The following is a 44774-nucleotide window of genomic DNA, read 5'->3' on the forward strand; positions in this document are numbered from 1 at the left end:
GCTGACAGCAGGCGGGCTCCGGACTCGGCCAGGTGCTGGTCCCACACATCGAGGGTGGCCTCGTGTGCCGTCGAGAACCTGCCCGCCGCGCGGGCCGATTTCAGCAGGGCGTTGCGTTGCTTGAGCACCCGCTCGTAGTCCACCCGCAATGCGGACTGGTGTGGCAGCAGTGACACCATGACCTCGTCCAGGTACCGGCGCCGCACGGACGGGTCGCCCTTGACGAGATTGAGGTCCTCCGGTGCGAAGAGCACCGTCTTCAGGATCCCCGCGGCATCCCTGGCACGGACCGGGTTGGACCGGTTGATCCGTGCCCGGTTCGCGGTGTCGGCGTTGATCTCGACTTCCACGCTGGTGCGCTGCACTCCGCGGACCAGCCGGCCCCGGATGATGGCCCGGTCCTCGTCGAAAGCGATGAGCGGCCTGTCGGTGCTCACCCGGTGGGAGGACAGCGTTGCGAGGTATCCGATCGCCTCGACGATGTTCGTCTTCCCCACGCCGTTGGGCCCGACGAAGACGGTGATGCCCGGCTCGATGTCGATGTCGAGCTGCCCATAGCTCCGGAACCCGGTGAGCGAGAGGTGCTCAACGTACACCGGAGCGCACTTACTCGGGCTTCGGCTGGGCAGGCCTGACCGCGTGGCCGCCGAACTGATTGCGGAGCGCTGCGACCATCTTCATGGACGGGGAGTCCTCCTGCCGCGAATTGAACCGCGCGAACAGCGCGGCGGTGATCGCGGGAGCCGGAATCGAGTTCGCGATGGCCTCCTCGACGGTCCATCGACCCTCGCCTGAATCCTCGACGTAACCGGCGATGGTCGCCAGGCCGGGGTCCTCCTGCAGGGCCTTGACCACCAGATCCAGCAACCAGGACCGGACGACGGTGCCCTTCTGCCATGCCGCGAAGGTGCCGTGGACGTCCTTCACGATGTCCTTGGCCTCGAGGAGTTCGTAGCCTTCCGCATAGGACTGCATGAGCCCGTACTCGATGCCGTTGTGGACCATCTTGGCGTAGTGCCCGGCTCCGACGTCGCCGACGTGTACGAAGCTCTCCGCCCGATCGCCCTCGGGACGCAGTGCATCGAAGATCGGCAGGGCCAGCGCGATGTCCTCGTCGCTGCCGCCGGCCATCAGGCCGTAGCCGTTCTCCAGGCCCCAGACGCCGCCCGAGACCCCACAGTCGAGGAATCGGATGCCCTTCTGGGCGAGCAGCGTCGCGTGGATCTGGTCATCGGTGAATCTGGAGTTGCCGCCGTCGATCACGAGGTCGCCCTCGGACAGGAGCTGTGACAGATCGGTGACCACGGCGTGCGTGATCTTGCCGGCCGGGACCATCACCCAGATGATCCGGGGGGCAGGCAGGGAGGACACGAGTTCTTCGAGGCTCGATACGTCCGTGCGATCGGGAGCGCGGTCGAAGCCGGTGACCTCGATCCCGTTCGCGCGGAGCCGCTCCCTCATGTTGAAACCCATTTTGCCGAGACCGATGAGACCGATGTGCATGAGCTCTCTTTCTGATGATGTGTTCATCCGGCCGCCGACCGGGCTTTGGACCAGCTGGCCGGGCTACAGATTGGGCAGCCGCACAGGCATCAGCAGGTACCTGTAGTCTTCCCTGTCCTCACCGGAAGCGTCCTCCTGGGCCGAGATCACCGCGGGTTTCGGCGGCGAGGTGAAGGAGAACCGCACGTACGGGCTGTTGAACGCTCCCAGACCCTCGCTGAGGTAGTGCGGGTTGAATGCGACGGTGATGTCGTCGCCGTCGAGCGTGGCCTCGATCGCCTCGGATGCCTGGGCATCCTCCCCCGTTCCGGCGTCCAGGGTCACCTGACCCTCCGAGAAAGCCAGGCGGACGGGTGTGTTGCGTTCGGCGACGAGCGAGACGCGGCGTACCGCTTCCACGAGCGCGCTGGTCTGCACGGTCGCGTGGATCGGAGTGGTGGCTGGAAACAGCGACCTGATCTTGGGGTAGTCCCCGTCCACGAGCAGCGAGGTGGTGCGACGCCCCCCGGATTCGAAGCCGATCAGTTCCGAGTTGTCCGACAACGCGATGTTCAGCTCGCCGGCCCCGCCGAGGGTCTTCGCTACTTCGCTGAGGGTCTTCGCCTTCACGAGGGCGCTGGTGGAGATGCCGGGGGTCGACGGTTTCCAGGCGACTTCGCGAAGGGCCAGGCGGTAGCGGTCCGTGGCGAGCAGCGTAATGAGGTCGTCCTCGATCTCCATCCGCACGCCGGTGAGGATCGGCAGGGTGTCGTCACGGCTTGCGGCGATGATGACCTGCGACACGGCCTGGGCGAAGGCGTCTCCATCGACGACGCCGCTCACGTCGGGAAGTTTCGGCAGCTCGGGATATTCCCCTTCGGGCATGGTGGCGAGGTTGAAGCGGCTGTTGCGGCAGGTCAGCGTCACCTTGGAACCGTCGGTGGCCACCTCGACCGGCGCGGAGGGCAGGCTCCGACAGATGTCGGCGAGGAGACGTCCCGAGACAAGGATGGTGCCTTCTTCGAGGACGTCGGCAGGGATCTCGAGGCGGGCCGAGATCTCGTAGTCGAAGCTCGCGAGGCTGAGCATGCCGCCTTCGGCTCTGATCAGGAGGCCGGCGAGAACGGGCACCGGTGGGCGCGGTGACAGGGAACGAGCGGTCCAGGACACTGCCTCCGCAAGTACATCCCGCTCAACTCTGAATTTCACGGAGCAGTGCCGCCTTTCGCCAGATCAAAAAAACAGCCACCGGCGAATCGCCGGCGGATGGTCGGGCCCGATGCCTGGACGGATGTCCCCACGGCACGGGAACTACAACCCTACTGGGTCAAAGCTTAGCCGGATAGCGAGCCGGCTAAGCGGGCTCCGGCGGGCAGGGGTGTGGGGCGTGCGGGACGTGGAATGTTATTTGACGAGCTTTTGAAGTTTAAGGTTCGTAGTGTTAATAACTGCTGTGGATTCTGTGGATAACCCCGCTGGGCGGGGCGGCGGCGCGGATTTTGCCTGTGGACAAGGTGTGTGTCGGGCCGACGGCCCACAGGGGACGGGTGTGGGAAAAATTCTTGTGATTCCGCGGATCCACAGGCGGGTGGGGGGTTATCCTCAGGTTGGACCGGGATGTCCCCCCGGTTATCCACAGCTGTGTCCACACCTGTTAATTACGGATGTCGCCCCCAGGAGGTCCCTCGGGGTCAGGCTTCCCGCTGCTTGTGCTTGATCCGGTTGGTGAGTTCGGTGACCTGGTTGAAGATCGCACGGCGTTCCGCCATGAGTTCCCGGATCTTGCGGTCGGCATGGATGACGGTCGTGTGGTCGCGTCCACCGAGCTCCTGCCCGATCTTCGGCAGGGACATGTCGGTCAGCTCACGGCAGAGGTACATCGCGATCTGCCGTGCCGTCACGAGGGTCCTGGTCCGCGACTTGCTGCACAGTTCCTCCATGCTGATCTGGAAGTAGTCGGCGGTCTGCGCCATGATCACCGTGGACGTGATCTCCTGGGCGCCGTCGGCGGAAATCAGGTCCTTCAGGACGATCTCCGCCAAGTTCACGTCCACGGGCTGGCGGTTCAGGCTGGCGAAGGCCGTCACCCTGATGAGTGCACCCTCGAGTTCACGGATGTTCGTGGCGATCTTGGAGGCGATGTACTCGAGCACGTCGTCGGGCGCGCTCAGGCTGTCGCTGATCGCCTTCTTCCGGAGGATGGCGATGCGCGTCTCAAGCTCGGGAGGCTGGATGTCGGTGAGGAGGCCCCACTCGAAGCGGGAACGCATGCGTTCCTCGAACCCGATGAGCTGCTTGGGTGGCAGGTCGGAGGTGATGACGACCTGCTTGCTGTGGTTGTGCAGGGCATTGAAGGTATGGAAGAACTCCTCCATGGTCCGGTCCTTGCCGGAGAGGAACTGGATGTCGTCGATCAGCAGGATGTCCACGTTGCGGTAGGTCTGCTTGAAGCTCGAGCCCTCGTCGTCGCGGATCGAATTGATGAAGTCGTTGGTGAACTCCTCGGAGTTCACGTAACGGACGCGGATGCCGGTGTAGAGGTGCCTCGCATAGTGGCCGATCGCGTGCAGGAGGTGGGTCTTGCCCAGTCCCGAGTCGCCGTAGATGAACAGCGGGTTGTAGGCCTTCGCCGGGGCTTCCGCCACTGCCACTGCGGCAGCGTGGGCGAAACGGTTGGAGGACCCGATCACGAAGGTGTCGAAGATGTACTTCGGATTGAGCCGGCCGAACTCGTGTGAGTTGCTGGGCGGCGTCGGGGACGGTTTCGCTTCACCCTTCGGCTCCGGGGACGGTTGCTCCGCCGGCTCCGGTTCCGGGACCTCCTCGGTGACAGGGGTCAGCTCGGGATCGATCACGAACGCGCACTGGATGTCCTCGCGGAACACATCGCGCAGCGCCTCGTCGAGGGCTCCCTTGAGCTGGGTCTGCAGCACCTCGCGTGTCAGTTCGTTCGGGACGGCGATGAGCATCGTCGTCCCGATGAGTCCCTGCGCCTGGGCGAGGACCATGAAGCCGCGCTGGCGGGGGGTGACGCGGTCGTCCTGTTCGAGGGTGCGGATGACCTTACGCCAGGAGCTCCCGACGTCGTTTACCTCATCTGTACCCACGAACACCCCTCTTGGCTGTGCTTCCAGTCGAAAATGTCCGTCATCCACAGACTTGTGCACATGTCGTGGATAAACGGACCAGAGCCAAGACTAGAGGATGAAAAGTGGAGAAGATAGCGGACTGACGCGGGGTCGGAGGCCCTGCAGGGGGTGTTGGACGGGCCCACCAGGGGTGCGTGTAGGGTGATTTCAGTACCAGTTGTCCACAGGGCGGTGGACAACTCGTCCACAGGCCGTCCCCCTCGCGGGTTTGACGCCCGTCGGCGCTGTCCCCTACCGTTGTGTAGTCCAACATGTCTGCATTTCGCATGCCATCACAGGTGTTCCCGGGTACTAAGAGGCCTCGGGATGTGACAGCTCTCTCGCGAATGTCGGATGTACACCTTCATCGCGTCAGTCTGTTCTTCCCCCTTGTTGCAATGGGCCGGACGCATCTCAAGATCGTTCTGGAGTAACTACAGTGAGCAAGCGGACTTTTCAGCCGAATAACCGCCGTCGTGCCAAGAAGCACGGTTTCCGTCTTCGCATGCGCACCCGCGCTGGTCGTGCCATCCTGTCGGCGCGCCGCGGCAAGGGCCGTACCGAACTCTCGGCATAAGCGGTCCCTCCCTCGCCATGCATCCTGCGGATGATCGCGTCGGCATGGGCTCCCCTCCCTCTGCGAGGAACAGGTTCCCCCCATGCTCCCGATGATCCACCGGGTGAGAACGGCAAAGGATTTTGCACGTACCGTACGTTCCGGTGCCCGGTCAGGGCGCCGGAACGTTGTGCTATACGGCGCAGTGACGGCGGAGTCCTCCCCCTCGCGGGTCGGGTTCATCGTCGGCAAGAACGTCGGGAACGCAGTCATGCGCAACCTCGTTAAACGGAGGCTGCGCCACCTGGCGGCGGAGTGGGTCAGCGCGAATCCCTGCGGGTTCGACGTCGTCGTCCGCGCTCTACCGGCGGCCGCCGAGAGCGACTGGCCCGCCCTCACCAAGGACTTCACGTCCTGTACGACTGCGGTCGCCCGGAAGCTGAGGGGCTCGGAACCACCCGGAAGGCAGGGCGGAGTATCGTGAGTGAAGTCGCTCGGAGAGTGCTCGCCTTCGTCATCGGGATCCCGCGTCTGACGGTGATCGGACTCCTGATCGCGTACCGGAAGGTCGTCTCTCCGTTGTACGGGCCGGTGTGCCGGTTCTACCCGAGTTGTTCGGCGTACGCCCTCGAAGCCGTAACCGTCCACGGGTTCCTGCGCGGCGGCTGGCTCGCTTCGAGGCGGCTGATGCGATGCCACCCCTGGAACCCGGGCGGTGTGGATCACGTCCCGCCGGGTGGCCGGCGTTTCCGCGAGGGGAACGAGCCAGCGATAGTTGTGTTGAACCACCCGGTGATTCCGGCCGATGACGAAAGCCGCCCCGCGGCCCGAGGAGCAGACTGATTATGGGTTTTTTTGAGACGATCCTGACACCGTTCAGGTGGCTCGTGTCGTGGATCATGTTCATGTTCCACGAGGGCTTCACGTTCCTCGGAATGAATCCCGCATCCGGATGGACCTGGGTGCTGTCGATCATCGGCCTCGTCGTCGTCATCCGTGCCGCACTCATCCCCGTCTTCGTGAAGCAGATCAAGGCGCAGCGCGGCATGCAGGCGCTCCAGCCCGACCTGCGCAAGCTGCAGCAGAAGTACAAGGGGAAGACGGACCAGCTCTCGCGTCAGGCGATGACGCAGGAACAGATGGCCCTGTACAAGAAGCACGGGACAAACCCGTTCGCCGCGTGCCTGCCAATCCTGATCCAGATGCCGTTCTTCTTCGCCCTCTTCACCGTGCTCAACGGGATCTCGCGGGCCAGCGAGGACAACGAGGGGATCGGGGCCCTGTCGCCGGAGTCCGTCCGGCAGTTCGACGATGCGACGATCTTCGGTGCTCCGCTCTCCTCGACGTTCCTCGGCAGCTTCGGCGCCGACGGGAACATCAGCGTCATCATCCTCTCCGTGGTCATGATCATCGCCATGACGGCGTCGCAGTTCATCACGCAGAAGCAGATCATGGCGAAGAACATGTCCGAAGAGGCCATGCAGAGCCCGTTCATGCGTCAGCAGAAGATCATGCTGTACATCCTTCCGCTCGTGTTCGGCATCGGCGGGATCAACTTCCCCATCGGTGTCCTGGTCTACTGGACCACCACCAACGTATGGACGATGGCGCAGCAGTTCTACGTCATCCGCAGGATGCCGACTCCGGGATCTCCCGCCGCCAAGGCTCTCGCGGACCGGCGGGCCAAGAAGGGCCTGCCCGTCGCGCCACTGCTCGGAGAGCGTAAGACCGAGCCGGCCGTGGAGACGGTGCCGGAGCCCCGAGGCCAGCGTGTTCAGCCCCAGCGCAAGAAGAGGAAGAGGCGATGACGGTAGACAACGAAGAGCAGATCGCCGGCCACGAGCCGGAGCCCGACGACGACGTCGAGACTCCTTCGGCGGGCAAGGCATCCCGGCTGGACGAAGAGGGGGACGTCGCGGCGGACTACCTGGAGGAACTGCTCGACATCGCGGACATCGACGGAGACATCGATATCGAGGTCCGCAGCGGTCGCACGTACATCTCGATCGTGTCCGAGGATGCATCCGACACCGGGCTCAGCTCGCTCGTGGGACGGGACGGCGAGGTGCTGGAGGCACTGCAGGAGCTGACCCGGCTCAGCGTCCTGACCGCCACCGACGCACGGTCGCGACTGGTCCTGGACGTCGACGGCTACCGTGACCGGCGCGGTCGCGAGCTGACGAAGATCGCGCAGGACGCCGTCGAGACGGTCAGGGAGACCGGGGAGGACATGGCACTGGCGCCCATGTCGGCGTACGAGCGGAAGATCGTGCACGACGTCGTCGCCGATCTCGGGTTCGTGAGTGAGTCCGAGGGCGAGGGACAGGCGCGGCACATCGTGATCTCCCCCAGTGATGACTGATTCTGCCCGCCTCGATCCCGGTACCCCTGAACCGACGGCCGAGGAACTGACGGCAGCTTCTGCCGTCTTCGGTGACCGGCTCGGACTGGCGCGCGGATTCGTGACCCATCTGGCCTCGTCGGGTATCGAACGAGGGTTGCTGGGGCCGCGAGAAGTGCCGCGCCTCTGGGGACGTCATGTGCTGAACTGCGCCGTCGTGGCAGAGCTCATGGACGCCGACGCGTCGGTCGTCGATGTCGGAAGCGGTGCAGGGCTGCCCGGCCTGGCGATCGCGATTGCGAGACCCGATCTCCACCTCGATCTCGTGGAGCCGCTCGAGCGGCGCGTCATCTGGCTGAAGGAGGTCGTCCACGATCTCGCGCTCGACAATGTGACCGTGCACCGGGCGCGTGCCGAGGAGATGGTAGGCACTCTTCACGGTGACTACGTCACGGCGCGTGCGGTGTCCGCCCTCTCCACGCTCGCCGGGTGGACCATCCCCCTGACCCGGGCGGGTGGACAGGTCCTCGCGATCAAGGGACGCAGCGCCGGCGAGGAGATCGACAAGGCCCGCAAGGTGATCCGGAAGCTCGGCGGGGGGACGGCCGAGATCGTCACGGTCGGCGCTGACGTCCTCGAGGAGCCCACCACGGTGGTCCGGATCCCGGTCCGGCCCGCCTGAGGCGGTGCCGAGCCCGGCGGTGTCACCGTCCCGTGCGGCACGGGTTATCCCGTTACCCTTGTAGATAACGACGTCTGGCATGTGAGAGTGAGCTACTGAGTGACCATCAAGGACGCCCCCGCGAAGAAGCCCGAGCCATTGATGGCTGCCGGGAACCCTCTTGCTGTTGGACTGCGTGAAATACAACCGGGAGTGTTTTCAGACCCGGGCAATACGGGGATCGTTTCACGTGAAACCGTCACTGCTGCTCCTGACTCCGTCAATGCCCCGGCGACGAGGAAGCCCGTCAAGGGGAAGAGCGTGATGGAGGCGATGGACGACTCCTCGCCTCTCGGACGGGAACTCGCGAGCGAGACCCGACGCCGCGAGAAGCTCCTCGGCAAGGATCTCCCCAAGCCGAAGAGCACGCGCATCATGACCATCAGCAACCAGAAGGGCGGGGTGGGCAAGACGACGACGACGGTCAATATCGCAGCCGCCCTCGCTACCGCCGGTCTGCAGGTGCTGGTCATCGACATCGATCCGCAGGGCAATGCGTCCACAGCCCTGAACATCGACCACCACGCCGATGTCGACTCCATCTACGACGTCCTCATCGATGATGTCCCGCTGGGAGACGTCGTCGCTGCCTGCCCGGATGTACCGAACCTGATCTGCGCCCCGGCCACGATCCACCTGGCCGGTGCCGAGATCGAACTGGTGTCGCTCGTGGCACGCGAGCAGCGCCTGCGCCGTGCGATCGAGGTCTACGCCAAGCAGCGCGAGGAGAAAGGCGAGCCCCGCCTGGACTTCGTCTTCATCGACTGCCCGCCGAGCCTGGGTCTCCTGACGGTCAATGCGTTCGTTGCCGCAAAGGAGGTGCTCATCCCCATCCAGTGTGAGTACTACGCGCTCGAAGGACTCAGCCAGCTGCTGAAGAACATCGAGATGATCCAGAAGCATCTCAACGCCGATCTCTCGGTCTCCACGATCCTCCTGACCATGTACGACGGCCGCACGAACCTCGCGGCTCAGGTGGCGGCGGAAGTGCGGGAGCACTTCCCCCAGCAGGTACTGAAAGCAGTGGTTCCGCGCTCCGTCAGGATCTCCGAGGCACCGAGCTACCAGCAGACCGTCATGACGTACGATCCCTCATCCAGCGGAGCCCTGTCCTATCAGGAAGCTGCTGCTGAAATCGCGTCACGGTCCTGACGGCGGCCCACCCTCGGCCCGTGGGGTCCATAAGACGTAGAGCCGGAGCACAACTCCGAATCGTGGAAGGAATGACATGGCGGAAAAGCGGCGTGGCCTTGGCCGGGGACTAGGAGCTTTGATCCCCAGCGGCCCGGCCGAAGAGGCCCCTCGACCGAGCGAGCCCGAGCGGGAGCAAGAGAAGCGCGAGGTTCGTGAGTCGCCGAGCCCTTCCTCCCGGAAGCAAGGGGGACGCCCCGTGGACCTCTTCTTCGAGCGCGTCACCGAGGACGACGTGGCGGAGCAGCCGCGCTCGTACTCGTCGGCCCTGCGGAGCGGGATCAACAAGAACGTTCTTGATGCTCAAACGAAACGGGTTGCCAAGGGAGGATCGAAGAAGACAGCCGGAGGTTCAGAAGTCCGGAGCGCTGCGCGGTCCACCAGCAAGGAACCACCCGCCGCGGCCGGATCCGCGGACGATGCGGCCCTGGGCGTCGAGGAAGGTTCACCTGTCGCAGCGGCCGTCGATGAGGACTCGGCCGTAGAGCCTCCGTCTTCCGACGGAGCACGGACTGAGTCGTCAGTAGCAGGCGAGGCTGAGCAGCGCGTCGAGGTCTCGGAGGATCTTCCCGGAGTCACGGGCCAGGACCGAAGTGGTACTGCGGATTCTCCGGGCCCGTCGATTGCCGGTGTCAGTGATGGGACTGCACCCGATCCGTCGATGGAGACTTCGACGACGGCGGTTTCACGTGAAACGGTCGCGCCGGTCGCGCCCTCACTCGGGACTTCCGCGGGAGCGGAGGGTGTCCTCATCGATGTGCCGGGGGCTACCTTTGCTGACCTGTCACTGGACAGTATCCACCCGAACCGGAAGCAGCCTCGTGTCGAATTTAACGAGGACGAACTCGCTGAGCTGGTCCACTCGATCCGTGAGATCGGGGTGTTGCAGCCGGTGGTCGTGCGCCCGTCCAAGGAAGCCGGGGATGCTCCCTACGAGCTGGTCATGGGTGAGCGGCGCCTGCGGGCGTCGCGCGAGGCCGGCATGGAGACCATCCCCGCGATTATCCGGTCGACGCTCGACGACGATCTCCTCCGGGACGCTCTGCTGGAGAATCTTCACAGAAGCGCCCTGAATCCCCTGGAGGAGGCGGCCGCCTACCAGCAGCTGCTTGACGACTTCGGCTGCTCGCACGACGAGCTGGCCGGACGGCTTGGCCGTTCACGACCGCAGATATCCAACACGCTCCGGTTGATGAAGCTGCCCCCGCTCGTCCAGCGACGCGTCGCCGCGGGAATCCTCTCCGCTGGGCATGCGCGGGCCCTGCTCGGGCTCGCCGATCCCGCTGAGATGGAGAAGCTGGCGCAGAAGATCGTCGCAGAGGGACTGTCCGTCAGGTCCACGGAGGAGATCGTGGCACTCAGCGGCGGGCTGCGACGAGCCAGCAAGCCGGCCACGCCGAAGGACGGTGCACGGCATGAACGCTTGGACTATCTGGCGACGTCACTGTCGGACCGCCTGGACACCAATGTGAAGATCACGCTGGGGGCGAAGAAGGGTCGCGTCAGTATCGAGTTCGCTAGTGTCGACGATCTGAACAGGATCATCGGGGTCCTGTCTCCCACGAAGGACTAGCAGAACCGGAGGGGGCGTGTTTCACGTGAAACACGCCCCCTCCCGCCTTCCCTTCCAGCAGCTGCCATCCGGCTGCCTCTCACAAGATCCCCGGACGTTGCTTGGACCGGAACGAATCGGTACCGGATGTGGAGCGAGCGGCTGTCGCGTGATCAGAATCTGCGCGTTGCGTGATGTGTTCTGATGAATTGACCGCGTCACGCGGCTCGCTCACCGCCGGGCGCACGCTTTCGAGGTGCGGAAGCGCGTTGCTGGCCCTCGGTGTCCGCACGAGCTATCGCTCAGTGCGTGAAAGTGCGTACTGCTGTCCGGCTTCCGGCCACGTGTAGCGCGATCAGCGGCGCCTGAGCTGCTCTCCAGCAGTGTTTCACGTGAAACATTGCGCTCGGTCTCAGGTGGAACCCGACCCCCATCGGACTGGATCTCGTTCGGTCCGGGGGTTGTGCGGTGGCGCGATGAGGTTGATCCGTGCGGTGCCCATTTCCCGCCTACGAGGTGACTTGAGGGCCGCCGCTGCGTGAGCCGGAATGAGCGATTGTCCGCCCTGTAATCCGAACTCACTGGCCGCTTGGCCGGGGTGACTGCATCGGCAGCGGCTCTACGGTCGATCGATGCGGGTTCGGGGCTGTCACCCCTGTGCTGCCGACGTACGGACGCCTGAATCGCTGGTGGCGATGTATTGGGGCCGAAACGGGGGTGATGTTGGCCATGGGCGGCCTCCCTTGGAGTCACATCGAGGTTTCACGTGAAACACTCTTCGGATGAGCGTCGCAGGTTCTCCTCGCTAAGGTGATGGAGCGACGCGGGCGGGCGGGAAGCACGCGCGACCGGCGTCGTGCCGGTGTAGTCGACGGTGATGTCTATTGAGGTCCAAGCGTGGCCTGTGCCGGCCCGCGCGTGTGGTGCAGGGGCACGCGCTGACCCATCTGCCATGGGACGCGCGGTGGAACTGCGATCGGCAACGGGCCCACATGCGCGACTTCGTCCTCCCGTGCCGGTGTCCAGTGTCCAGGCCGAGACGTTGGAGGAGCGGCTGTGCGTACGGATCCGCCACTGTGGATTGTGCGACGTCATGGGCGATGATGACTCGCCAGGCCCGGCGGTGTGGCTAGCGGTCGTCGAGGTGATGGTGTCGGACCAGATGTCGCATGTTGACTATACCGATGTAGTGGGAGCTTCCGGGGCTCTGAATGGCACGGCATGGTTTCACGTGAAACATGAGGCTGCAAACCGGCGCGGCATGGAGCGTGAACTGCTCGGAGGAGGATTTCGATAGTCCTCTCACGAGGTGGGTCGGAAGCCGGACTACTACGGTTTGGTCAATGTGCCTGTACGAGGACGAAGTCGGTGCGCGCCGGGGCTCCCCTGCAACGTCGCGTTCTTGTCTTCCGTCGATCCGGCGGTATGGCGGACATCATGTCGCGGGGATGCACGGGTTCGCCTGGGATCTGCAGTAAGTTGTTGGGCCGAGCGTCGGCGGACGAATCGCTCGACTGCCGGTACTCCGTCGTGTCGCCTCCGGGAGGTTTACATGGATTCAACGGTGCACGTTCCACTGAGCATCGATCATTCGACTGAGGACACGCGAAGCGAGCTCGTGCACGCCTCGATCGCTGTTTCTCGTGAAACGCAGCCGCCGCCCGGTAACTGTGCCGCCCGGCCGCCGGCGGCTGGGCGGCACGAGCCCGGATATCGGACGGCGATCAGGAGGGGCCGCGGCCGGAGCCGGGCTCGAGTCGGCACCAGCAACCGGATAGCGCAGGAACAGCGTGCACGACAGGTGCGTCTCGAATGCGGGAGTCTCGGTAGGCAATTGCTCTACCGGCAACGTGCGGACGGATGGTTGGGAACAGCGTCCGACCAGATTTTTCGGACGGGCGTAGAGGGGCAGTCAAAAAAGAAAACAATTAAGAGCGTGTGATTGCCGCCCGCTCCTGCAGCGTGGTGTGCGTTTCACGTGAAACCACCCCTTCGAAGGAAATGCGGCGGGAGGGGGCCAGCTCCAGGAGTCCACTTCCGGTCGTCGGACGGATTCCGGGCTATGTCGGATATCGACCCCTCGCCATTGCGCGGGCAGGGTGATCATTGCAGCGATCCTGGAGAAGGGGCTCGCCTATCAGAAGTGCACAGGCTCCGGCCCCCGGACGACGATCGGCGTGGTGCGAAGGAAGATGCGGCCTGTCGGGTCTGTGGCGATCGACAAGCCTCGCCCCCACGATCAATCACATGGAAAGCACAGCACAGAAAAGAAGGGCCCGCCGGATCAGTCCGACGAGCCCCTCTTCCAACAGTGCAATCAGTTGATGAATGCAGCGAACTCCTGCTCGAGGACCTGCTTCGGCTTGGCACCGATGGAGGTGGCCGCGACTTCTCCGCCCTTGAAGACGTACACGGCGGGAATCGACGTGATGCCGTACTTGGCAGCGATACCGGGATTGTCGTCGACGTTCACCTTCACGACGTCGACCTTCTCGCTGTGCTCGGCGGCGATGTCGTCGAGGATCGGCGACAGCATGCGGCAGGGGCCACACCACTCGGCCCAGAAGTCCACGATGACGGGCTTGCTGGCCTGAAGGACGTCAGCGTCGAAAGACGCGTCCGTCACATCCTTTGCGTTGCTCATTGTGTTGCTCCTTGCGTAGGTGATCGATCAGAGGGTGGCTGATTCGGAAACTGCTTCGGCCGGCGGGGTGGGTACGCGGGCCGCGGTGAGGCTCGTACTGACCGTGTCGGCCAGATAGTGCTCCACATCGAGGGCAGCGACGCAGCCGCTGCCCGACGCTGTGATGGCCTGGCGATAGGTCGGATCGATGACGTCTCCTGCGGCGAACACACCCGGCAGTGACGTCTTGGACGTGCGTCCCTGGACGGCGATGGTGCCTTCGCTGGTCAGCTGGAGCTGGTCCTTGACGAGATCGACTCGCGGGTCATTGCCGATGGCAACGAAGATGCCGGTGACGTCCACGTCGGAGGTGGAGCCGTCGACCGTGCTCGCGATCTTCACTCCGGTGACCTTGTCGGCACCGTGGATCCCGACGACCTCCGAGTTCCAGAGGAAGCGGATCTTCTCGTGGGCGAAGGCGCGGTCCTGCATGATCTTCGACGCACGGAGGCTGTCGCGTCGGTGGATGACCGTCACGGAGCGCGCGAATTTCGTCAGGAACAGAGCCTCCTCCATGGCCGAGTCACCGCCGCCGACGACGGCGATGTCCTGGTCCCTGAAGAAGAATCCGTCGCAGGTGGCGCACCAGCTGACACCGTGCCCTGACAGCCGCTTCTCGTCGTCGAGGCCGATCTCCCGGTACTCGGAGCCGGTCGAGATGATGACCGCTCGTGCGAGGAATTCTTCGCCTGTGGCGATGGTGAGCTTCTTGATGTCTCCGGAAAGCTCTGCCGAGACCACATCCTCATAGAGGATCTCGGTGCCGAACCGACGGGCCTGCTGCTCGAACTGCTCCATGAGCTCAGGGCCCATGACACCTTCGGGGAATCCGGGGAAGTTCTCGACGTCGGTGGTGTTCATGAGCTCACCGCCGGCCTTGACCGAACTCGCGATCATGAGGGGCTTGAGGTTCGCCCGCGCGGTGTAGACCGCCGCGGTGTAACCGGAGGGCCCGGAACCGACGATGATGACGTCGTGGACCTTTTGCTCACCACCGGCGGGATCTGCCGTGGGTGTTTCCAGTTGGACATCGGTGTGAATTGTCACGTTCTCGGAAGACCTTCCTGTTTTTCCTGCGCTGATTCGGCCGTACCGGGCGTTTCTCGCGGACACCTCCCACAACGGAGCCGCCGGTGCGGTTATTCCATCGAGGGAGCGGCGCCGGGCGCACCCGGACACACGATCGACAGGACCGCGCGCCACGTGCCGAAGGGTCAGCCGACCTCGATCTCGGCGATCCTGAGCCCGAACGGGAACTGGGCCTGGATGTTGGAGAGCCGGGGCAGCTGGGTGAAATTGATGATGACGTACCGGCCGGTGACGGGACCGTCCGCGCCGGAGGGAATAGGGAGGTTCGCCGTCGGCGCGGTGAAACCGCCCTGGGCGATCTGCTCGGCGCCCTCGAGCGTGGGCTGGTCGTTCACTAGGACGGAGAAGGTGCCACCCGCCGCGTTCAACTGGTCGATGGTGACCTGGGTGATGGTGGACTCCTGCTCCAGTTCGACGACGAGCGCCAGGTTCGTGGCGAGTCCTCCGAAGGTGTCGCTGGCGTAGACCTGATTGCCCCAGAAGGTCGCGGGGTTCCCATCGATGATGAGCGGCAGCGTCCCGTCGTTGCCGGCGTCGAGCCCGGGGTTGTCCGGAACGAGGCGGGTGATGCCCGTGATCACGGGCGCTACCTCGACCGTCGCCGGTGTGGGCTCCGCCGAAGGCGTGGCCGGAACGGGTGCCGGGGTCTCGGCGGGTGCGGTCGTGGACTGGACCGGATCCTCCTCGGCGACGGGCCTGCTGCCGCTGAACACCGACCCGAGATGCGTTGTCGCCAGGACGACCGCGACCACCAGGACGACGGTGAGCACCGCTCCGACGAGGATCCGGGTGAATTTCCGGCCTCCGCTGTCGCTGTCGTCGTCCCGGTCCGCCTGCTCCGTGTCGTAGTCGTCCGGATCATCGTCACTGGAGGTCCGGGTGTCTTCGTCGTCGCTGTAGGCGGACAACGGGAACGTCGAGGCAGCCCGTGCGGGTTTCTGGCCTCCCGTGGCTCCCACGACCGATGCCGCTCCTGCTGCGCCGGCTGCGACGGCGGCAGGGCTCAGGCGGCCCAGACCGTTCTCTGCGCGGGATCCGCCATCGGGCTCCTCCCGGGGGCCCGCGGGCGAGGACCCGCCCGGCCGCCGGTTCGGCGGCGGCGGCACGCGATGGGAGGACGTCCGGTGCTCGGACAGGGGCTGCGCGGCGACCGGCTCGGCAGGGACGGGAGCAAGGTCCGAGGTGTCGTCCTCCCGTGGACCTCCGAAGCGCCGGCCGAAACGCTGCGTCAGGCCCGACAGCCGCGAGGGGCGCTGGGGGCGGTCGTCGTAATCCTCGTCGTCGTCGTCGTAGGTCTCGGGTTCCGTGGAGCGCGGCCGGCCGAAGATCTCGGAACCGAGCGTGTCGGTGAAGAACGGTTCGATGTACGGCGCCTCGTGGGCCGGTGCGTCCTGCTGGACGATGAGGTCGAGCATGTCGGCGGCGGGCGCACGGTTGGTCACCAGATAGGTACCGGAGTCCGTGATACCCAGATCGAGGACCTGGATGTTGCCGTCCCGGTCACCCGTGGCCAGTTCCCGGGCGCTCGTGGCCACCTGGGATGCGTTGCCGGCCGAGGCGACGAGGATGCTGACGGGCCGGTTGAGGACCTGGTCGACGCCGTCGAGCACGAGATCCTTCTCAGCAGAGGCCAGGACGTAGGCGGTTACCTTGTACCGGCCACCCAGCACTGAACCGACGTCTACTGCTTCTGGCACGTGTTCCTCCCCGGAAACCCTGGCTGATTTTTACCCATGCTACCGGTCGGTCGGTCCATTCCCGGGCTGGAGGGTCAGGCGCGGCTGCGGCGGAATCGTCCGAGGAGCGGGCCCACGAGCTCGGTGAGTTCGGTGACGCGCAGCACTTTCAGCATGACGACGTACACGGCGAACATGAGGACACCGCCGATCGCGAGCACGACGAGGGCGTTCACTTTCGACTGCCAGAGGAAGCCGTCCGCGCTGTACCCTCCGAACGCCCAGCACAGTGCGGTCCCTGCGATCGCCGCCATGATCCCGGCCAGGGTGAGGCGGACATGGACGTCGAAGACGTGTCCGGCGCCGTAGGACCCGATCTTGCGGGTCAGGAACAGGTGGCTGACGACGACGGCGATCGCGTTGCCGAGCGAGTAGGCGACGGCCAGCATCGGCACGATCAACTGGGGATCGAACGTGCCCGCGATGAGGGCGAGGCCGACCCCTACTGCGGACAGGACGATCTGGATCTTGAGCGGTGTCCTGACGTCCTCGCTGGCATAGAAGACACGGTTGAGGAAGAAGTTGGCGCTGAGGAACGGGGCGCCCACGGCGAGGATCGCGATGATCACACCGTTGATGGCAGCACTTTCGGGGGACTCGCTGAACAGGACGCCGAGGGGTCCGGCGAAGCTGAGCAGGGCCGCCGCGCCGAAGACCGTGGCCACGCCGATCATGCGCAGGCCCCGCGAGAGGGTGGCCCGTACCGTCCGCATGTCGCCGTCCGCATGCGCGGACGAGAGCTGGTTGAACATGACCGTGGCCAATGACAGCGCGATGACGGAGTGCGGCAGCTGGTACACCATCGCGCCGAACTCGAGGTTGGTGGAGCCCGGGATCTGAACGGGAGGGTCCTGGGCGAGGAAGCCCTGCCGGGCGTCCGAGGCGATGGTGGCGACGCGCAGGTTCACGAGATAGAGGCCGTTGCCGATGAGCATCGTGAGGATCGTGACCGACGCGAGCTTGCCCGTCCTCCCGAGCCCCGTGCCGCGGATCCCGAACTTCGGCCGCAGGCCCAGGTTCAGGCGCTTCAGCGGGATGAACATCACGAGCGCCTGGATCACGATGCCGAGCGTGGTCCCCCCGGCCAGCAGTACCGTCTGCTCCATGGTCCAGGTATCCGGCTGGTGCCGTTCCGCCTGCTCGCCACCCATCAGCGCGATGAAGACGATCAGGAAGGCGATGGACACCACGTTGTTGACGACGGGCGCCCACATGTACGGACCGAACGAACCGTTGGCGTTGAGGATCTGACCGGTCACCGCGTAGATCCCGTAGAAGAAGATCTGCGGAAGGCACCAGAAGGCGAACGCCGTGGTGAGGGCGAGGTTCGCCCCCGTGAAGCTCGTGGTCACGCCGACGATGACCGGCGCGGCGAGGGTGACGAGCACGGTCAGGACGAGGAGCGCCGCGGCAGTGAGGGTCAGGAGCCGGCTGACGAAGTCCGCCCCCCGGTCCGGCTGCTTGCTGGCGCGGATGATCTGGGGCACCAGGACGGCGTTGAACACGCCTCCGGCCAGCATCAGGTAGAGGAAGTTGGGGAGGTTGTTGGCCGAGGTGAACAGGTCCGACACCTGACCCGTCGCGCCGATCGCCGTCGCCAGCAGGGCCACACGGACGAGGCCGAGGATCCGCGAGACGAGGGTGCCGGCGGCCATGATCGCACTCGCCCGGGCCATGGAGCCGCCGCGCGGCGCCGAGGGGTCATCGCGGACCGGGTGACCGGGGTCCTGCAGGGGTACCGAGGCTGTGTTCGTGTCAGACATCGCTCCCCATCGTCTCACCGATGGGACGACGGCGGCGCGCCGCCGCCCGGGTGCGGTGGTCGCGCGCCGGGCTCAGAGGTGCTCGGGCAGGACCTCACGGGCGAGATCGGCGATCCGCCGTTCGTTGGGGAAGGACAGCCGGCGCCCGAGGTCCTGCAGGGGCACCCACGCGACGTCGACGGCCTCATGATCGGGATCGTTCTCGATGGTGAGGTAACCGCCGGTACTGATCAGGAGATAGTGGTGGACGGTCTTGTGCACGCGGTGGCCGCTGACCGTGAACCAGTAGTCGATGCTGCCGAGCGCGGAGACGATCCTGCCCTCGATGCCCGTCTCCTCGGCGATCTCCCGGACGGCCGCTTCCTCGTTGTTCTCCGAGCCTTCCGGGTGGCCCTTGGGCAGGCACCACTCCAGGCGTCCGCCGCGGTTGAGTCGGGCGATGATGGCGACGTCGAGGGTGTCCTTCGACGCGTCGACGACGATGCCGCCCGCGGACACCTCCTCCACCGTGGGCAGCTGGTGCTGCACGGCAGGCATACCCGTGGTTCCCATTGACACTGTCAATGGGGTGCGCTTCGGAGCACTTGGAACGGGTCGGTCCATGCAGACCACTCTAACGATCTTTGGCCCGGGACGATGACGACCCGGGCCCCGGCCCGCCCGTTCCCACAGCAGCGTCACGGCATCATGCGGCCCGGTCCACGGTGTGGGAAACGGGGGCTGATCTGGCACCCTTAAGGGACTATGGCGCACCTGCTGGACACTTCCACCCTCACCGCACCCCTTCCTCCCGTTGTCCTCGAGGTCGGCGAACTCTTCGACGCCGCGGGCCATGAGCTCTCGCTCGTCGGGGGGCCGGTGCGCGATCTCTTCCTCGGCAGGGTCTCGCCCGATCTGGACTTCACCACGGACGCCGACCCCGACCAGACACTCGCGGTCGTCCGGCGCTGGGCGGACGCCTACTGGGAGATCGGCCGGGCCTTCGGCACGATCGGCCTCCGCAAGGACGGCTACCAGATCGAGATCACCACGTACCGCGCGGAGGCCTACGACCCGTCGTCCAGGAACCCGACGGTCGCCTTCGGCGCGAACCTCGAGGACGACCTCGAGCGCCGCGACTTCACGATCAACGCGATGGCGCTCCGGTTGCCGTCCCTCGAACTGGTCGACCCGTTCGGCGGTGTCAGGGACCTGCACACGGGCGTCCTCCGCACTCCCGGCACGCCGTCGTCGTCGTTCTCCGACGACCCGTTGCGCATGATGCGTGCCGCCCGCTTCGTCTCCCAGCTGGGTGTGGCTCTCGCCCCGGAGGTGACGGAGGCGATGACGCACATGTCCGAGCGGATCTCCATCATCTCGGCCGAGCGCGTGCGGGACGAACTGGTCAAGCTCATCCAGGGCGCGGCGCCCGACGCCGGGATCGACCTGATGGTGGAGACCGGGCTCGCGGAGCACGTGATGCCGGAGGTGTCCGCCCTGCGGCTGGAGACGGACGAGCACCACCGTCACAAGGACGTCTACCAGCATTCCCTCACCGTCCTGCGCCAGGCGTGCTCCCTCGAGTCGGGCGGCGACGGTCCGGTCCCGGGGCCCGACGTCGTCCTGCGGCTCGCCGCCCTGCTGCACGACATCGGCAAGCCCGCGACCCGGAAGTTCGAGCCCGGAGGCGCCGTCAGCTTCCGGCACCACGACGCCGTCGGCGCGAAGCTCGCGGCGAAGAGGCTGCGGGCGCTGAGGTTCGACAACGACACCATCAAGGCCGTCGCGCGCCTGGTGGAACTGCACATGCGGTTCTACGGCTACGGGGAGGCCGGCTGGAGCGATTCGGCCGTCCGACGCTACGTGAGCGACGCCGGACCCCTCCTCGAGCGGCTCCACCGCCTCACGCGTTCCGACGTCACCACCCGGAACCGGCGGAAGGCCGAACGGCTGGCGTTCGCCTACGACGATCTCGAGGCGAGGATCGCCGCGCTCGCCGACCAGGAGGAGCTGGCCTCGATCCGCCCCGACCTCGACGGCGAGCAGATCATGGCGCTGCTCGGCGTCCGCCCCGGCCCCGTGGTGGGCCGCGCCTACCGGTTCCTCCTCGAGGAGCGGATGGAACACGGGCCGCAGGACCCCGCCGACGCACAGACCAAGCTCCGGCAGTGGTGGAGCGAGCAACCCGAATCCCAGGAGAGCACCCCATGAAGCCGTTGTCAGGCGCCGCAGCACCGGACCTCACCCCGTCCGGGACACCCCTGCCCCGCCTCTGGCTGCTCCGGCACGGGGAGACGGAGTGGTCGAGGGACGGCCGGTACACGGGTCTGACGGATCTCCCCCTGACCGGATACGGGGAGGAGCAGGCGCTCGCCGCGCGCGAGCACCTCCAGGGCGTCGAGTTCGACCTCGTGGTGACCTCCCCCCTGCAGCGCGCCGTCCGCACGGCCGAACTCGCGGGTTTCCCCGACGCCGAGGTGCTGCCCTACGCCCACGAGTGGGACTACGGCGACAACGAGGGGCTCAACAGTGCCAGGGTCCGTGCAGAGAACCCCGACTACCTCATCTGGAACGACGGCGCGCCGCACGGGGAGACGCTGGACCAGGTGGCTGAGCGGGCGGACCGCGTCATCGCCCGTGTCCAGGCGGGGTGCGGTACTGCCGCCGACAACGACCCCGGGGCGACGCCCGTGCAGAATGCGCTGCTCGTCGCCCACGGCCACTTCCTGCGGATCGTCGCGGCCCGCTGGCTCCAGTTCGGCGGCATCGAGGGACGGCGCTTCGTCCTCGGCACCGCCGCGGTCTGCGCGCTGGGCTGGGACAAGCACACGCCTGCCATCGTGCACTGGAACCTCTAGGCGCCGTCGGACCCCGACGCCGGCTGCGCTGACCTGCGGACGAAGCGCCGGAGGGCCCACTCGAGCGGACCGGTCCGATACCTCGCGAGGATGAGGTGACTGGCGGCGGCCTGTCCCGCGAAGAGCACGACGACGACCACGACCACGAGGGTGGGCGGGAGGCGGTCCATCAGACCGAACCCGTAGCCGGTGAAGACGAGGCACAGCACGGCGGACTGGGCGAGGTAGTTGCTCAGTGACAGGCGACCGGTCGGAGCGAGCACTGCCGTGACGACGCGTCCGGCGCGCGATTCCAGCACCAGCAGGAGGGACGCGGCATAGCCCACGGTCACGAGCGGAGACACCACGACCGAGATCCCGGTGGCCAGGAGCGGCACCGCACTGTCCCCACCCCACACGTCGAGGTAGGCCGAGTACCCCGAGCCGGCCAGACCGAGGGGGAGGGTCAGGACGACGACGCGCCACAGCACGGCGCGTGGCGGCACCGCCGGTCGGACAACCCCCAGCATCGCCAGTGCGGAACCCGCGAGGAAGGCCGCGAAGGCGAGTGGCCCCTGGAAGGACACGACGGACGGAAGGACGACGCCGTAGGTCGCCGCGTTGGCGGCGAGTGCGGCGGCAGGGGACGCCGTCGGCGTGGTCTGCGCGGCGGAGACCTCGGTACCTGCCGCGCCACCGAGGAGCAGGAGCGCCGCGGCGACGAGGAGCAGGGCCATCCCCAGCGTGATACAGATCGCGAGGGCGAGGCGTGCACGCGGCGCCATGGACCCGGCGGCGAGCAGGACCGCGCCTGCGACCGCATAGGTCAGGAGAATGTCGCCGTAGAACAGGGTCAGCCCGTGAACGACGCCGACGACTCCGAGGAAGATCAGGCGCCGTGCCATGATGCGCGCCCCGTCCCTGCCGGCTGCCGCGGCGAGCACGACGGACCCGTAGCCGAACAGCAGCGAGAACAGCAGGTAGAACTTGCCCTCGAAGAACATCACCACGGCGAAGCGGATCCCGAGATCCGTCCGTGATGCGCTGGACGGAACCTGGCCTCCCGCCAGATGGGACGAGTCGGCGAAGAACCACACATTGACCATGAGGATCCCGAAGAGGGCGAAACCCCTCAGGGCGTCGACCTGGGCGATGCGCGAGTTCCCACCCACCGGTCCCGGCACCCGATCCCGCCTCTCCCCGAAATTATCCCGATGAATTCACCAGAAGGGCTATGCCTGTGCATATTCCATACGGTAGCTTTATTCACGTGCCATTGGGTCTTCCCAACTCGGACCGTTCCAACTCGAACAGTTCCCGACCCGAACCGCGAGGGAAGCCGTGGCCGCATGACCGCAGGTCACTCGACGTATTGGAGGTGGAGATCGTGAATACCATGCTCGGCGGAGCCTTTGCCCGCCCGACCGATCCCGCCTTCGTCCTCCGTCTCCACTAGGAAGTCGGCGCACCGGCGGTAGCCGGCCGATCCAGCACCGTCCCGCGTGCCCCTGCGCGGCTTCCCCACCTCTCCTTTCCCGGCAATGCCATTCGTGGCTCGCCCCTGCCGAATTCCGTCCTGCCGAAAGTCCGTCATGCCCGATTCCAGGCCCATTCCTGCCCAATTCACCGACAATCCCTCCGCACCATTCCCTGCCTCCGGCGAATTCATCATGGGCGGATCGCTGACTTCGCTCCCGGACGCCCGGCCGGGGGTGGACCTCCCGGGTGTCCCAGCACACCCGATGCCCGGTTTCCACCGCAGGAAGGAGGTGCAACGCATGCTGAGGAGATGGAGGAACAGCCTGTCCCTGTGGGGACGGAACTGGGTGAGCCGGCCCCGTGACCCGTGGGAGGCATCGCAGCGGTTGACGCTGCCCCAGCACACCACGTTCATCAAGTGACCTGCGGGCCGGCCCCGCGGCGTCGACCGCAGCCGGCGATCAGATCAGCGATCCCGGGTGCGGTCGACGGTCACCGACGGGCAGGAGTGCGCTGCTTCACGGAATGAGGGGCGTGAACGAGGCGTTATAGGGTCGTGAGGTTACGCGACCGGCCTTCCCGCTCCGGTCGGAAGGGAGATGGTGTGTCCGGCGTCAGGCGCGTGGCCATGCTCTCCCTGCACACCTCCCCCCTCGAGCAGCCCGGTACGGGTGACGCCGGCGGCATGAACGTCTATGTCAGGAGCACCGCCCTCGAGCTCGCCGGCGTCGGGATCGACGTCGAGATCTTCACGCGCGAGGCCGGCGAGGGACGCCCGCGGCGTGAGGTGCTCGCCGACGGCGTCGTAGTCCACCACCTCGACGCGGGACCCCGCCACCGCATCCCGAAGGAAGACCTGCCGGGGTTGACGGACACCTTCGCCGACGCGATCACGGACGTGGCCGACCTCCTCGCGGACGGCCACTTCGACGTCCTGCATTCCCACTACTGGGTCTCCGGAATGGTGGGTCTCACGCTCAGCCGGGAGATGAACCTGCCCCTGGTCCACTCCATGCACACGATGGCGAAGGTCAAGAACCTGCGCATGAAGGCCCTCAGTGCTCCGGAACCGGCCGAGCGGATCGCCGGGGAGGAGGCCGTCGTCGAGGGGGCGGCGCGTCTGATCGCGAACACGAGCACCGAGGCGTCCGAGCTCATCTCGCTCTACGGCGCCGAGCCGGACCGCGTCGACGTGGTGGCTCCCGGCGTGGACCTGTCGACGTTCAACCCGGGTGATCACGCCGCTGCCCGGGCTGCGCTGGCCTTCCCCCCGGAGCAGTTCCACGTGGTGTTCGCCGGGAGGATCCAGAAGCTGAAAGGTCCGCAGGTCCTCGTGGCCGCGGCCGCGGACCTCCGGCGCCGGCGGCCGGACATCCCGCTCGCCGTCAGCATCCTCGGCGCGGGAAGCGGCTCCGAGGCGCTGGCCCTTCAGCCCCTCATCGACGACGCAGGCCTCACCCGGGACGTGCGCCTCTACCCGCCTGTCACGGCCTCCCACCTGGCCCAGTGGTTCCGGTCCGCGGATGCGGTGGTGATGCCGTCCTTCAGTGAATCCTTCGGCCTCGTGGCGCTGGAAGCACAGGCGTGCGGTACCCCTGTGATCGTCGCCAACGTCGGCGGGCTGCCGCAGGCCGTCAGCGACGGGCGCAGCGGCCTCCTCGTGGACGGTCACTCCGCGACCGCCTGGGCGGACGCGCTCGAACGGCTGCATGACGACGCGCGCCTGAAGGAGACGCTGGGCCGCGGGGCCGCCACCCATGCGCTGGCATTCGGCTGGCAGCGCACGGCCCTGCTGACGGCCCAGAGCTACCGCACCGCCGTCGAGCGTTTCTCCACGGCGCCCGCCCGCTGACGCCCCGTGCGCGCACCCTAGGATGGAAGCGTGAATCCCACCGAGCTCGCCACCTACCTCGATTCCGTCCGCATCACCGGGCTCGTGGCCACGCCGCGGCAGGACAACCTGAAGCACATGCGGCTCTTCCTCGAGCGCAACGAACACCTCGAGTTCGGGGTGGAACACACCAGGGAGTGGACCTACGACGACGTCTTCGACCTCATGCACGAACGCGTGGGGACGAGCCCCGACCGGAACCACACCGAGGGCCAGGACACCATCGACGCCGTGAAGTGCATCGCGGCCCTCGACCGGTTCGCCGACCGGCTGGGGGCGTCCGCCCGCCGGAAGGAGCGGATCCTCTTCGCGACGGGCCACCCGGCGGGCCTGCTCCCCGTCCATGCTGCCTTCGCGCAGGCGGTGACCGCCGCGGGTGCCACCGTGGTGCGGGTCCCCGAGGGGCGCCATTTCGGTGCCGGGGACATCCGCCAGGTCTTCGGGGTGCTCGTATGGCATCAGCACGGTGGACTCATGCACACGCACTTCCCGGAGCCCATGCGCCTGAGCCTCGAGACCCTCACCCGCGCCGGACACGACCTGCCGGACCTCGTCGTGGCCGACCACGGGTGGGCAGGCCATGCGGCGAATGCCGGACTGCCGACCGTCGGCTTCGCGGACTGCAACGACCCCGGGCTGTTCGTCTCGGAGGCGCAGGGCCAGCTCGACGTCGCCGTCCCGCTCGACGACAACGTGACCCCGGGACTGTACGAACCCCTCATCGACTACGTCCTCGGGCGGGCAGGGCTCCCGCGGGCCTGATCCGGGGCGCTGGTAGGTTGGCTGCATGAGCGATCTTGAGATTGCCCGCGCCGCCGCGGTCAGGCCCATCGAGGACATCTCCGACGCGGCAGGGATCCCGCGGGAGGCCCTCGAGTTCCACGGCCGGTACAAGGCGAAGATCGACCCGCGGCTGCTGCCCGACGACGGCCGCGCCCCCGGCAAGGTGGTCCTGGTCAGCGCCATGAGCCCGACCCCCGCGGGCGAGGGGAAGTCCACCTGCACGGTGGGGCTCGCGGACTCCCTCGCCCGGGCAGGGCAGCGCGTGATGATCGCCCTGCGTGAGCCGTCCCTCGGGCCCGTGCTGGGGATGAAGGGCGGCGCGACCGGTGGCGGCTACTCGCAGGTGCTGCCCATGGACGAGATCAACCTGCACTTCACCGGCGACTTCCATGCCATCACCTCCGCGAACAACGCGCTGGCCGCACTCATCGACAACCACATCCACCAGGGCAACGAGCTCGGTATCGATCCGCGGCGCATCACGTTCAAGCGGGTCCTGGACGTCAACGACCGCGCCCTGCGCGAGGTGGTCATCGGCCTCGGGGGGCCCATGCAGGGAACCCCCCGCCAGGACGGCTTCGACATCACCGTGGCCTCCGAGATCATGGCCGTCTTCTGCCTGGCCGCCGATCCCGCGGATTTGAAGGAACGCCTGGCGGACATCACCTTCGGCTACACCTACGACCGCCGGCCGCTGACCGTCCGGGACCTGGGGGTGGAGGGGGCGTTGGCCCTGCTGCTCAGGGACGCCCTCAAGCCGAACCTCGTGCAGACCATCGCCGGCACGCCGGCCCTCGTGCACGGTGGTCCCTTCGCGAACATCGCCCACGGCTGCAACTCCGTCATCGCCACCCGGACGGCCCGCCGCCTCGCGGACATCGTCGTTACGGAGGCCGGCTTCGGCGCGGACCTCGGGGCCGAGAAGTTCATGGACATCAAGGCGAGGGTCGCGGATCTGGCACCCGACGCCGTCGTGATCGTCGCGACCGTCCGTGCCCTGAAGATGCACGGCGGGGTCGCCAAGGCCGACCTCGCGCGGCCCGACGCCGAGGCGCTCCGGGGCGGGACGGCGAACCTCCTCCGCCACGTGCGGAACATCGAGAAGTTCGGGATCTCGCCCGTCGTCGCCATCAACAGGTTCGGTACCGACACGCAGGAGGAGCTCGACTGGCTGCTCTCCTGGTGCGCCGGCGAGGGGATCGCCGCCGCCGTCGCCGACGTGTGGGGCCAGGGCGGGGGTGGCCCGGGCGGGGACGAACTCGCGGCCGAGGTCCTCGCGGCCCTCGAGCGGCCCGTCGCCTTCTCCCACCTCTACCCGCTCGACCTCCCCGTGGAGGAGAAGATCCGCATCATCGTGCAGGAGATGTACGGAGCGGACGGCGTCGACTTCTCGGTCCCGGCCCTGCGTCGCCTGAAGGAGATCGAGGCGAACGGGTGGTCGGGACTGCCCGTGTGCATGGCGAAGACCCAGTACTCGTTCTCGGACGACCCGAGCCTGCTCGGCGCACCCAAGGGCTTCACCGTCCACGTCCGGGACCTCATCCCGAAGACCGGCGCCGGGTTCGTCGTCGCGCTCACGGGTTCCGTGATGACGATGCCCGGACTGCCGCAGGAGCCGGCCGCGCTCCGCATGGACGTGGATGCCGACGGCAACGCCGTCGGACTGTTCTAGCACCCGCCCTGCCCGGACCGATCGGGACACACAGGAGGCCGGGACGGCGATCCGTCCCGGCCTCCTGTGATGCTGCCTAGCGCTCGATGTCGCCGCGGATGAAGGCCTCGACCTTCTCGTGGGCGATGTCGTCGGCGTACTGCTCCGGCGGCGACTTCATGAAGTAGCTCGAGGCCGAGAGGATCGGTCCGCCGATACCCCGGTCGAGGGCGATCTTCGCCGCGCGGATGGCGTCGATGATGACGCCTGCCGAGTTCGGCGAGTCCCAGACCTCGAGCTTGTACTCGAGTGACACGGGGGCGTCGCCGAAGTTGCGGCCCTCGAGGCGGACGAAGGCCCACTTGCGGTCGTCGAGCCAGGCGACGTAGTCCGAGGGGCCGATGTGGACGTCATCGGCCCGCAGTTCGGCCTTGACGTTGGAGGTGACGGCCTGGGTCTTGGAGATCTTCTTCGACTCGAGGCGGTCGCGCTCGAGCATGTTCTTGAAGTCCATGTTGCCGCCGACGTTCAGCTGGTAGGTGCGGTCGAGCGTGACGCCGCGGTCCTCGAACAGCTTCGCCATGACACGGTGGGTGATCGTGGCGCCGATCTGGCTCTTGATGTCGTCACCGATGATCGGGACACCGGCCTCGGTGAACTTGTCCGCCCACTCCTTGGTGCCCGCGATGAAGACGGGAAGGGCGTTGACGAACGCGACGCCGGCATCGATGGCGCACTGCGCGTAGTACTTCGCCGCGTGCTCCGAGCCGACGGGCAGGTAGCAGACCAGGACGTCGGCCTTGGAGGCCTTGAGCTGCGCCACGATGTCGACGGGCTCCTCGTCCGATTCGACGATCGTCTCCCGGTAGTACTTGCCGAGGCCGTCCAGGGTGTGTCCACGCTGGACGATGACGCCGGTCGGCGGCACGTCGGCGATCTTGATCGTGTTGTTCTCGCTCGCACCGATGGCCTCGGCGAGGTCGTGGCCGACCTTCTTGCCGTCGACGTCGAATGCCGCCACGAACTGCACGTCCCCCACGTGGTACTTGCCGAACTCGACGTGCATCAGGCCGGGAATGGCGCCCGCCGCATCCGCGTCGCGGTAGTAGTGCACGCCCTGGACCAGCGACGCGGCACAGTTGCCGACTCCAATAATTGCCACGCGAATGGGGTTCTGTCCCACAGTTCTCCTCGAAAGCCTGATGAATATGCCCCGGCCGTCATCGCCCCGGGCGCGGTTGGCAGGGAATGCCAGTGTACGTTCCCTTTCCAACGCGGGTGGAGGCCGCCTCATTCCTCGCGCGGGTCGGCCTCCCCGGTCACGGGCCCGGGAACGCTGCCCATCCGGGGACGCGAGGCGGTTAGGCTCGGGGAATGACCTCGGGCACGGGCAGGCGCGGCCCCTACCGCATCAGTGTTCCGAGCCGCTCCGACCCGGCGCTGCGGCCCCTGGTCGAGGGCGTCGGGGGCCCGCTCGGGCGCCGCGCCGATCCCGGCCGTGTCACGCCGGGATGGTTCACGGTGGAGCGGGTGCTGATCCTCCTGACCGTCTGCTCGGCCGTCCTGGCCGTCGTCGTCAAGAACCCATGCCGGATCGAGGGGTGGTCCTCACCGGACTACTTCTACCGGGCCTGCTACTCCGACTGGACCGAGCTCTACCAGAGCCGGGGTCTCGGGGAGGGCGTCCTGCCGTTCATCACACCCGGCGCACTCTTCGAGTACCCGGTGCTGCTCGGGCTGCTCGCCTCGGGAACCGCCGTGCTGGTGGAGGTGGTCGCGGGAGGGGCGGACGCGGCGGTGGCCTCCCGCCTCTACTTCGACGTCAACGCCGTGCTCCTGGCCGGGGTGTGGATCCTGACGGTCCTGGCGACCCTCCGCCTCGCCGGACGGCGTCCCTGGGATGCGGCCGTCGTGGCCACGGCACCGGTGATCATCCTGGCGGGCACCATCAACTGGGATCTCTGGGCCGTGCTGCTCGCGACCGCGGGCATGCTGGCGTTCGCACGCGACCGGCCGGTCCTGGCGGGGATCCTCTGGGGGCTCGGTGCCGCGGTGAAGCTCTACCCGGTCCTGATGCTCGGGGCGGTGCTGGTGCTGGCGATCCGGACGGGGCGCTACCGGCCCTTCGTCGGAGCCCTGGCGGGCACGCTCGCGGCCTGGCTCGCGGTGAACCTGCCGTTCCTGCTGCGTGATCCGGCGGGCTGGGGCTACTTCCTCACCTTCTCGGAGACGCGCGACGCCGGATTCTCCTCGGGCTGGTACGTCTACAACGCCCTGGCAGGCCAGGCAGGCGTCGCCACCCTCACCCCGGCTGCCATCAACGCGGGTGCGGCCGTCCTGTTCGTGCTCGCCTGCGCGGGCATCGCGGTCCTCGCGTTGCGCGCGGACCGCCGGCCCCGGCTGGCCCAGCTGGCACTGCTCATCGTCGGCGCGTTCGTCCTCTGCAACAAGGTGTACTCGCCGCAGTACGCCCTGTGGCTCGTGCCGCTCATGGCACTCGCGGTTCCCCGCTGGCGGGTGGTCTTCGTGTGGCAGCTCGTGGAGATCCTCCACTGGGCGGCGGTCTGGCTGTACCTGGGGGGCATGACGAGCGGGGGCCCAGCCGCGAACAATCTGGGGGTCGGCACCTACTCCTGGGCGGTCCTCGGTCACATGCTTGCTACGGCATATGTCATGGGGGTGGTCGTCGCGGACATCCTCGCGCCGTGCCGCGATGTGGTGCGGCGCATCGGCATCGACGACCCCCAGGGCGGCCCGTTCGACGGGGCGCGCGACCGCTTCACCCTGGGAGCCCTGGGACCTCGCGTCTTCCCGCCCCGGAGCCGGGCGGTCACAGGGCTGCAGGCGGGCGGACCCGTGAGTGCCGCTCCGATAGGCTTGCAGGACCGCGCGGACCCGACCGTCACCCTGTCGGCCGCCGGTGACGGGCCGGGGCCGGCGAGCCCGCAGGCCCGCAGCGTGCCCGATCATCGACCAGTGCAGGACCCCCAGTGAGAGACCCCCAGTGAACGCAGCACTCCTGACCTACAGCCCGCTCGACCGGCAGGCGTTCGACGCCCTCGCCGCCGCGCACCCTGCGGTGCTGATCCCGCTCGAGCAGACGCCCGACTGGGTGGACTTCGAGCGGGCCCTCGGGCGCACGCCGCTGGGCATCTGGGCCTACCGGGACGCCGCGGGCACGCTCGTCGCAACCGCCAGCTACGTGCACGTGGTGCGCCGCTTCCGGGAATCCGTCGTCGTGGTGAACGGACCGGTCTGGTTCGCGGAGCGGACGCCCGCGGCGGAACGCCTGCTGCTGGAGACGGTGCGCCGGCAGTTCAGCGACCATCCGACGGTGCACCCGCTCTACGTCCGCCTGCAGGTCGCCACCCTGCAGGCCCCCGCCACCGGCCCGATCGAGCACGGCTGGTACGAGCGCGAGATCGTCGTCGACCTCACGCCGTCCGAGGCGGACCTCCTGAAGAGCTTCCGGCCGAACGCCCGCAACAGCATCCGGCGGGCCCAGCGCAACGGCATCGAGATCAGGCATATTCCGCGGGAGGAATGGAAGCAGGTCTTCGCGAGCGAGCTGTACCCGATCATGCGGGAGACCGCGGAACGCGACGGCTTCCAGTCCTTCGACTCGTCCTACTACGAGACCCTGCTGACCGTCCTCGGTGACCATCTCCGCCTGCTCGTCGCCTATCGTGACGGGCAGCCGCTGAGCTGGCTCATCACCACCGAGTACCGCGGCCATGCCGTGTACTACTTCGCCGGCAGCACGCAGGCGGCACGCACCACCTTCGCCCCCTACCTGCTCCTGTGGGAGGCGTTCAGGACGCTCAAGGCTGCAGGGAACACGGCGTGCGGACTGACCGGTATCGAGAGCGAGAACTACCCCTCGCTGGCCAACGTCACGACGTTCAAGCGGAACTTCTCGAAGAACGTGGTGGTGGTGCCCACGACGTACGACGTCCCGCTCGATGCGGGCCGGTACACGGCGGTGGCGTTCCTGCTGGCCGCGCGGCGGAGCGGACCGGCGGCAGCACGCAGGACCGTCGGCCGCCTCCGGGAGGCGGCCGGTCGGGTCGGCGCGCGCAGCCGGACGAGCACGGAGACCTGACCGGCGGGGATCGACCCCGCCCGGGAGAGAGGAAGCCATGGTAGATGTCGAGGTCGTCGGCGCCGGTCCCAACGGACTCGCGGCCGCCGTCGTCATGGCGCGCGCGGGCCTGTCCGTGCGGATCCACGAGGCAGCGCCGACCATCGGCGGCGGGTCCCGGTCCCTCGAGCTCATGCAGCAGGACCACCTCCACGACTTCTGTTCGGCCGTCCACCCGATGGCCCTCGCCTCGCCGTTCTTCCGGGCCTTCGAGCTGAGCCGCCGCATCGGCTTCGCCGTCCCCGAGGTCTCCTTCGCCCACCCGCTCGACGACGGACGGGCCGGCATCGCCTACCGCAGCCTCGACAGGACGGTCGAGGGCCTCGGGGCGGACGGGGAGGCGTACCGGAAGCTCCTGCAGCCGCTCAGCGACCGCGAACAGGACATCCTCGCGTTCACCCTCAACCACGTGGTGCGTGTCCCGAAGAGCCCGGAGGCCACCGTGCGCTTCGGCCTCGCGGTCCTCGACCAGGGACTGCCGTGGTGGAACCGCCGCTTCAGCACCGAGGAGGCGAAGGCCCTCGTCACGGGCGTCATGGCGCACCCCGTGGGCACCCTGCCCTCCCTGACCGGTGCCGGCGCAGGCCTGGTGCTGAACCTCCTGGCGCACACCGTGGGCTGGCCCATCCCGGTCGGGGGATCGCAGTCCATCGCCGACGCCCTGGCGCTCGACGTGCGGCAGCACGGTGGACAGATCGTCACGGACAGCAGGATCGAGACCCTCGCGGAGGTGTCCGACGCGCGGGTGGTGCTGCTCGACGTCGCTCCGACGACCTTCCGGGCCATGTCCCGGGGGCGCCTCCCGGCCGCGTACGAGACGGCGCTGAAGGCCTTCACCTACGGCAATGCCGCCTGCAAGGTGGACTTCATCCTGTCCGGTCCCGTGCCCTGGACCCATCCCGAGCTGCACCGCGCCGGGACCGCGCACCTGGGCGGGACGAGGGAGGAGATCGCCGCCGGCGAGAAGCAGGTCAACCGGGGCGACCACCCGGACAGCCCGTACGTGCTGCTCTCCCAGCCGTCGTCGTTCGATCCGACCCGCGCGCCCGAGGGCCGGCACACGCTCTGGACCTACTGCCACGTGCCTCGGGGTTCCACGCGGGACATGGCGGAGGCGGTGACCGCGCAGATCGAGCGGTTCGCGCCCGGCTTCCGTGACGTCGTCGTGCAGAGCCATACGACGACGGCGAGCGAGCTCGAGGTCTACAACGCCAACTACGTGGGCGGTGACTTCAGCAGCGGGGCGGTGAACCTCCGCCAGATCGTCGCCCGCCCGGTGCCGTCCCTGCAGCCCTGGTCCACGCCGATCAAGGGGGTCTACCTCTGCTCTCAGTCCACGCCGCCCGGCCCCGGGGTCCACGGGATGGCCGGGCTCAACGCGGCGAAGCTGGCGCTCAAACGTGAGTTCGGGCTGGCCGTTCCCTCACTGGGACTCTGAGGCAGCCGGGTCGGCTCGGAGTAAGTACCGCGCGATGTCTGTGGATCCGCGCATCCCCTCGGGCCGTTACCTGAGGTAACGGTGCCCGTCGCCGGCAGTTCACCCGCCATTGACGGGCAGGCCGGGTGGGGAGGGTTGGCTCGATGTGAGCGGTCATCGCTCGCGTATCCTCCACCCGAAGGGATCCACCCATGCCTCGTTTCGTCCGTTCCGTCCGCTCGGCTGCCGCCGTCGCCGTCGGACTCTCGTTCCTCGCTGTTCCCGCTCACGCCGTACCGGTCGGTGCCGTCGCCGAGGCGTCCGAGGGCAACAACGATGCCAAGCGCCAGGTGGGCCCGATCCTCGTGGGGCACCGCGGTGCCGCGGGTACGGCACCCGAGAACACCGTGGCAGCCTTCAAGGACGGCCGGGCCTCCGGCGCGGACTTTATCGAGATCGATGTGCAGCTCAGTGCCGACGGTGTCCCGTTCCTCTTCCATGACGACACCCCCGCCCGCACCACCAATGTGGAGGACGTCTTCCCGGGCCGCGCCGGCGACCCGATCACGTCCTTCACGTGGGCCGAGCTGCAGCAGCTCGACGTCGGTTCGTACTTCGACGGGCGTTTCATCGGCGAAAAGATCCCGCACCTCGACGACGCCGCCACAGTGGCCACCCGCAACACCGGCGTGTACATCGAGATCAAGTCGCCCCGGAACTCGCCCGGCATCGAGGCACTGGTGGCCGGTGAACTGAGCACCGATCCCGCCTGGCAGAAGCTGGTCGACGCGGACAAGGTGCAGGTGCTCGGCTTCGACGAGTCCTCCAACCGCACCTTCGCCGCGCTGGCACCGGAGGTGGAGCTGCAGCAGCTCACCGGGGTGGTCCCGGGGTCCGAGGTACTGGCCGAATGGGCCACCTTCGTGGATTCCGTCGGCGCGAACTACCGCGGCCTCACCGCCGCCGACGTCGCCCGGGTCAAGGACGCCGGCCTCGTGATGGGCGTCTACACCGTGAACTCGCCGGAAGCCGTGCAGGCCGTGGTGGACCTCGGTGTCGACGTCGTGACCACCGACTTCCCGATCCAGAACAGCCGCTACCTGCGCGGGCTTCCCGTGTTCCCGGGTGCGGCCCTGGAGATCAGCGGGGCCGTGAACAACCCGGCGGGCGACGACGTCCTGCCGGACGCGGGCGAGTACGTGACGCTGCGGAACGTCTCGGGTTCCGCACTCGATGTCAGCGGCTACTTCGTCCGGGACGCCGCGAACAACATCCTGCGCGTGGGGGAGGGCTACGTCCTGCAGCCCGGCGGTGAGCTGCGCATCCACACCGGCCCCGGCACGAACACGCCGACCGCCTACTTCAACGCGATCCCGGCGTCCGTGCTCAACAACACCGGCGACTCGCTGGGGCTGTGGACGCCGGACCTGCGCCTGGTGGACGTCTACGCGAACTAACTGCTCTCATCGGCGAACCCGCGGAGCCCGGTCGGGGCCGAACCAGCTCCCGACCGGCCCCGCGGGGCCCTCGTCCGGGATCCTTTCAGGTCGGGGATTGACCCGTAGGGTCCGGGCGAGGAGATCACCGAGTGCCGCTCGTAGCGGAATCGACCCGTGTAGACCTTCGGCGGCAGCGCCCGTGCTGGTTGTCCCGCCGGCGCCTAGGTTTTCATGAACGAGATTCGGGTGGGTATTCAGGTCGCTGCGGTCAGGGTCATACACGCGGGTAACCGAAGATGGGTCGGGCATCTCCCAGGCGGTACTCCATATGGTGGAGACGTCATCGGCGACGTCATTCGGTTCAACGAGTAGTCCCAGATAGCCATGCTGATCCGTGAAGTGGGCACAGACAAGGGGGTGTTCCCTGGGTGGCCGCGGGGCTTGCAAACGGGCACATGAGCCTATGTGGTGAGGGTGGCTAGTAGTGGGCTCATTCGGTAGGGAATGGGCTGGCGAAGGAACATGCTTGTTCTGGTTCGGAGTATTCCGGGGCAGAGTCGTATTTCCTCTGATACCCGGTACAGGTCATCGGGGTCTCGTGCCACGACCCGGCAGAGAAGGTCTGTTTCCCCTGCCGGGGCGAGGCATTCGATGATTTCCGGGATGGCCCGTAAGCCGTCCACTGCGATATCGATCCGGTGTTGGTCGAGTTCGGCCGCTACGTGGGCGGAGATGCCTAGGCCGAGGGCCGCTGGATCGATCCGGACGCTGTTGGCCCTGAGGACTCCCAGGCGCTCGTATCGTTCGAGGCGGGCTTGAACCGTTCCGCGGGCCAGTCCTGTGCGATGTGCGATCGCGAGGATGGTCATTCTCGGATCAGCGTCCAGCGCCTCGAGGACAGCACGGTCGATGGAGTCCTTGATCGGGCGGCCTGTTTTATCGACAGCCATGAGGGTGTCCTTTTTCTCGCGGTCAGGATGACCAGCTATCGCGGGCTGACCGGCTTCGAAGTGGTCAGGTTGACCACTACTTGTCTCTACTGTTGCACAGACAATCGATGTTCCGGCTTGATAGGTGACAGAACGCCCGGAAGAGTACGGCTCCTTCCCGGGTTTCGGGAAGCTTTCGAGGGGCACACCCCCCTCCTCGGTTGCTGGAAGTGTGCTCCTACGAAGAGTCACCGTCCGTCCGCAGCGTCACCCCTGCGCGGTCTCCTCCCGTTTCACCTTCCACCTCACCTTCCGATCGCCTCGCAGGAGGAAGGTGGGGTGGTGCCCGGCTGTTGAGGGGATGCTGCAGTCAGAGCTCCCGAAGATCAGGCCACGACAGTTCTAGGCAGCTGACGCCATGTCGACGAGGCGTCCGTCGACGAGGTTCACCACTCCATGCATGCGGGGTAGGTGAGTGAGGTCGTGGGTGACGAGCAGGGTCGAGGTGTTCAGTTCGTTGGTCAGACGCAGGATGAGCTCGATGATGCTGGCGCCGCGTTCCTGATCCAGGGCGCTGGTGGGCTCATCCACCAGGAGCACGCTGGGATCGTTCATGAGGGCGCGTGCGATGTTGATGCGTTGGCGTTGCCCGCCGGAGAGCTGGTGGGGGCGTTTGTTCCCCTGGTCGGTGAGACCGACCGCGTCCAGGAGATCAGCGGCACGGGCCGCGGCCTTCGCGCGGTTGTTCCTGCTGTTCCGGGCGCCGAGTTCGTTCATGACGGTCAGTTGTTCCCGCGCGGTGAGGGAGGGAACGAGGTTGGACTGCTGGAACACGATGCCGATGCTGGTGCGCCTGAGCTCGGTTGCTTCCTGCAGGGTCAGGTGTGTGGCGTCGATGTCGTTGATGAGGACTTGCCCCGTGGTGGGGCGGATGAGCGTCGCCGCGACCGCGAGGAGGCTGGACTTCCCGGATCCGCTGGGGCCGGTGATACCGGTGACCGTGCCGGGATGGCCGGCGAGGGTTACGTGGTCGACGGCGGTGATGGTGCTGTCTCCGTCGGGGAAGGTCAGGGTGATGTTGGTCAGGCGGATCATCGGTTGCCTCCTAGCGCGGTGAGGGGGTCGGCGGAGGTGACGGAGCGCAGGGCAAATGCTGCCCCGGCCAGTCCGAGGGCAGTCATGATGATGCCCGGAAGTGCTGTGGTGAGCGGGCTGAGCAGGAAAGGCAGCGCGGATCCGGCGAGGGTGCCGAGGAGGGCGACGATCGCGAGGCCGAGACCGATGCCCAGGACCAGCACGATGAGGGCTTGTCCGAGAGCGTCCCGAACAAGGGAACGGGTGCTGGCTCCGAGGGCTTTGAGGACTGCGATGTCAGCTTTCCTCTGCATGGTCCAAACGGTGAAGAACGCTCCGATGACCAGTCCGGAGATACCGAACAGCATGCCGATCATCAGAAGAAGTGACCCGATTTCCGACTTGAACGCACTGAGCGCGGTCAGGGAGCCCAGGGTGGTCTTGGAGATCGTGGCATGGGCGCTGTCCGCGGCGGCCCAGTCGGCGGTGCCGGTCACGGCGAGGACGGTGGCGTAGGCGTCAGTGTTACCGGTGGTCGCCGAGTATGACTGCCAGTCATCGAGGGTCATCTGGATGACGGGGGTGTGGCTGTACCAGTCGTCGCCGCTGACAGTCTCCACGACGTAGGAGGTGCCGGCGATCGTGACGCTGTCACCGCTCACCACGTCGAGGTCCTTCGCGGCCGGCTCAGACAGGGACAGGAATCCGTCCTCGGCAGGTGAGATGGCATCAAATCCCGGCTCGACACCGAACACGGCTACCGCCACACGAGCGGTGCTGGTCTCCGCGCGAGTCTGGCTGATCCCCACCGGCCCAGCAGAGGTCACGCCGTCGGTTGTGGCCCACGCACGGGCCTGCTCCTCGGTGATGGCAGAGTCGGAGAACGTCGGCTCACCAGCACCACCATCCGGGGACGAGAAGACGATCCGGTCAGCGGACAGGGCAAGGACAGCCGAAATGTTCTGGGTGGCCAGGCCTCCGGTCAGACCGCTGAGGAAACCGACGAGGACAGTGATGAGAGCGACGACCGACCCGATGAGGACGAAACGTCCCCGGGCGAAGCGAAGGTCACGTAGCGCGACGAACATGGTGTTTTCCCTTTCCTGCCACCGGACTCGGTGACAGGTTCAACTCTGCCGTTGCGGGCCTGCGCGTTCATCGGTCTCCCGGTTGCTTCCTGCTGATCGGAAGGATGCTTGCCTGGTCGTACTTTCGGACGATGGGCCGGACCTGGTGCGCGCGTAGCATTCAGATCATGGTCCACACTGCTCTGACCCCGGTCTTCCTGGGACTGCGCACCGGCCTGCACACCCTGTTCATCGTCCTCGCCGTCGTGGTCCTTGCCCGCGCCGTCCTTGTTCCATCCGACACAGCTCTGGTCACCATCGTGCTGACCGTCGTCCTGATCGGGGTGTACTGCCTCGGGGCCGTCGTGCTCCGACCAGCCCGTCCACTACCGAACACACCGGCCAGCGCCTGGTTGTGTGTCCTGTCGGTGTTATGGGTTGTCTTGCTGACGCGCAGCCCTGATGCCGCTTACTTGGTCTTTCCCCTGTTCTTTCTCTACCTTCACCTGCTGGGTCGCAGGTGGGGAACAGTAGCGATCATCGCGTCGACACTTGTAGCGGTCAGCGCTCTGGGTATCCATAGTGGCTGGACCGTCGGTGGTGTCGTCGGTCCCTTCGTCGGCGCAGGTGTTGCCTTGCCCATTGGGCTTGGCTACCAGGCCCTCGCCCGCGAGGCAGAGCAACGAGAAGCACTTGTCCAGGAACTGCTCGATGCGCGAGACCAGCTCGCCGCGACCGAGCACGAAGCAGGAATACTCGCAGAGCGGTCCCGTCTGGCACGGGAGATTCATGACACCGTCGCCCAGGGACTTTCCAGCATTCAGATGCTGCTCCACGCCGCCGAACGGTTGAACCCGGACCGGCCAGGAATCGAACACGTTCGATTAGCGCGGGAAACGGCGGCTGCAAGCCTTGCGGACACGCGCCGGTTCATCCGGGAACTCCCCCCACCCAACCTCGACGATGACGGGCTGGGAGGCGCCCTACGCAGGCTCGCCGCCATCCAATGGGCCACCCAAGGGCTCGAGGTTCGGGTGCGGGTGTCCGACACGGTCATCCTGCCGATGCACCTGCAGACCGCACTGCTACGCATCGCCCAGGGAGCGGTCGCGAACGTCCTGCAACACGCGAACGCTACTACCGCTACCATCACACTGGACCTCGACGACAGCGTGCTCCGGTTCACCATCGTCGATGACGGAACAGGGTTCGACCCTGACATCCTCACCAAGGGGACCACACAAACGTCGGATTCGTTCGGGCTTCGAGCAACCCAGGAACGCGTGGAACAGCTCGGTGGCACTTTGATCCTCGACGCTGCTCCCGGGCGCGGCACACATCTCACCGTCGAACTCTCACTGCAGGACGCACCATGATCAGGATCGTTATCGCTGACGACCACCCGATCGTCCGGGCCGGCCTGATCGCCCTGTTCAGCCTCGAAGACGACCTGGACGTCATCGCGGAAGCTGCCTCCCCTGACGAAGCCGTAGCTGCCGTCCAGCGAGAAAGTCCCGACGTCGTTCTCATGGACCTCCAGTTCGGTGCTCGAGCAACGTCCACCGGCGCGGATGCCACACGGCGCATCAGGTCCCTGGAAGCTGCCCCCTATGTCCTGGTCCTGACGAACTACGACTCCGACGCCGACATCCTCGGCGCCGTCGAAGCCGGCGCCAGCGGCTACCTCCTCAAGGACGCACCGCCCCACGAGTTAGTGGCCGCGGTCAGGGCTGCAGCTGCCGGAGAGAGCGCCCTCGCGCCCGTCATCACCTCCCGGCTCCTCAACCGCCTTCGCGCGCCCAGCGTCAATCTCAGTTCACGTGAAATCGAGGTCCTCGAACTCGTCAGCACCGGACACTCCAACAGCGACATTGCTGCGAGCCTCTACATCAGCGAACCCACGGTCAAGTCGCATCTCTCCCACATCTTCTCCAAGCTCGACGTCACCTCCCGCACCGCCGCCGTAGCCGCAGCCCGTGCCAAAGGGATCCTGCGCTAGGCCGTACACCCCGTCTCGTGATCGACCGTCCATGGAACGCGTTGCGCGATGAGCGGCGAGAACGGCGCGTCGTGTTTCACGGGCCGTGTCCGAGAGCTGTGCCCAGTGAGGAACGTCGACGCGCGCTCAGTCCCGCAACACGATCGTTTTAGCGTGCGCACTTGTCGTCGATAGAAAAGCCCTCTCTGCCTGTCCGTTGCTCGAGCGTTTCGAGTTCCTCGAAGAACGTGACTTGCAAGCCGGCGGGACCCTGAACCCTGGCGTTGATGGTTCGGAACGGGTCTCCGTCGGATGCGCCAGGACTTCGTTACAGGATTCTTGTGAGAGTGCGACAGCCTAATCCGTAGCGGCCACTTCGAGGTCCTCGTCAACAACGACACGGTGGATGCCCAGCCCTGGCCCTAGGCGGTCGGTGCCTCTGGCTCGAGGGCGGGCGGGGCTGCGGAGATGTTCGAGATGGCCTTCCACAGGAGGGCCAGGGTGATGGCGGAGCCCGCGAAGGCGAACCACCACGGCCCGGTCAGCCCCCACACCTGGGCGACCAGCCCCCCGAGCAGCTGTCCGATCACGAGCCCACCGAATACGCCCACCATGTTGACGGAAGCGATGCGCCCCTGCAGGGACAGGGGAACGAGGCGCTGCCGGACCGTCGTCGAGATGGTGCCCCAGATGAAGGCGTAGATGCCGAACCCGAACATGATGACGAAGGCGAGCACGGCCGACGTCGTGAGAGCGAAGCTCAGGTGCATCACCACCTCGAGGCTGAGGCAGACCCGCATCATGGTTGCCAGGCGGACCCGCCGTTCGAGCCAGCCGAAACAGCTGATTCCCACGAGTCCGCCGAGAGCCGCGGAGGTCGCGAGCAGGCCGTAGCCGACGGCGCTGAGGCCCAGGTACTCCGTGGCGTAGAGCACGAGGACGGACCAGGGGGCCGCCCACGTCACGTTGAAGATCAGGATGATGAGGATCAGCGTCCGGACGGGCGCGTTGCCACGCAGCCAGGAAAGGCCCTCCCGGATGGGCCGAGGTTTGATGCCGTCGTCGAGAACAGTCACGTCCCGCTGCGGGGGAGGCGTCCTCGCCATCCTCGAGACGAGGACGACGGCGAGGCTCACGCAGAGAATCTGCACGGTGAACGGCCAGAACGAGCCGACAGCGAAGAGGAAAGCGCCCAGCGGCGGCCCGACGAGTTGGTTGGCGACGAGGTATCCGGCCTGCATGCGGGCATTGCCGACGCCGAGATCGGCCGATGGCACCGTCATGGGAAGCAGCGTGCTGCCGGCCGTGTCCGCGAAGACTTCGGCCGTGCCGTACAGGAAAGCCGAGACGAGCACCACCCAGATGCTCACTCGACCGGTCACGAGAACGATCACGAGGCCGAGGACGATGACGGCCCGAACCCCGTTCGCCAGCATGACGAGGCGGCGCCGGTCATGATGGTCGGCGATCGAACCCGCCAGGAGTCCGAACAGGAGCCACGGCAGGATCTGCATCATGGCCCCGGACGCGACGAGAAGCGGCGACGACGTCACCGACGCGATGAGCAGCGGAGCGGCCGAGAGGGCGATCCCGTCACCGATGTTGCTCGTCCAGGTGGACGCGAGCAACCATCTGAAGCTGATGCCCAGCCGGCGCGGAGCGAGCACCTCACCGAACGAGGACATTACGTTCTCCTGACAAGGGGAAGGCGGCACGGGCGAACGGTGGTTGCACCGTTCGTCTTCGGATCGTATCGGGTAGGGCGAAGTCGCCTGTCCGTAAATCGGTCCTCGAGCGGGGCGTAGCTCTAGCTAGCTCGGGGCCGCTCGACAACCGGCCAGCGGGCACGCTCAATTGCATCAGTGCTGGTGTTGCCTGGTTTAGGAAGCGTGAAGTCCCGGGTCCCCTGTCCGAAGCTCCGCTTACGAATTGAGTTCGGGCGGCAGGCACTACCGTACGGAGCTGCGGCAGTTGGCGCGAGTCTGTCCGCTTCCGCCCCCACCTGCGCGTTCGACGTCACCTCCCGCCTTCTCGTACACAGGGGTCAAGGGAGCCGCTCAGATATGATCGCGTGATGAATTCCGCTGTCTCGTTCTTCTCGCGGCCGACACCGATCGATTCCGCACCTCGGCTCGCGCGGGCAATCGGGCTCGACGCGCACCGGCTGCTGATCAAGCGCGACGACCTCATCGGTCTCGGCGGTGGCGGCAACAAGGTCCGAAAGCTCGAGGTCACGATGAGTGCTGCATTGGCGGCCGGAGTGAGCACAGTCGTCACGACCGGCGCGCCTCAGAGCAACCACGCTCGCTTGACGGCTGCCGCTGCAGCGCGATGCGGACTTCGAAGCGTTCTCGTGCTGGAGGGTGAGGCGCCGTCCCGCCTGCAAGGAAACCTTCTGCTCGACGAGCTCTTTGGAGCCGAGATCGTGTTCGCCGGGAATCGCGAAACAGCAACGGTCGCTGCCGAACAGGCCTTTTTACGGGGGGCCTTCCTGATTCCCTTCGGCGGCACCAGTGCGGAGAGCGCGGTGGCCTACCAGCGGGCTGGAGAAGAGTTACTGAGCCAAGTTCCAGACCTCGGGGTTGTCGTTGTAGCGGTAGGATCCGGCGGAACAATGGCGGGCCTGGCTGCAGCCCTTGGTACATCTCGAGTGCTCGGGGTGGCCACCGGGGCGGTAGCGGATGCACATGCCACGGTGAGCTTGCTTGTGACCGAGATGGGAGTGTCAGCGGAAGGCCTGCGCATCGATGATTCGCAGATCGGTGACGGCTATCAATATCTGACTACGGCAGTCCGGCAGGCAATGACCTTAGCGGCTCGCACCGAGGGGATCGTTCTCGACCCCACCTATACCGGTCGCGCGATGGCTGGACTGATCGCAGCGGCAACGACCGATGTGACTCCTCCTGGCCGCGTGGTGTTCCTCCACACCGGTGGTCTCCCCGGGCTGTTCGGTCATCCTGACCTGCACGACGGAGGTAGCACGGCTAAGTGCGCTTGAAGCCTCGTGTAACGAGGGGCGCAGCTCCATCCCCATCTGGGACGCCATGCGGCTGCACATTGTCGGGCTTACGGTGCTCGACAACGAGTACCGAGCAACGACAACTGCCGACACGATGTGGAGCCTGCGCGGCGATGCTTCTGGAAGCCCTACTTTGATTGGATGGCCATGACAGAGCATCGTCGCCTGATTCCTACGGGCACCTGCTGGTGCGGCTGTGGAGAAGAGGTCGGCCTGGGCACGTTCTTCGCTCGGGGTCACGATAAAGTCGCCGAGGCGGCGCTCCTCGCGACCAGGTATGACGGCTCAATTGCTCCATGGCCATGGATACGCGTCAGGTGGGGCCGCTGGAGTGCACTTCAGCACGCAAAGCGGACTCCGGCACGCACGGCGGCGGCGTCGGAAAAATCTTGAAGGAAATCCAGGCCTAGCTGTCGATCCGGCGGCAGGATGTTCGTCGTCGTTAATGACGGAGCCGGACAGGCCGGCCCGCGACCCAGTGCAGGAGGCAGTTCCACCGCTGCTGATGTTGGTCGTCCTGATGGTGCGTTCGGGCCTGGGTCGTCGCCTGAAGTTGCACCGTTCCACCTGACGGCAGTTTGACTTCGGCCGTCTCCACGGCCGGGGCTTAGCTCAAGCCGAGGGCAGCACGCGTTGCCTCGTCGGGAGTCTCTCCGGCGGCTTCGGCGAACGCGGACATTGCTGTCGCGAGATTGTTCCGGTCCTCGTCGTTCATCCGCCTAGTCACTTCGTTGAGGGAGTGTCGGCGCTGTGCCATGACGCGGTTGACGAGGGCTTGGCCCTCATCGGTGAGCTGGAGGCGATGGAAGCGTCGATCTTGCGGGTCTTCCTCCCTCCGAACCAGCCCAGCTGCTTGAAGTTTGTCCACCGCTCGGGTCGCGTTGGACGGGTGAACTCCGAGATCCGCCGCGATGGCTCGATGTGTTTGGGGTCCGCGTGTGGCGATGATGATGAGAATTCGCCATTGGGGGTAGGTGACGAGGTCTTCTATGTCGGCAATGGATTTGGCGACGACGGCGATAAAGACGCGAGAGGCCCTGAGGATGGCGTCCATACCGGCATCCTCGTATGTGTGGTGTTCGTGTGGGTTGTCCATACGCTCCACTCTTTCGGTTTCCGTTGCCTTGGTGCAACGAACGGGAAGCCGAGAAGATGCCAGGTCCGGGCGCTTTTTTGTCAGTTCTTCACGTTCCGGCCGGCAGGTAGGACGTGTAGGGGTCCTTCGTACCGTCGACAACGGGGATGTCGATAGCCGCTGATACCGCAGGGGTCGTGACGGTCATGGTGATGGTGTGGCCTGGTTGGGCGTCGACGGTGTCGAAGATGGTTTCTCGAATAGTGAACGGGTAGTTCGCGTGCGCTGGTACGACGACTGTCACCGCGTCGTCGAGGTCGCTGATCATTACCTCGACGGGCGCAGTGGAGTCGTTGACGAGTGTTCCAAGAATTCTGCCTGCCCTGCCCTCACCCGCCGTGACGAGGAGCAGTTTCTGCAGTTCGACGACGCCTACCTTGCGACCGGCATCGGAAGCTGATGTTTCAGCGGTGGCTTCGGGTATCCCGCAGCTAGCGATAGTGAGCGTCCAGCACAGCAGAAGTGTCGGCAGGCCCAGGGAGTGACGTAGCCTGCACATCGTGTGGTCGTCCATGCTGCTTCCTCGTCTATGAGTCCGTGATGCATCGGGGTGGGACTGCGTTGATTCGCTGGCGGAGTAGTGTTCGCGTCAGGACCAGGGACTTCAGTGGCCTCAGGGACCTCAAGGTGTCTGGTCGCTGTAGCCGCCGATGCTGCCTTCGTACACTGGCACCGCAACGGATTCCTCGCTGGCGGTGACCGGGACGGTGATGAGCAGTGGTGCGGTGTCGCCGATGTCGGCGTCGGTGGTGCTGAAAATGGTCGTATGGTCAGCGAACCGGAACATGTCCTCGGCTCCGATGGTCAGCGTGGCTATGTCATCAGTGTCGCGGAGGATAACCTCGACAGGGGTTTCTCCTGTGTTGATCAGGGTACCTAGGATGCGAGCCGGTTCGTCGGGTGCTTCAGTCACTAGTTTCAGGTCGATGCCCTGCACCTGGCCCATCTCCATCTGGGTGCCGCGGCCGATACCGGGCTGGGAGGATGCGGTCGCGCATCCTCCCAGCAGCACCACTGTCACCGCCGCAATGGCGACGGTCAGACCGACCGTTGTTGCCCGCCTGAGGGCCCGTGCCGGACATGCCCCTGAGTCGACCGTGGACCGAGGCGTGAACATTGACCGGTGGGCTTGGTGCCACCGGAGTGTGCAAGGAGATGCTGGAGTCTGCTGACACGTCATGGCTCGTCCTCCTCGCACACGAGATTCCGGGGGGATTAGGGGGTGGGGGCTGTTCGGTTAGGGCGCCGGAGTCAGGTCTGGGTCAACGCAGCGGAGCGGTTCAGGAACACGCCCTCATCGGTGACTCGGTCGACGGCCTCTGCTGACTCGTACATGTGGTTCCCCGGCCCCGTACCGTTGATCTCGATGTAACCCAGGCGCAGGAGCCGTTCCCGGCGCTCCTCGGGGAGGTCGGGGCTGCCGTCGAAGGCGGAGGCAATCGCTCCTAGAATGCTGCCGCCCCGGTCCGGTTGCTGGCCTTCGGCGGTGACGGCGTCGGGATCGCCCATCTTTATGCTCGCGATGGTGCCGACTCGGTGACCAAAGGCGGTGAAGACGTCCATGCCTTCACGGACGGATCCGATGGTGTCCATGGATGTTCCTTCCCTTCACTGATGACGATGATGTCGATGGGGGCAAGGACCCGTGGAGGGGTCTTTGCGGCGTCAGGGGTTAGGAGTCGGAGGCGACGGAGTCGTCGATCTCGGTGG

Annotated in this window: 39 protein-coding genes (1 of these 39 cut by a window edge); 20 read left to right on the forward strand and 19 right to left on the reverse strand. The window is 66.5% G+C overall.

Going from position 1 to position 44774, the window contains the following annotated elements; genetic code table 11:
• The 4 genes from recF to dnaA form a co-directional block, all read right to left on the reverse strand.
• Positions 1 to 596, reverse strand: the 5' portion of a protein-coding gene (gene recF, locus AC4D2F_RS16585) for a DNA replication/repair protein RecF (RefSeq protein WP_490911585.1). 688 nt of this gene lie to the left of the window's left edge; only the first 596 of its 1284 coding nucleotides appear in the window; the start codon lies at positions 594 to 596; its stop codon lies off the left edge, out of view.
• Positions 597 to 606: 10 nt separating this feature from the next.
• Positions 607 to 1503, reverse strand: a complete 897-nt coding sequence (gene gnd / locus AC4D2F_RS16590) for a phosphogluconate dehydrogenase (NAD(+)-dependent, decarboxylating) (protein WP_490911586.1) — start codon at positions 1501 to 1503, stop codon at positions 607 to 609.
• Between the two features lie 63 nt (positions 1504 to 1566).
• Complete coding sequence (dnaN, locus tag AC4D2F_RS16595; protein ID WP_490911587.1) at positions 1567 to 2691, reverse strand: DNA polymerase III subunit beta; 1125 nt, start codon at positions 2689 to 2691, stop codon at positions 1567 to 1569.
• Positions 2692 to 3173: 482 nt separating this feature from the next.
• Positions 3174 to 4589 (reverse strand): chromosomal replication initiator protein DnaA, encoded by a 1416-nt coding sequence (gene dnaA, locus AC4D2F_RS16600; RefSeq protein WP_181033614.1) that lies wholly within the window; start codon positions 4587 to 4589, stop codon positions 3174 to 3176.
• Between the two features lie 460 nt (positions 4590 to 5049).
• On the opposite strand from dnaA, the gene rpmH reads away from it, so the two are divergent.
• From rpmH to AC4D2F_RS16640, 8 genes are all read left to right on the forward strand, one after another.
• Entirely contained in the window at positions 5050 to 5187 is a 138-nt protein-coding gene (gene rpmH, locus AC4D2F_RS16605; RefSeq protein WP_022892375.1) for a 50S ribosomal protein L34, read from the forward strand.
• 82 nt (positions 5188 to 5269) lie between these two features.
• Complete coding sequence (rnpA, locus tag AC4D2F_RS16610; RefSeq protein WP_104167552.1) at positions 5270 to 5650, forward strand: ribonuclease P protein component; 381 nt, start codon at positions 5270 to 5272, stop codon at positions 5648 to 5650.
• A gap of 17 nt (positions 5651 to 5667) precedes the next feature.
• Complete coding sequence (yidD, locus tag AC4D2F_RS16615) at positions 5668 to 6009, forward strand: membrane protein insertion efficiency factor YidD (protein ID WP_490911621.1); 342 nt, start codon at positions 5668 to 5670, stop codon at positions 6007 to 6009.
• 2 nt (positions 6010 to 6011) lie between these two features.
• Complete coding sequence (yidC, locus tag AC4D2F_RS16620; RefSeq protein ID WP_490911588.1) at positions 6012 to 6974, forward strand: membrane protein insertase YidC; 963 nt, start codon at positions 6012 to 6014, stop codon at positions 6972 to 6974.
• Positions 6971 to 7528, forward strand: coding sequence for a Jag family protein (locus AC4D2F_RS16625; RefSeq protein WP_104167554.1), 558 nt, complete (start codon positions 6971 to 6973; stop codon positions 7526 to 7528). Before yidC ends, AC4D2F_RS16625 begins: the two co-directional genes overlap by 4 nt.
• Entirely contained in the window at positions 7521 to 8189 is a 669-nt protein-coding gene (rsmG, locus tag AC4D2F_RS16630) for a 16S rRNA (guanine(527)-N(7))-methyltransferase RsmG (RefSeq protein ID WP_104167555.1), read from the forward strand. Before AC4D2F_RS16625 ends, rsmG begins: the two co-directional genes overlap by 8 nt.
• A 303-nt stretch (positions 8190 to 8492) precedes the next feature.
• Complete coding sequence (locus AC4D2F_RS16635; protein ID WP_490911622.1) at positions 8493 to 9380, forward strand: ParA family protein; 888 nt, start codon at positions 8493 to 8495, stop codon at positions 9378 to 9380.
• A gap of 238 nt (positions 9381 to 9618) precedes the next feature.
• Complete coding sequence (locus AC4D2F_RS16640; RefSeq protein ID WP_490911589.1) at positions 9619 to 10992, forward strand: ParB/RepB/Spo0J family partition protein; 1374 nt, start codon at positions 9619 to 9621, stop codon at positions 10990 to 10992.
• Positions 10993 to 13288: 2296 nt separating this feature from the next.
• On the opposite strand, the gene trxA is transcribed toward AC4D2F_RS16640, so the two are convergent.
• The 5 genes from trxA to AC4D2F_RS16665 all read right to left on the reverse strand — a co-directional run bounded on the left by trxA (position 13289) and on the right by AC4D2F_RS16665 (position 18845).
• Positions 13289 to 13615, reverse strand: a complete 327-nt coding sequence (trxA, locus tag AC4D2F_RS16645) for a thioredoxin (protein WP_104167558.1) — start codon at positions 13613 to 13615, stop codon at positions 13289 to 13291.
• Positions 13616 to 13642: 27 nt separating this feature from the next.
• Positions 13643 to 14695: a thioredoxin-disulfide reductase gene (gene trxB, locus AC4D2F_RS16650; RefSeq protein WP_490911623.1), complete on the reverse strand. Its 1053-nt coding sequence runs from the start codon at positions 14693 to 14695 to the stop codon at positions 13643 to 13645.
• Between the two features lie 173 nt (positions 14696 to 14868).
• Positions 14869 to 16440, reverse strand: coding sequence for an ABC transporter substrate-binding protein (locus AC4D2F_RS16655; protein ID WP_490911590.1), 1572 nt, complete (start codon positions 16438 to 16440; stop codon positions 14869 to 14871).
• A gap of 74 nt (positions 16441 to 16514) precedes the next feature.
• The gene (gene murJ, locus AC4D2F_RS16660) at positions 16515 to 18242 is read right to left on the reverse strand and encodes a murein biosynthesis integral membrane protein MurJ (RefSeq protein ID WP_490911591.1); all 1728 of its coding nucleotides are present in this window, start codon (positions 18240 to 18242) and stop codon (positions 16515 to 16517) included.
• Positions 18243 to 18314: 72 nt separating this feature from the next.
• Positions 18315 to 18845 carry an NUDIX hydrolase gene (locus tag AC4D2F_RS16665; protein WP_104168190.1) on the reverse strand — a complete coding sequence of 177 codons (531 nt, stop codon included), beginning with the start codon at positions 18843 to 18845 and terminating at the stop codon, positions 18315 to 18317.
• 141 nt (positions 18846 to 18986) lie between these two features.
• On the opposite strand from AC4D2F_RS16665, the gene AC4D2F_RS16670 reads away from it, so the two are divergent.
• Together AC4D2F_RS16670 and AC4D2F_RS16675 are read left to right on the forward strand one after the other, a co-directional pair.
• Entirely contained in the window at positions 18987 to 20432 is a 1446-nt protein-coding gene (locus AC4D2F_RS16670; protein ID WP_490911592.1) for a CCA tRNA nucleotidyltransferase, read from the forward strand.
• On the forward strand, positions 20429 to 21079 hold the full coding sequence (locus AC4D2F_RS16675) for a histidine phosphatase family protein (protein WP_104167562.1): 651 nt from the start codon (positions 20429 to 20431) through the stop codon (positions 21077 to 21079). Before AC4D2F_RS16670 ends, AC4D2F_RS16675 begins: the two co-directional genes overlap by 4 nt.
• Here AC4D2F_RS16675 and AC4D2F_RS16680 read toward each other — a convergent pair.
• Entirely contained in the window at positions 21076 to 22242 is a 1167-nt protein-coding gene (locus AC4D2F_RS16680) for a DUF418 domain-containing protein (protein ID WP_490911593.1), read from the reverse strand. The genes AC4D2F_RS16675 and AC4D2F_RS16680 overlap by 4 nt on opposite strands.
• 899 nt (positions 22243 to 23141) lie before the next feature.
• Here AC4D2F_RS16680 and mshA point away from each other — a divergent pair.
• The 3 genes from mshA to AC4D2F_RS16695 are packed head-to-tail and all read left to right on the forward strand — an operon-like array spanning position 23142 to position 26883.
• On the forward strand, positions 23142 to 24389 hold the full coding sequence (gene mshA, locus AC4D2F_RS16685) for a D-inositol-3-phosphate glycosyltransferase (RefSeq protein ID WP_104167565.1): 1248 nt from the start codon (positions 23142 to 23144) through the stop codon (positions 24387 to 24389).
• Positions 24390 to 24419: 30 nt separating this feature from the next.
• Positions 24420 to 25190: a phosphatase gene (locus AC4D2F_RS16690; protein ID WP_104167566.1), complete on the forward strand. Its 771-nt coding sequence runs from the start codon at positions 24420 to 24422 to the stop codon at positions 25188 to 25190.
• 25 nt (positions 25191 to 25215) lie between these two features.
• Positions 25216 to 26883, forward strand: coding sequence for a formate--tetrahydrofolate ligase (locus AC4D2F_RS16695; RefSeq protein WP_490911594.1), 1668 nt, complete (start codon positions 25216 to 25218; stop codon positions 26881 to 26883).
• Between the two features lie 76 nt (positions 26884 to 26959).
• On the opposite strand, the gene AC4D2F_RS16700 is transcribed toward AC4D2F_RS16695, so the two are convergent.
• Positions 26960 to 28045 carry an inositol-3-phosphate synthase gene (locus tag AC4D2F_RS16700; RefSeq protein ID WP_104167568.1) on the reverse strand — a complete coding sequence of 362 codons (1086 nt, stop codon included), beginning with the start codon at positions 28043 to 28045 and terminating at the stop codon, positions 26960 to 26962.
• A gap of 191 nt (positions 28046 to 28236) precedes the next feature.
• Between AC4D2F_RS16700 and AC4D2F_RS16705 the strand changes: the two genes are divergently transcribed.
• The 4 genes from AC4D2F_RS16705 (at position 28237) to AC4D2F_RS16720 (ending at position 33877) form a co-directional block, all read left to right on the forward strand.
• The gene (locus AC4D2F_RS16705) at positions 28237 to 29856 is read left to right on the forward strand and encodes a glycosyltransferase family 87 protein (protein WP_490911595.1); all 1620 of its coding nucleotides are present in this window, start codon (positions 28237 to 28239) and stop codon (positions 29854 to 29856) included.
• Positions 29857 to 29866: 10 nt separating this feature from the next.
• Positions 29867 to 30964: a lipid II:glycine glycyltransferase FemX gene (locus AC4D2F_RS16710; RefSeq protein WP_490911596.1), complete on the forward strand. Its 1098-nt coding sequence runs from the start codon at positions 29867 to 29869 to the stop codon at positions 30962 to 30964.
• A gap of 37 nt (positions 30965 to 31001) precedes the next feature.
• Entirely contained in the window at positions 31002 to 32441 is a 1440-nt protein-coding gene (locus AC4D2F_RS16715) for a phytoene desaturase family protein (RefSeq protein WP_490911597.1), read from the forward strand.
• Positions 32442 to 32632: 191 nt separating this feature from the next.
• Positions 32633 to 33877: a glycerophosphodiester phosphodiesterase family protein gene (locus AC4D2F_RS16720; protein ID WP_490911598.1), complete on the forward strand. Its 1245-nt coding sequence runs from the start codon at positions 32633 to 32635 to the stop codon at positions 33875 to 33877.
• 443 nt (positions 33878 to 34320) lie between these two features.
• Here AC4D2F_RS16720 and AC4D2F_RS16725 read toward each other — a convergent pair whose 3' ends face one another.
• The 3 genes from AC4D2F_RS16725 to AC4D2F_RS16735 all read right to left on the reverse strand — a co-directional run bounded on the left by AC4D2F_RS16725 (position 34321) and on the right by AC4D2F_RS16735 (position 36950).
• Entirely contained in the window at positions 34321 to 34809 is a 489-nt protein-coding gene (locus tag AC4D2F_RS16725; RefSeq protein ID WP_490911624.1) for an Lrp/AsnC family transcriptional regulator, read from the reverse strand.
• 381 nt (positions 34810 to 35190) lie between these two features.
• Positions 35191 to 35883, reverse strand: a complete 693-nt coding sequence (locus tag AC4D2F_RS16730; RefSeq protein ID WP_490911599.1) for an ABC transporter ATP-binding protein — start codon at positions 35881 to 35883, stop codon at positions 35191 to 35193.
• Entirely contained in the window at positions 35880 to 36950 is a 1071-nt protein-coding gene (locus AC4D2F_RS16735) for an ABC transporter permease (protein ID WP_490911600.1), read from the reverse strand. Before AC4D2F_RS16735 ends, AC4D2F_RS16730 begins: the two co-directional genes overlap by 4 nt.
• A gap of 167 nt (positions 36951 to 37117) precedes the next feature.
• Here AC4D2F_RS16735 and AC4D2F_RS16740 point away from each other — a divergent pair, with 167 nt between their 5' ends.
• Positions 37118 to 38305, forward strand: coding sequence for a sensor histidine kinase (locus AC4D2F_RS16740; RefSeq protein ID WP_490911601.1), 1188 nt, complete (start codon positions 37118 to 37120; stop codon positions 38303 to 38305).
• On the forward strand, positions 38302 to 38928 hold the full coding sequence (locus AC4D2F_RS16745; RefSeq protein WP_490911602.1) for a response regulator: 627 nt from the start codon (positions 38302 to 38304) through the stop codon (positions 38926 to 38928). Before AC4D2F_RS16740 ends, AC4D2F_RS16745 begins: the two co-directional genes overlap by 4 nt.
• A 401-nt stretch (positions 38929 to 39329) precedes the next feature.
• Here AC4D2F_RS16745 and AC4D2F_RS16750 read toward each other — a convergent pair whose 3' ends face one another.
• Positions 39330 to 40592, reverse strand: coding sequence for an MFS transporter (locus AC4D2F_RS16750; protein ID WP_490911603.1), 1263 nt, complete (start codon positions 40590 to 40592; stop codon positions 39330 to 39332).
• A 389-nt stretch (positions 40593 to 40981) separates the two neighbouring features.
• Between AC4D2F_RS16750 and AC4D2F_RS16755 the strand changes: the two genes are divergently transcribed.
• Positions 40982 to 41908 carry a pyridoxal-phosphate dependent enzyme gene (locus AC4D2F_RS16755; RefSeq protein WP_490911604.1) on the forward strand — a complete coding sequence of 309 codons (927 nt, stop codon included), beginning with the start codon at positions 40982 to 40984 and terminating at the stop codon, positions 41906 to 41908.
• A 628-nt stretch (positions 41909 to 42536) separates the two neighbouring features.
• On the opposite strand, the gene AC4D2F_RS16760 is transcribed toward AC4D2F_RS16755, so the two are convergent.
• From AC4D2F_RS16760 to AC4D2F_RS16775, 4 genes are all read right to left on the reverse strand, one after another.
• Entirely contained in the window at positions 42537 to 43025 is a 489-nt protein-coding gene (locus tag AC4D2F_RS16760; protein WP_490911605.1) for a MarR family winged helix-turn-helix transcriptional regulator, read from the reverse strand.
• Positions 43026 to 43113: 88 nt separating this feature from the next.
• Positions 43114 to 43578: a hypothetical protein gene (locus tag AC4D2F_RS16765; RefSeq protein ID WP_490911606.1), complete on the reverse strand. Its 465-nt coding sequence runs from the start codon at positions 43576 to 43578 to the stop codon at positions 43114 to 43116.
• Between the two features lie 108 nt (positions 43579 to 43686).
• Positions 43687 to 44085 carry a hypothetical protein gene (locus tag AC4D2F_RS16770; protein WP_490911607.1) on the reverse strand — a complete coding sequence of 133 codons (399 nt, stop codon included), beginning with the start codon at positions 44083 to 44085 and terminating at the stop codon, positions 43687 to 43689.
• Positions 44086 to 44315: 230 nt separating this feature from the next.
• Positions 44316 to 44657, reverse strand: a complete 342-nt coding sequence (locus AC4D2F_RS16775) for a hypothetical protein (RefSeq protein WP_490911608.1) — start codon at positions 44655 to 44657, stop codon at positions 44316 to 44318.
• Positions 44658 to 44774: the final 117 nt, after the last annotated feature.

The sequence above is a fragment of the Arthrobacter sp. TJ-263 genome, assembly GCF_058269155.1.

Coding starts and splice junctions, on each gene's coding strand:
- AC4D2F_RS16675 (WP_104167562.1), top strand. CDS start 20,429: ATGAAGCCGTTGTCAGGCGCCGCAGCACCGGACCTCACCCCGTCCGGG.
- AC4D2F_RS16730 (WP_490911599.1), bottom strand. CDS start 35,883: ATGATCCGCCTGACCAACATCACCCTGACCTTCCCCGACGGAGACAGC.
- AC4D2F_RS16750 (WP_490911603.1), bottom strand. CDS start 40,592: ATGTCCTCGTTCGGTGAGGTGCTCGCTCCGCGCCGGCTGGGCATCAGC.
- AC4D2F_RS16735 (WP_490911600.1), bottom strand. CDS start 36,950: ATGTTCGTCGCGCTACGTGACCTTCGCTTCGCCCGGGGACGTTTCGTC.
- trxA (WP_104167558.1), bottom strand. CDS start 13,615: ATGAGCAACGCAAAGGATGTGACGGACGCGTCTTTCGACGCTGACGTC.
- rnpA (WP_104167552.1), top strand. CDS start 5,270: ATGCTCCCGATGATCCACCGGGTGAGAACGGCAAAGGATTTTGCACGT.
- AC4D2F_RS16705 (WP_490911595.1), top strand. CDS start 28,237: ATGACCTCGGGCACGGGCAGGCGCGGCCCCTACCGCATCAGTGTTCCG.
- AC4D2F_RS16760 (WP_490911605.1), bottom strand. CDS start 43,025: ATGGACAACCCACACGAACACCACACATACGAGGATGCCGGTATGGAC.
- AC4D2F_RS16635 (WP_490911622.1), top strand. CDS start 8,493: ATGGAGGCGATGGACGACTCCTCGCCTCTCGGACGGGAACTCGCGAGC.
- gnd (WP_490911586.1), bottom strand. CDS start 1,503: ATGCACATCGGTCTCATCGGTCTCGGCAAAATGGGTTTCAACATGAGG.
- AC4D2F_RS16715 (WP_490911597.1), top strand. CDS start 31,002: ATGGTAGATGTCGAGGTCGTCGGCGCCGGTCCCAACGGACTCGCGGCC.
- AC4D2F_RS16775 (WP_490911608.1), bottom strand. CDS start 44,657: ATGGACACCATCGGATCCGTCCGTGAAGGCATGGACGTCTTCACCGCC.
- AC4D2F_RS16745 (WP_490911602.1), top strand. CDS start 38,302: ATGATCAGGATCGTTATCGCTGACGACCACCCGATCGTCCGGGCCGGC.
- AC4D2F_RS16695 (WP_490911594.1), top strand. CDS start 25,216: ATGAGCGATCTTGAGATTGCCCGCGCCGCCGCGGTCAGGCCCATCGAG.
- rsmG (WP_104167555.1), top strand. CDS start 7,521: ATGACTGATTCTGCCCGCCTCGATCCCGGTACCCCTGAACCGACGGCC.
- murJ (WP_490911591.1), bottom strand. CDS start 18,242: ATGTCTGACACGAACACAGCCTCGGTACCCCTGCAGGACCCCGGTCAC.
- AC4D2F_RS16670 (WP_490911592.1), top strand. CDS start 18,987: ATGGCGCACCTGCTGGACACTTCCACCCTCACCGCACCCCTTCCTCCC.
- yidC (WP_490911588.1), top strand. CDS start 6,012: ATGGGTTTTTTTGAGACGATCCTGACACCGTTCAGGTGGCTCGTGTCG.
- AC4D2F_RS16665 (WP_104168190.1), bottom strand. CDS start 18,845: ATGGACCGACCCGTTCCAAGTGCTCCGAAGCGCACCCCATTGACAGTG.
- AC4D2F_RS16725 (WP_490911624.1), bottom strand. CDS start 34,809: ATGGCTGTCGATAAAACAGGCCGCCCGATCAAGGACTCCATCGACCGT.
- AC4D2F_RS16720 (WP_490911598.1), top strand. CDS start 32,633: ATGCCTCGTTTCGTCCGTTCCGTCCGCTCGGCTGCCGCCGTCGCCGTC.
- AC4D2F_RS16765 (WP_490911606.1), bottom strand. CDS start 43,578: ATGGACGACCACACGATGTGCAGGCTACGTCACTCCCTGGGCCTGCCG.
- AC4D2F_RS16740 (WP_490911601.1), top strand. CDS start 37,118: ATGGTCCACACTGCTCTGACCCCGGTCTTCCTGGGACTGCGCACCGGC.
- AC4D2F_RS16625 (WP_104167554.1), top strand. CDS start 6,971: ATGACGGTAGACAACGAAGAGCAGATCGCCGGCCACGAGCCGGAGCCC.
- AC4D2F_RS16755 (WP_490911604.1), top strand. CDS start 40,982: ATGAATTCCGCTGTCTCGTTCTTCTCGCGGCCGACACCGATCGATTCC.